The organism is Streptomyces sp. NPDC004031 (assembly GCF_053604375.1).
Window position 1 is genome coordinate 1 of record NZ_JBSGHL010000001.1, and the last position, 57,671, is coordinate 57,671.

The 57,671-nt window shown below is 71.0% G+C and carries 40 protein-coding genes, 2 tRNA genes and 4 pseudogenes (1 of these 46 running past the window's edge); 31 read left to right on the forward strand and 15 right to left on the reverse strand.

Annotation, left to right across the window (positions count from 1 at the left end; all coding sequences use genetic code 11):
- Nucleotides 1–360 precede the first annotated feature (360 nt).
- From ACWERV_RS00005 to ACWERV_RS00020, 4 genes are all read left to right on the forward strand, one after another.
- Entirely contained in the window at nt 361–1,554 is a 1,194-nt protein-coding gene (locus tag ACWERV_RS00005; protein ID WP_452926627.1) for a DNA polymerase III subunit delta', read from the forward strand.
- A 272-nt stretch (nt 1,555–1,826) separates the two neighbouring features.
- A complete protein-coding gene (locus tag ACWERV_RS00010; protein ID WP_452926630.1) occupies nt 1,827–2,897 on the forward strand; it encodes a hypothetical protein in 1,071 nt (356 codons plus the stop codon).
- 139 nt (nt 2,898–3,036) lie between these two features.
- Nucleotides 3,037–4,686 (forward strand): alpha/beta hydrolase, encoded by a 1,650-nt coding sequence (locus ACWERV_RS00015; RefSeq protein ID WP_452926633.1) that lies wholly within the window; start codon nt 3,037–3,039, stop codon nt 4,684–4,686.
- Nucleotides 4,687–4,777: 91 nt separating this feature from the next.
- Nucleotides 4,778–4,854, forward strand: a tRNA-Thr gene (locus ACWERV_RS00020).
- Nucleotides 4,855–4,897: 43 nt separating this feature from the next.
- On the opposite strand, the pseudogene ACWERV_RS00025 reads toward ACWERV_RS00020, so the two are convergent.
- A pseudogene (locus tag ACWERV_RS00025) lies at nt 4,898–5,668 on the reverse strand (tyrosine-type recombinase/integrase); the annotation flags it as partial.
- 160 nt (nt 5,669–5,828) lie between these two features.
- Between ACWERV_RS00025 and ACWERV_RS00030 the strand changes: the two are divergent.
- Nucleotides 5,829–6,644 (forward strand): SDR family NAD(P)-dependent oxidoreductase, encoded by an 816-nt coding sequence (locus ACWERV_RS00030; RefSeq protein ID WP_452926636.1) that lies wholly within the window; start codon nt 5,829–5,831, stop codon nt 6,642–6,644.
- A 10-nt stretch (nt 6,645–6,654) separates the two neighbouring features.
- Here the strand turns inward: ACWERV_RS00030 and ACWERV_RS00035 are convergent, their stop codons facing one another.
- Nucleotides 6,655–8,028, reverse strand: coding sequence for a hypothetical protein (locus ACWERV_RS00035; RefSeq protein WP_452926639.1), 1,374 nt, complete (start codon nt 8,026–8,028; stop codon nt 6,655–6,657).
- Between the two features lie 216 nt (nt 8,029–8,244).
- Between ACWERV_RS00035 and ACWERV_RS00040 the strand changes: the two genes are divergently transcribed.
- The 7 genes from ACWERV_RS00040 to ACWERV_RS00070 all read left to right on the forward strand — a co-directional run bounded on the left by ACWERV_RS00040 (nt 8,245) and on the right by ACWERV_RS00070 (nt 13,948).
- Complete coding sequence (locus tag ACWERV_RS00040) at nt 8,245–9,765, forward strand: radical SAM protein (RefSeq protein ID WP_452926642.1); 1,521 nt, start codon at nt 8,245–8,247, stop codon at nt 9,763–9,765.
- Nucleotides 9,749–10,459, forward strand: coding sequence for a maleate cis-trans isomerase family protein (locus ACWERV_RS00045; RefSeq protein WP_452926645.1), 711 nt, complete (start codon nt 9,749–9,751; stop codon nt 10,457–10,459). Before ACWERV_RS00040 ends, ACWERV_RS00045 begins: the two co-directional genes overlap by 17 nt.
- A complete protein-coding gene (locus tag ACWERV_RS00050) occupies nt 10,456–11,280 on the forward strand; it encodes a hypothetical protein (protein WP_452926648.1) in 825 nt (274 codons plus the stop codon). The genes ACWERV_RS00045 and ACWERV_RS00050 overlap by 4 nt, the downstream gene beginning before the upstream one ends.
- A complete protein-coding gene (locus ACWERV_RS00055) occupies nt 11,277–12,095 on the forward strand; it encodes a PfkB family carbohydrate kinase (RefSeq protein WP_452926651.1) in 819 nt (272 codons plus the stop codon). The genes ACWERV_RS00050 and ACWERV_RS00055 overlap by 4 nt, the downstream gene beginning before the upstream one ends.
- Nucleotides 12,096–12,116: 21 nt before the next feature.
- Entirely contained in the window at nt 12,117–13,064 is a 948-nt protein-coding gene (locus tag ACWERV_RS00060) for a nucleoside 2-deoxyribosyltransferase (RefSeq protein ID WP_452926653.1), read from the forward strand.
- Complete coding sequence (locus tag ACWERV_RS00065; RefSeq protein ID WP_452926656.1) at nt 13,061–13,561, forward strand: hypothetical protein; 501 nt, start codon at nt 13,061–13,063, stop codon at nt 13,559–13,561. Before ACWERV_RS00060 ends, ACWERV_RS00065 begins: the two co-directional genes overlap by 4 nt.
- A gap of 81 nt (nt 13,562–13,642) precedes the next feature.
- Nucleotides 13,643–13,948, forward strand: a complete 306-nt coding sequence (locus tag ACWERV_RS00070) for a hypothetical protein (protein WP_452926658.1) — start codon at nt 13,643–13,645, stop codon at nt 13,946–13,948.
- A 54-nt stretch (nt 13,949–14,002) separates the two neighbouring features.
- Here ACWERV_RS00070 and ACWERV_RS00075 read toward each other — a convergent pair whose 3' ends face one another.
- Nucleotides 14,003–15,682, reverse strand: coding sequence for a DUF6119 family protein (locus ACWERV_RS00075; protein WP_452926661.1), 1,680 nt, complete (start codon nt 15,680–15,682; stop codon nt 14,003–14,005).
- A 231-nt stretch (nt 15,683–15,913) separates the two neighbouring features.
- Here ACWERV_RS00075 and ACWERV_RS00080 point away from each other — a divergent pair, with 231 nt between their 5' ends.
- The 12 genes and pseudogenes from ACWERV_RS00080 (at nt 15,914) to ACWERV_RS00135 (ending at nt 37,343) form a co-directional block, all read left to right on the forward strand.
- Complete coding sequence (locus ACWERV_RS00080) at nt 15,914–17,659, forward strand: N-6 DNA methylase (protein ID WP_452926664.1); 1,746 nt, start codon at nt 15,914–15,916, stop codon at nt 17,657–17,659.
- Entirely contained in the window at nt 17,656–19,695 is a 2,040-nt protein-coding gene (locus ACWERV_RS00085; protein ID WP_452926667.1) for a type I restriction-modification system subunit M, read from the forward strand. The genes ACWERV_RS00080 and ACWERV_RS00085 overlap by 4 nt, the downstream gene beginning before the upstream one ends.
- Nucleotides 19,683–20,918 (forward strand): restriction endonuclease subunit S, encoded by a 1,236-nt coding sequence (locus tag ACWERV_RS00090; protein WP_452926670.1) that lies wholly within the window; start codon nt 19,683–19,685, stop codon nt 20,916–20,918. Before ACWERV_RS00085 ends, ACWERV_RS00090 begins: the two co-directional genes overlap by 13 nt.
- 15 nt (nt 20,919–20,933) lie before the next feature.
- On the forward strand, nt 20,934–24,155 hold the full coding sequence (locus tag ACWERV_RS00095; protein ID WP_452926673.1) for a type I restriction endonuclease subunit R: 3,222 nt from the start codon (nt 20,934–20,936) through the stop codon (nt 24,153–24,155).
- 25 nt (nt 24,156–24,180) lie between these two features.
- Complete coding sequence (locus ACWERV_RS00100; RefSeq protein ID WP_452926675.1) at nt 24,181–25,866, forward strand: protein kinase domain-containing protein; 1,686 nt, start codon at nt 24,181–24,183, stop codon at nt 25,864–25,866.
- Between the two features lie 260 nt (nt 25,867–26,126).
- Complete coding sequence (locus tag ACWERV_RS00105; RefSeq protein WP_452926677.1) at nt 26,127–28,286, forward strand: AIPR family protein; 2,160 nt, start codon at nt 26,127–26,129, stop codon at nt 28,284–28,286.
- A gap of 1,498 nt (nt 28,287–29,784) precedes the next feature.
- Complete coding sequence (locus tag ACWERV_RS00110; RefSeq protein WP_452926680.1) at nt 29,785–33,249, forward strand: discoidin domain-containing protein; 3,465 nt, start codon at nt 29,785–29,787, stop codon at nt 33,247–33,249.
- A 179-nt stretch (nt 33,250–33,428) separates the two neighbouring features.
- Nucleotides 33,429–33,562: pseudogene (locus tag ACWERV_RS00115) on the forward strand (transposase family protein); the annotation flags it as partial.
- Nucleotides 33,563–33,740: 178 nt separating this feature from the next.
- Nucleotides 33,741–33,832, forward strand: a tRNA-OTHER gene (locus tag ACWERV_RS00120).
- A 571-nt stretch (nt 33,833–34,403) separates the two neighbouring features.
- Nucleotides 34,404–34,778 carry a hypothetical protein gene (locus ACWERV_RS00125; RefSeq protein ID WP_452926683.1) on the forward strand — a complete coding sequence of 125 codons (375 nt, stop codon included), beginning with the start codon at nt 34,404–34,406 and terminating at the stop codon, nt 34,776–34,778.
- A gap of 212 nt (nt 34,779–34,990) precedes the next feature.
- The gene (locus tag ACWERV_RS00130) at nt 34,991–36,031 is read left to right on the forward strand and encodes a hypothetical protein (RefSeq protein WP_452926686.1); all 1,041 of its coding nucleotides are present in this window, start codon (nt 34,991–34,993) and stop codon (nt 36,029–36,031) included.
- A gap of 118 nt (nt 36,032–36,149) precedes the next feature.
- Complete coding sequence (locus ACWERV_RS00135) at nt 36,150–37,343, forward strand: hypothetical protein (protein WP_452926689.1); 1,194 nt, start codon at nt 36,150–36,152, stop codon at nt 37,341–37,343.
- Between the two features lie 63 nt (nt 37,344–37,406).
- Here ACWERV_RS00135 and ACWERV_RS00140 read toward each other — a convergent pair.
- Nucleotides 37,407–38,026, reverse strand: a pseudogene (locus ACWERV_RS00140) (hypothetical protein); the annotation flags it as partial.
- Between ACWERV_RS00140 and ACWERV_RS00145 the strand changes: the two are divergent.
- Nucleotides 38,002–38,261 (forward strand): annotated as a pseudogene (locus tag ACWERV_RS00145) (hypothetical protein); the annotation flags it as partial. The pseudogenes ACWERV_RS00140 and ACWERV_RS00145 overlap by 25 nt on opposite strands.
- Before the next feature lie 261 nt (nt 38,262–38,522).
- On the opposite strand, the gene ACWERV_RS00150 reads toward ACWERV_RS00145, so the two are convergent.
- From ACWERV_RS00150 to ACWERV_RS00185, 8 genes are all read right to left on the reverse strand, one after another.
- Complete coding sequence (locus tag ACWERV_RS00150) at nt 38,523–38,843, reverse strand: hypothetical protein (RefSeq protein ID WP_452926692.1); 321 nt, start codon at nt 38,841–38,843, stop codon at nt 38,523–38,525.
- Nucleotides 38,844–38,898: 55 nt separating this feature from the next.
- Nucleotides 38,899–40,248: a protoporphyrinogen/coproporphyrinogen oxidase gene (locus tag ACWERV_RS00155; RefSeq protein ID WP_452926695.1), complete on the reverse strand. Its 1,350-nt coding sequence runs from the start codon at nt 40,246–40,248 to the stop codon at nt 38,899–38,901.
- Nucleotides 40,245–41,969 carry an AMP-binding protein gene (locus ACWERV_RS00160; protein ID WP_452926698.1) on the reverse strand — a complete coding sequence of 575 codons (1,725 nt, stop codon included), beginning with the start codon at nt 41,967–41,969 and terminating at the stop codon, nt 40,245–40,247. Before ACWERV_RS00160 ends, ACWERV_RS00155 begins: the two co-directional genes overlap by 4 nt.
- Nucleotides 41,963–42,991, reverse strand: coding sequence for a UbiA family prenyltransferase (locus tag ACWERV_RS00165; protein ID WP_452926701.1), 1,029 nt, complete (start codon nt 42,989–42,991; stop codon nt 41,963–41,965). The genes ACWERV_RS00160 and ACWERV_RS00165 overlap by 7 nt, the downstream gene beginning before the upstream one ends.
- A 102-nt stretch (nt 42,992–43,093) precedes the next feature.
- The gene (locus tag ACWERV_RS00170) at nt 43,094–44,812 is read right to left on the reverse strand and encodes a class I adenylate-forming enzyme family protein (RefSeq protein ID WP_452926704.1); all 1,719 of its coding nucleotides are present in this window, start codon (nt 44,810–44,812) and stop codon (nt 43,094–43,096) included.
- Complete coding sequence (locus ACWERV_RS00175) at nt 44,809–46,800, reverse strand: CoA transferase (protein ID WP_452926708.1); 1,992 nt, start codon at nt 46,798–46,800, stop codon at nt 44,809–44,811. The genes ACWERV_RS00170 and ACWERV_RS00175 overlap by 4 nt, the downstream gene beginning before the upstream one ends.
- A complete protein-coding gene (locus ACWERV_RS00180) occupies nt 46,797–47,648 on the reverse strand; it encodes a class I SAM-dependent methyltransferase (RefSeq protein WP_452926710.1) in 852 nt (283 codons plus the stop codon). The genes ACWERV_RS00175 and ACWERV_RS00180 overlap by 4 nt, the downstream gene beginning before the upstream one ends.
- Nucleotides 47,649–47,741: 93 nt before the next feature.
- Nucleotides 47,742–48,245 (reverse strand): hypothetical protein, encoded by a 504-nt coding sequence (locus tag ACWERV_RS00185; protein WP_452926713.1) that lies wholly within the window; start codon nt 48,243–48,245, stop codon nt 47,742–47,744.
- A 373-nt stretch (nt 48,246–48,618) separates the two neighbouring features.
- On the opposite strand from ACWERV_RS00185, the gene ACWERV_RS00190 reads away from it, so the two are divergent.
- Entirely contained in the window at nt 48,619–49,869 is a 1,251-nt protein-coding gene (locus ACWERV_RS00190) for a nucleotide sugar dehydrogenase (protein WP_452926715.1), read from the forward strand.
- 21 nt (nt 49,870–49,890) lie between these two features.
- Here ACWERV_RS00190 and ACWERV_RS00195 read toward each other — a convergent pair whose 3' ends face one another.
- From ACWERV_RS00195 to ACWERV_RS00205, 3 genes are read right to left on the reverse strand one after another with little or no spacing between them, the layout of a single operon-like run.
- Nucleotides 49,891–51,078, reverse strand: a complete 1,188-nt coding sequence (locus tag ACWERV_RS00195) for a DegT/DnrJ/EryC1/StrS family aminotransferase (RefSeq protein WP_452926718.1) — start codon at nt 51,076–51,078, stop codon at nt 49,891–49,893.
- Nucleotides 51,075–51,209, reverse strand: coding sequence for a hypothetical protein (locus ACWERV_RS00200; RefSeq protein WP_452926720.1), 135 nt, complete (start codon nt 51,207–51,209; stop codon nt 51,075–51,077). Before ACWERV_RS00200 ends, ACWERV_RS00195 begins: the two co-directional genes overlap by 4 nt.
- A complete protein-coding gene (locus tag ACWERV_RS00205; RefSeq protein ID WP_452926723.1) occupies nt 51,206–52,402 on the reverse strand; it encodes a DegT/DnrJ/EryC1/StrS family aminotransferase in 1,197 nt (398 codons plus the stop codon). Before ACWERV_RS00205 ends, ACWERV_RS00200 begins: the two co-directional genes overlap by 4 nt.
- Nucleotides 52,403–52,678: 276 nt before the next feature.
- Here ACWERV_RS00205 and ACWERV_RS00210 point away from each other — a divergent pair, with 276 nt between their 5' ends.
- The 5 genes from ACWERV_RS00210 to ACWERV_RS00230 form a co-directional block, all read left to right on the forward strand.
- Nucleotides 52,679–53,734, forward strand: a complete 1,056-nt coding sequence (locus tag ACWERV_RS00210) for a Gfo/Idh/MocA family oxidoreductase (protein WP_452926726.1) — start codon at nt 52,679–52,681, stop codon at nt 53,732–53,734.
- On the forward strand, nt 53,724–54,860 hold the full coding sequence (locus ACWERV_RS00215) for a sugar phosphate isomerase/epimerase family protein (RefSeq protein ID WP_452926729.1): 1,137 nt from the start codon (nt 53,724–53,726) through the stop codon (nt 54,858–54,860). Before ACWERV_RS00210 ends, ACWERV_RS00215 begins: the two co-directional genes overlap by 11 nt.
- The gene (locus tag ACWERV_RS00220) at nt 54,857–56,209 is read left to right on the forward strand and encodes a M20/M25/M40 family metallo-hydrolase (RefSeq protein ID WP_452926732.1); all 1,353 of its coding nucleotides are present in this window, start codon (nt 54,857–54,859) and stop codon (nt 56,207–56,209) included. Before ACWERV_RS00215 ends, ACWERV_RS00220 begins: the two co-directional genes overlap by 4 nt.
- 128 nt (nt 56,210–56,337) lie before the next feature.
- On the forward strand, nt 56,338–57,438 hold the full coding sequence (locus ACWERV_RS00225) for an Ldh family oxidoreductase (RefSeq protein WP_452926735.1): 1,101 nt from the start codon (nt 56,338–56,340) through the stop codon (nt 57,436–57,438).
- On the forward strand, nt 57,435–57,671 hold the 5' end (the start) of the coding sequence (locus tag ACWERV_RS00230) for a Gfo/Idh/MocA family protein (RefSeq protein WP_452926738.1). The gene runs 792 nt beyond the window's last position; the window shows 237 of its 1,029 coding nt (coding positions 1–237); it begins with the start codon at nt 57,435–57,437; its stop codon lies beyond the right edge, outside the window. Before ACWERV_RS00225 ends, ACWERV_RS00230 begins: the two co-directional genes overlap by 4 nt.

A 57,671-nucleotide genomic window follows, 5' to 3' on the forward strand; every position in this document is an offset into this window, starting at 1 on the left:
CCCGCGCCCCTGGGGGTGCCCGGCGGGGCATCGCGCACCCGGTGCGTGGGTGGGTCGGGTGCCGCCACGGGGCACCTCCTCGGAATGCGCGTACGACCTCACCCGCACCCTCGACGGAGTCGATGCGCATTCCTGCGGGGGCACCCCGCACCGTCCCCCTCCGGGGAGCGTCGGCGGCCGTCCCGCCGGTGGGGGCGGAGGAAGGCTCGCCCGGCGGGGCAAGCGCACCCCGCACCGTCCCCCCCCCGGCGGGAGACGCGGCTGCAAGCCGGTGGGCGGAGAGCTCGCCCGGCAGGGCGAAGAGGCGGGGATGTCACAGGGATGGCGCAGAATGGACCGCGTCAGCGAAAGGAGTGCGCGGTGAGCGTGTGGGACGACGTGGTCGGGCAGCCCCATGTCGTGGCCGAGCTGGCCGCGGCCGCGGGGGATGCCGACGCCGTCGTCACTTCGGGCGCGGCGGGCTCGCGGATGACTCACGCGTGGCTGTTCACGGGGCCGCCCGGGTCGGGGCGGGCGACGGCCGCGCGGGCGTTCGCCGCGGCGCTGCAGTGTGTGAGCCCGGACCGGGCGCTGGGCGGCGCGCCCGGGTGCGGGTTCTGCGAGGGCTGCCACACGACGCTGGTCGGCACGCACGCGGACGTGGAGTTCGTCCGCACGGACCTGCTGTCGATCGGCGTCAAGGACACCCGTGACCTGGTGCGGCGGGCGTCGATGTCCCCGGCGGGGGGCCGCTGGCAGGTGATCGTCCTGGAGGACGCGGACCGGCTCACCGAGGGCGCGGGCAATGTGCTGCTGAAGGCGGTGGAGGAGCCGGCGCCGCGCACGGTGTGGCTGCTGTGCGCGCCGTCCGTCGAGGACGCGCTGCCGACCATCCGTTCGCGCTGCCGGCTGCTCACCTTGCGGACGCCGTCCGCCGAGGCGGTCGCGGATGTGCTGACGCGGCGCGACGGCATCGATCCGGGTCTTGCCGCGCAGGTGGCGCGGGCGACGCAGGGGCACATCGACCGGGCGCGGCGGCTCGCGACCGACGAGGCGGCCCGCGAGCGGCGGGCGGCCGTCCTGCGGCTGCCGTCGCGGGTCGGCGACATCGGGGGGTGTCTGCGGGCGGCGCAGGAGCTGGTGGACGCCGCGGCGGAGGACGCCAAGGCGGTCGCCGAGGAGGTGGACGCGAAGGAGACGGAGGAGCTGCGCGCGGCTCTGGGCGCGGCGGCCGGGACCGGTGGGCGGATGCCGCGGGGTACGGCCGGGGTGATGAAGGATCTCGCCGACCGGCAGAAGCGCCGCTCGACGCGTACACAGCGCGACACCCTGGACCTCGCCCTCACCGACCTCGCGGGCTTCTACCGTGATGTGCTCGCCGTTCAGCTCGGTTCGGACGAGCGCATCGCCAATGTCGAGGTCGAGGACGGGATCCGCCGCCTGGCCGCGGATTCCCGTCCGGAGCAGAGCCTGCGCCGTATCGAGGCGGTGCTCGCCTGCCGCGAGGCCCTCGACCGTAACGTCGCTCCGCTGCTGGCCGTCGAGGCCATGACGCTCGCTCTCCGTACGGGCTGATCGGAGCCGGACCGCGGGCGACACGCCGGCTGCTCACGCGCGCACCGCGCCGGTGGACCGCCCCGCGCGGTCGCGTCGGCTCACCCCTCCTCCCGCCCGTCGGAAGCGGTCCCGGACCCCACCCCCGCGTGGTGGTTGTGCGGCGTTCGGGTGATCGCGGGGCGGAGTGCGTGACGCCAGCAGGGGCTGGAGCGGTGGGCGTTGCAAGGTGCAGGGAGGGGGCTGCCTGCCCGCCGTGGCCCCTGCGGGGGCGCCGTCCCGAGGGGGTTGCCGTGGCTGACGTCGTGTGGTCCGTGCTGGTCGTGCTGGCCGGGGCGGCGGCCGTGCTGCTCGGGCACCGGGCGGTACGGCACTGGTGGGCGGAGCGGGCCGGGCGGGCCTACGAGCTGCCCGTCGACCGCAACGGCACCGTCCTGCGCGCCGGGGCCGCGGGAGCCGCCGCACTCCTGGCCGGGGTGCTGGCCCTTCCGCTGCTCGGCGGCGGAGCGGGAGGCGGGGGCGGAGCGGGCGGTGCGAGCGGCGCGGGCGGAAGCAGCGCGGCCCGGGTCAGCGCCGACGGCGGCAAGGCGTCCGGCGCGCCCGTGCCCGCGGCCCCGTCGCGTACCCCTCAGCCCGCACCCCCGCCGCCGGCGATGCGTACCCTCGGCTATCCGGCGGGCGGCACCCTCGACGTGCTGGCGGACGGCACCCGCGTGTGGCTGCCCCCGTGGTACGCGGCGCCGCAGGGCGTACGGGTCGCCTTCCCGGTGGCCGTCGCCCATCTGCCCGCGGCGCGGGAGGCGGACCTCTTCGACGGCTTCGCCCTCGCCGCCCGGCGCGGGCTCGCCGACCCCTTCGTCCTCGTCCTGCCCGTGGACTGCGCCCACACGGGCGCCGCCCTCGCCGACGCCGGGCGGCACTTCCGCGTGCTGCCCGCGCGCGGCGGCACGGGCGTCATCGGCGTCGGTGCCGGTGCTCCCTGCGCCGTGAACGCAGCGCTTGCCACCACCGGCCGTTACGGCGCCGCCGCCGGTGTGTCCGGTCTGTACCCACCGCCTGCCACCTCGCCCTCTTCGTCGCGCCCCGCACCGCCTCCCCTGCTGCTCGCTTCCGCCCCCGGCGAGACCGCGGCCCGTACCTCCGCGCAGCGGCTGCGCGCCGCCCTCCACCCGCGCGGGACCGACGACGTACGCCTCCTCGACGGCGTGCCCGCCCGCCGTGAGCTCTTCGCCCAGATCGCCGGCTACCTCACGGAGAAGCTCGACGGCCCCGCCACGACCACCCGCACCCCGCCCGCCACCGTCCCCTCGCCCCCTTCGCTCTCCCCGCCCTCCGCCGGCCCCCATAACAGCCCCACCCGCTGACTACCCACGCCACACCGGCCCGCAATCCAGCAAACCACCGCAAAAAGAGCATTCACCCGTGAGAGGGACACCTCGCGGAGCGCCCGCGGCGGACCCCCGCTACGCTCGCAATCATCCGACGGGAGGACCTGAGCCGCCGATGCACCTCACGCGCCTGCTCCGCCTCCCGGCCGCCGCGCTCGCGGCGGCCGGGCTGCTGCTGTCCACATGCTCGGCGTGCTCCGGCGACGGCCGCCCGGCCGCCTCCGCGTCCGCCGCGGCCTCCTCCCCGTCGCCCGGGACGGCCGCGCCCACCGCCGGATCCGGCGCGGGCACCGCGACCGGCGCGGGCGCGCAGCCCGCCACCGAGGCGACGCTCAGCCCCCTCCCGGCCGCGACACCCGCGAACCTGAAGCCGTACTACAAGCAGAAGCTCGCCTGGCACTCCTGCGGTGTCCCGGGCTTCGACTGCGCCACCATGCGCGTCCCGCTGGACTACGCGCACCCCTCCGCCAAGTCCGACCTGAACCTCGCCGTCGCCCGCAAGAAGGCGACCGGCCCCGGCAAGCGGCTCGGCTCGCTGCTGGTCAACCCGGGCGGTCCGGGCGGCTCGGCCATCGACTACATGCAGTACGCGGCCCTCGGCTACCCCACCGCCGTCACCGACCGCTACGACATGGCGGCCGTCGATCCGCGCGGCGTGGCCCGCAGCGAGCCGGTGAAATGCCTGACCGACAAGCAGATGGACGCCTACACGGCCGTCGACACCACCCCCGACGACGCCGCCGAGCAGGGCGAACTCGCCACCGCCGACCGCGGATTCGCCGCGGGCTGCAAGAAGATGTCCGCCGCGCTGCTCGGGCACGTCTCCACCGTCGAGTCCGCGCGCGACATGGACGTCCTGCGCCAGCTGCTCGGCGACGCCAAGCTCAACTACGTCGGCAAGTCGTACGGCACCTTCCTCGGCGCCACCTATGCGGGCCTCTTCCCGCAGCGCGTCGGCCGCCTCGTCCTGGACGGCGCCATGGACCCCTCCGTGGACGCCCTGGAGAGCAGCCGCACCCAGGCCGGCGGCTTCGAGACCGCCTTCGACGCCTTCGCCGCCGACTGCGTCAAGCGCTCCGACTGCCCGCTCGGCCGCACCTCCACCGCCGACGCCGGCAAGCACCTCGACGCCCTTTTCGCCGCCCTGGACAAGCACCCGCTCCCCACCGGCACCTCCCGCCCCCTCACCGAGGCGCTCGGCACCACGGGCGTGATCGCCGCGATGTACGACCAGGAGGCCTGGCCCTCCCTGCGCGGCGCCCTGATCAGCGCGAACAAGGGCGACGGCGCACCGCTGCTCAAGCTGTCCGACGGCTACTACGAGCGGGACGACACCGGTAAGTACAGCAATCTGATGTACGCCAACGCCGCCGTGAACTGCCTCGACCTCCCCCCGGCCTTCCGCTCCCCGGCCGACGTCGACAAGGCGGTGGCCTCCTTCCGCGCCGCCTCCCCACACTTCGGCAAGGCCCTGGCCTGGTCCTCCCTGGTCTGCGGCTACTGGCCCCTCCCGGCCACCGGCCACCCCGAGCGCATCCCCGCCAAGGGCGCCGCCCCGATCCTCGTCGTCGGCACGATCCGCGACCCGGCCACCCCCTACGCCTGGGCCCAGTCCCTCGCCTCCCAGCTCACCTCCGGCACCCTCCTCACCTACGACGGCGACGGCCACACCGCCTACGCCCGCGGCTCCACCTGCATCGACTCCGCGGTCAACGCCTACCTCCTGTCCGGCACCGTCCCCCCCGCCCACAAGAAGTGCACCTGACCAGCCCCTCCACCCGGTCACGACCACCCCCCAGAACCCTGTAGACTTTCCCCCGCTGCGCCTGCCAACCTTGGCCCTACGCGCGCAGCACGCCGCCTTAGCTCAGTTGGCCAGAGCAACGCACTCGTAATGCGTAGGTCTCGGGTTCGAATCCCGAAGGCGGCTCCACGAAAACCCCAGCTCAGATGCTTCTGAGCTGGGGTTTTGTTGTTCAGCGGATACGGCGGCGGCGCTGCGAACGTGCGCTCCGGCTGCTGGCGGTCTCAGTTGTGGTCTCAGTAGGGGCCGCGGGAGCCTGCGGAAGGAAGGTCTCGCCGATGCGGTTCATGGCGTTCTTCGAGAGCTGGGAGCGCCCCTTCACGTAGCGGCGCGTCTGGGCGATCTGCGTGTGCCGCAGAATCTCCATGATGGTCACGATGTCGACCCCCAGCTCGTTGAGGATCGTGCCGGCCGTGTGCCTGCTGCCGTCGTAGAGGCGCCGGTCATCGATGCCCGCTTCGGCAAGGATCTCCTTGAACTCCTCCCAGTCCTGGCGCGGATCGAGCGGCCGTCCGTCGTCGCGGGTGAACACCGCCCCGCACTCCTGCCAGGCCTCGCCAGCCGCGGCCTTCATCTCTTCTTGCTGGGCCTTGTGGTCGACCAGGTACGGGATGAAGGGCGGCGGGATCGGCACCTCCGACCGGCTCTTCTTCGTCTTCGGCCGGGTGAAGACCAGCCCGCCGCCCTTGCGGTCGGGGCAGGCGCTCGCGTGCTTGGTGCAGCTCTCAGTGCAGGGCTTCGGGCAGCCGCGCTTGTAGCCCTTGTGCGCGCCGCAGGCCGGGGGACAAGCGTCGAACCGGTGAAGCCGGGTGCCGCACTCGTGGGGGTCGGAGCAGCCGTGCCGCCAGGTGAGCCGCTGGAGCTGCCACTGCGGATGGAAGAGCGCCGCTTCGAGGTCGACGTACCGCCAGCGCAGACCCAGGCATTCGCCCTGCCGGGAACCCCAAGGCGAGGCCGATCGCCGGCACACCGGCGGGCGACGACCTCGCCGCAGGTCCTTGAAGCGGTAAGCATCAACAGAAGCGTCTCGGCATCGCTCGCGGCAGGGGCAACAGGGGGTGTAATCAGGCAGGCAGGGGTGCAGGCAGGACCAGGAGGAAGCGATGTCCACCATCAGGGAGACCGGCGCAGTGGGCGGCCGGGGCGGTCGCTTCGAAGGGCGCCGGATGGTCGTGACCGGTGGTTCCCGTGGTCTTGGAGAGCAAGTCGTCCGGCTGCTGCTCTCAGAGGGGGCCAGGGTCGCGACGTGCGGTCGGACAACCGCGCACCTTGACGCCCTGCGCGACGCCTTGGCACCCTCCGATCGCCGTCGCCTGGTCACGCGAGTCCTCGACGTGGTCGAACCAGGGGCCGTCGAGACCTTCGTCGCGGAAGCCGCCGACGAACTCGGCGGCCTGGACGGAGCCGTCGCGAGCGCAGGCGGGGCACGGGGTCGCGGTATCGCCGACGCCACGCATCTGGACTGGACGACGACCTGGGAGATGAACGCGGGCCACGCTGCCCGGCTCATCGGGGCGGTGGCTCCCCACCTGCGGGCAGCCGGCGGCGGGTCCGTGGTGGTGGTCTCGTCGATCTCGGGCTCTCGGCCAGGTCCCCAGGCTCAATACGGCGCAGCCAAGGCTGCTCAGATCCACATGGTGTCGTCTCTGGCGCGGGAGCTGGGCAGCGACGGCATCCGGGTGAACGCCGTCAGCCCGGGTTCGATGCTCATCCGTGGAAAGCGCTGGGACCGGATGCGGGAGGAAGACCCGGCCGCCTTCGACCGGTTCCGCGACGAGTTCCCCGGCCGTGAGTTGGTCACCCCCCGGGAGGTGGCCGACGTGATCGCCTTCCTGCTGTCAGCAGAGTCCCGGGGGGTGACAGGAGCGAACATCCCCGTCGACCGAGGGCAGAACGCCCCCACACCTGACGGGTACTGACCAGCCGACCTCAGGCCGCCTCGCCGAGAATCGGCCGAGCCTTCCGCTCGAAGTCACGGACGAGAGCCTCGGCCCGGCGTGGGGCGAGCCGGGAGCGGAAGTCCCGGAGTGCTTGCACCGACCGTTCGCTGTGGACGTCTCCCAACTGGTCGAGCGCACGCGTCGCCGTTCCGAGGGCCTCGTCCAGACGGTTCTGCTGGAAGAGGGCCGTCGCCAGCACGGAGCGGCTGATGGCCTGCCGACGTCGCCGGTTGGCGTTGGCCCGGACGGACGCCGCTGCCAGGCGCTCCGCCTCCGCGGACTCACCGAGATCGCGGTGGACGAGGGCGGCCTCCGCTTCCAGGTAGTGATGGTCCAGATATCCGACCCAGCGGGACTCCTCGTCGGCCCCACGGCTCAGGCCGAGCGCCGCGTCTGCGGCGGTCAGGGAACGAGTGGCCTGCTGGGAATCGCCAAGCGTGGCGTGACCACGGGCGGCCATCGCGTGCAAGCGCATCAGCCCGAGCGGACTGCCCGCGGACTTGGCGGTGGCGATCCCGGCACGGGCGAGCGATACCCCCTCGGCCGGGTTGCCGAGGTTGGTGGCCAGATGGGACATGCCGGCCAGGATCTGGCCGCCGAGTACATGGTCCCCGCCTTCGGCGGACAGTCGCAGAGCCTGGGTCATGTACCGCTGTGCGAGGCCGTAGTCAGCGGAGTCGTACGAGCACCACCCGGCCATCGCGGCGAGTTTGGCAGCCGACGTGAAGAGAAGGCGTCGCTGGTGGGGCGGCGTACCGCGCTGTTGCAGCAGTGGCGTCAGCTCCGTGCTGAGGTAGTGCACGATGCTGGGCCTGACGCCGCCACCACCGAACCTGTTGTCCATCTCGTCGAACATGCTGATCATCGCCTGGACACGCTGCCCGGGACCTCCGCCCGCAACGGCGGCCAGTCGTGGCGCCTGGTCCTCCTCCAGGAGCCAGAGCAGCCACTGGCGCTGCGGATCAATCAAGGCCGTCGCCACGAACGGAACGGTCCCGAGCAGACTGCGGCGTGAGATGCCGGTGGAGCCGAGCTCCGCGAGAATGTGCAGCGTTTCGGCCACATCTTTACGATACGTCAGCGCCTTTGCGACGACCGGGCGCTGCGGCTCGGTGGGAAAGGCCAGATCGACCTGCGTCACCGGACGCCCGAGGAATCCTGCCAGGGCAGCGGCGATGAACTCCGGAGCCCGTCCGCGCGGGATCATGCCGCTGAGCCACCGGGTAACGGATGCCTTGTCGTATCGCGACACCACGCCCTGCGCCCACCCGAGTTCGTTGACCTTGCGGGCTAAGGCCGCATGCGAGCAACCGGCTTCGAGGATCACCGACCCCAGCGCGGCGTTCCCTTCTGCGGGGGCCATTGTTCCTGACCATGCTCTGATGATGCCCTGCCGATCACGCGGCGTCCCAGCCTTCGTACGGCAGGTAGCTGATTTACAACCCCTCTACAACCGAACAACCCTGACGACCCCTCGTCGGGAGCCTGTCCCCGCCCGAAACTGAGAACGCGGAGGCGGGGGTCCAGCGCTCCGGGAGATCCAACGGCCTGAGGCGCCCCCGCCAGAGGGAGGGGAACGATGAGCCCAGTCGTGATCTTGGATTGCTTCACCGTCGAGCCGAGCGGCCTCGGTGTGCCGCCCTACCTGTCGACGTACGTCCGGAGCGCGTGGTCGGTCCTGCGGCGGTCCCGGCCGGACGCCGACGTGCGGTACCTGACGATCGACGACGTCCGCTGGTGCCTCGCGGGCGGAAGGCCCGCTGTGGAGCCGCCGCAGAGCGATCCCCTGACGTACTCCGTCACCGCCAACCGCGACAACGCCATCCAGCTCCTGCGTGACGCCGAGCTGGTCGTCGTGGTCGCCGGTGACGCGGTGCCGTCCGTCCACCTGCACGCCGTGAACGGCTCACCCGAGGAGATCGCCCGTGCCCTCGCGTGTGTCCGGGGCCGGCGCTGCCTTCTCGGGCCGTTGTCGGCGTACGTGCACGACGCCCCCGCGCAGTACGCCGGGCTCTTCGACGCCGTGCACGCGGCGACCATCACGTCCAGAGACGTCACCCTGGGCAGCCGCCAGGCAGCGCCGTACGACCTGATGCGCGGCGAGCGGGACGACTTCAGCGGGCTGGTCGCGCAAATGCCGTGGCGACCGATCGCCGAACTGGAGCTGTACCGCGGGTGCACGCGCCGGAAGTTCTGCGACTTCTGCAACGAGCCGGCCAAGTCGCCGCTCGTCGCCTTCCCGGACGTCGAGGACGTCGTGGAGGAGGCGGCCCAGCTCTACGCCGCCGGGGTCCGCAACTTCCGGCTCGGCCAGCAGACCTGCTTCTTCTCCTACCGCAACCGGGACGAGGAAGCGATCCGGGCTCTGCTCGGCGGTATTCGGGAGCGTTGCCCGGAGCTGGAGGTGCTCCACATCGACAACGCGGATCCGCTCGCCGTGGCCGCCCCGGTCGGGGCGCGGATCGCCAAGCTGGTGGCCGAGTACTGCACTGAGGGCAACTGCGCGCCGATGGGCATCGAGACCTTCGATCCGGCCGTCGTCGACCGCAACAACCTCACGTGCACCCCCGACATCCTGATGCGTGCCGTCCAGCACATCAACGAGGCCGGGGCGGGCCGCGGCCCCGGCGGACTGCCGAAGCTCCTGCCCGGCCTGAACCTGATCTACGGACTGCCCGGCGAAACCCACGGCACCCACGTCGCCAACCTTCTGGGCCTGAGCCGGATCCTCGACGCGGGGCTCCTGTGCCACCGCACCAACGTCCGGTTGGCCCGCGCCTTCCCGGGAACGCCGCTGGCCGCCCTCGGCCAGCAGGACCCCCTGCCGTCCGCCGAGCACTTCGCCTCGTGGAAGGCGGACATCGACTTCGGCTGGGACCAGCCGATGAAGGAACGGGTGTACCCCACCGGGTTGCGCGTCCCTGGCCTGCACTCCTACTTCGTCGGCCAGAGCGGCACCTGGTGGCGCCGCCTGGGCTCGTACTCGATACAGATCATCGAGCGCGACACCGCCACCCCCGTGGGAACCGTCGGCGACCTCACCGTCACCGGCCATGCCCCTCGGATGATCTATGGAGAGCGCTTTGCCGCAGCAGCCTGAGGGCACCCTCGACCTGCTCGCGAGGCTTGACGAGGGCAGCAGCCGCACAGTCCGCGTCGGGGTGCTGCTGCCCTGGGCCAACGTCGCTGTCGAGACCGAACTCCCGCGCCTGGGCCTGACGCGCACGGTCTTCCACCACGCCCGCCTCGTGCCGGAGTCACGGACCACGGCAGTCGACGGCACCTTCTGGAACGGCCTGCGCGAAGCCGCCGCCGGAGCACTGGACTCGTTGTCGCACGTGCCACTGGATGCGGTCGTCCTCGCCTGCACCTCGGCGGGGTTCACCGGCGGTCCCGACTTGCCGCCCGGCGTTGTTACCGCGTTCGACGCCCTGGCCAGCGCCCTGACCGCGGCCCGACTGCGGCGAGTCGTCCTGGCCGCGCCCTACCCGAGCCCGGTGACCGCGGCGGAGAGCGACGCCTTGGTCAAGGCTGGCATCGACGTCCTGGCCCACACGAGTCTGGGGCTCGATGACGGCTATCCGGCGGTCAGTGCGGAGGAAGTGCTGGCCCTGATCGGCAACCTGCCGGAGAGGGCGGTGCAGGCGGCCGACGCCGTGGTGCTGTCGTGCACCGGGTGGCACACCCTGTCAGTCGTCCAGGACGTGGAGCAGGCAACCGGCAAGCCCGTGATCACGTCCAATCTCGCCATCGGGCTGCTGGCAGCCCGCCTTTCCGCCGGAGCAACCCTGTGACCCTCGAACGTCCAAGGCCTCGCGCGATCGACAACCGGCGCATCCACCGTCTTGTCGAACGGGCCGCCGCCCTGCCCGACGTTCGCACCGAGGTCGAGGCCAACCACGACGACAACCGGTGGTGGCCGCTGTCCATCACCGATCCCCGCATGCGCATGCTCGCCGCCGGCTGGTCCACCCGGGTGTCCTACCGGATGGTGGAGACCTACCGGCACGTGATCCTGGCGGCCGACGCCCGCGGGTTCGACGCGCTGGCGAACGCGTCGGACGGCGACCTCGCCGCGCTGGTACGGCCGATCGGACTGCCCAGGACCCGGATCGACTATCTGCGCTCGCTTGCCGACCTGCTCATGCTGTGGGACAAGCAGGCGATCGATCCGTCGTCTACCGCCACGCGTGTCGACGACCTCGTGGCGGACTTCGCCGAACGGGTGCGCGGCGCCTCGTTCAAGGTCGCGCAGTGCGCCCTGCTCAACGCCCGCGGCTATCACAGCGGCATCATCCCGGTGGACTCCGGAATGGTCGGCAAACTCGCGCCCGCCCTCGGCATCGAGCTGCCCAGCGGTGCGGTGGCCCACGAGAGGTTCCGGCACATCCTCGAAGCGGCGGTCGACGCGCACCGCGACGATTTCCGTTCGCTCACGATCCGCCACAAGTACGCGGTGACCATCCCGGACGGCGTCGAGCCGACCTGGTGGGTTCACCTGGTCCTCATCTACTTCAAGCGCCTTTACCTCAACGGTCCGTCGCCTCGGCTGTGCACTCGCCGACCGGTGTGCACGAAGGTGGTCGACTGCTCACACCGGAAGCGCGGAACGTGACCGCGCTGGCCGTGATCGGCAACGTCTCCCGCGACACGACGCGCTACCCCGACGGCCGAGGAGGCACAAGCCTCGGCGGCGCGGCACTGCTGACCTCGCTGGCCGCCACCCGGGCCGGACTCCGAGCCGGTCCGATCTGCGTCTTGGGTGACGACCTTGCCCACCTCCCGGAGGTCGCCGACTTCGCGGCGCTGGAGTGGTCGGCGGCATCCCGACTCGCTGGCCCGTCGCCGTCGTTCGGCCTTACCTACGACATGGCCGGCGAGCTGCTTGCGGTCAGCACGGATTACGGCGTCGCCGAGGGACTCACCGACCACGTGCTCGCGCACCTGGCCCGCTCTGCCGGCGGCACGTACCACGTCTGCTGCCGGCGCCCCCTCGGCGTCCGCACGGTCCTCGCCGAGCTGACCAGACAACGGGTCGACTTCAGCCTCGACTTCTACCTGCCCAGCGCCGCGCCCCTGATCCGGGAGGCTCTTCCCTGGCTGGCGGACGCTTCCACCGTCTTCGCCAACGCAGCCGAATACCAGGCTCTCCGGGGTCTGGTCGATGTCGCCCGCCTGCGGGAAGTCGTGATCACCGACGGCCCCCGCACGGCGCGCGTTCTGGAGTCCGGGCGAGCAATCGCCGAGGCCCGGCCGCCGAGCCGCGCTGCTCGCGACGTGACCGGCGCTGGCGACACGCTGGCCGGGACCTACCGGGCCCAGCGTTCCCAAGGCGCCACTGCTCAGCAGGCGCTCGCCCGAGCGGTGTCCGCGGCCGCCGACCACATCACCGCACCGCCCCTGCCGATCCCGGCGCCCCGCCGCGCCTGACCCATCCGTTGGGAGCACCCGGTGTACTACATCGCTCACAGACTCTTCGCCGCGCACGACCGCGCCTTGGCCGCCGACCTCTCCGAGCGCCTGGCCGACAAGATCGGACCGGATCGCGTCTTCCTGCCTTTCTGTGACACCGACGAGGAGCAGTTGGTCGCAGAGGTCAAGGGACGACGTCTCTTCGAGCTGGACCGTGAACGCCTGCGTCGGATCGACGCGATGGTGGCCGTCCTGCACGGCCCGAGCCTGGACGACGGCGTCTGCATGGAGATCGGGTACGCCTGGGCGTGCGGCGTGCCGGTCGTCGTACTGACGACGGACTTCCAGACGTACTCGCTGACGGAGGACGGTCCGCAGCTCGAATTCCCCGATCCGCTGATCGAGGCGGCGGCGACGCGCGTCATCCGGCTGCCCCGCCTCGGCCCGCCGACCACCATTCCGGAGTCGGGTGCGGCCTCGCGCTTCACCGCTTTCCGCGAGCGCAACCTCGTACAAGTGGCGTCTGCACTCGACGCAGCCGTCGAGGCTCTGCTCGAACTGCCGACAACCGCTCGATGCGAACCCCGCCTCCTGGGGAGCGGGACGGTGTTCATCGAGCCCTCTCCGTACAGCCGTCAGGGTGTCGATTACCTCGTCCAGGCGTTCGTCTCAGCCGGGCACCACATTGTCGTGCCGCAGCGCTTTGCCGCGCCTGATCCCGTCGCGGCTGCTGTGGCAGACCTGACCGCCGCTGTAGGCGCGACGCGCCTCCTTGTCGACGTCTCCGGACCGGAAACCCCACCCGGTGGCGCCCTGCTCATCGGCGCCGCATGCGCTATCGGCACACCCACCGCGGCCTACGTCCGTCGAACCAGCTTCACACACGCCGTCGGTCGTGAGCCGAACTGGCGGAACCTCATGATCCAGTACGCCGTGCAGACCCGGCTCGATACGCCGGAGGCTGTCAGAGCCTGGCTGTCGGCATGAGCGTCGAACAGATCGCCGCGGGCCACCGGACCCTGGTCCTCGAAGGGTGCGACGGAGTCGGAAAGACCACCCTGGCACGACGCCTGTCCGTCGACCACGGCTTCAAGGTGGTGCACTCACCACGAACCCCCGACCATCTCGACCTCGCCAGCCGGTACCGAGCGATCCTGGCCCAGGAGGGCCACCTCCTGTTCGACCGCTGCTTCCTCAGCGAACTGGTCTACGGCCCCCTCACCCGGGGCCGCTCCCGCCTCACGTGGAGCGAGGCCATCGACCTGGCCGAAACCGTCATCGCCCGCGACGGCCTGCTCGTCCACCTCACCGCACCGCCGGCCGTCGTCCACCAACGGCTCCTCACCCGCGACGGCGAGGCCATCGCCCTGGAGGACGTCCAGGCGCTGATCACGGCATACCGGCGCGTGTTCGACACCCTGGCGGACTACGCACCCGTGCTGACGATCGACACCAGCACGCTGGACATCCCCTCGACAGGGTGAACTTCCCTACCCCTCTCCAGGGACGCGTTCCTCACCTCGCTAGGCTGCGACCGCACCTGCTGCCGCGCCGTCGGAGGAGCCATGGACATCCGGTCCGCCCAGAAGCTCGCCTGGGAGAACAAGACCGCCAAGGGCTTCAACACGACTGACGTGCCACTGGAGTTCGGCCTCCTCACCGCCGAGATCGGCGAGGCTTTTACCGCATGGCGCAAGGGCCTCCCCGACTTCGGCGAGGAGCTGGCCGACGTCTTCCTCTACCTGGTGGCCCTGGCCGAGATGAACGGCATCGACCTCGGCGACGAAGTGGCCCACAAGATCGACAGGAACACCCGCCGCACCTACGAACGCGACGAACGTGGTGTGCCGATCCGGGTTGGCGAAGGCTGAGCCACTCTGCTTGCAGTCTCCGGGCGGGCACCGGCGGCCTGTCGGATGGGCGCTTCAGCGTCGAATCGCGATGACCTCCACCTCCGCGCCCATGGCGCGGAGCCGCCGCGCCGACTGAAGGAGGGAAACCTGCGCGAAGGCGAAGAGGGAGCCGACCGTGATGTCCTGGCCGCCCTTGAGGAGGATTGCCAGAACGACTTTCAGGGTCCCGAAGTCTTGGAGCAGACGGTGGTCCGGGTTGCGTTCGGCGACCTGCCGCAGATACTCGGTGCGGATTTCCCGGTCGCTGCGGAGGGTCTCGACAGCGGTGACGGCTTGGGCGAAGAGGTGGTTCAACGGGGCGGTGCCGCTGGGGGCCTTCTTGACGCAGATCAACTGGTTGTCCGGGCCGAGGACGTCGCACATCTCCAGCCCACCGCCGTTGAACTTCTCGGTGACGATGTTCTTCTTGTCGAAGAGGAGGTAGCCGTCCTGGGCTGCTGCCTGGTGGTTGTACCAGTCCTCGTCGTGAGAGTCCCGCTTCTTGGTCAGGACTCCTCGCGGCCAGGGGGGCAATTGGACGCTGGGCGGCTTGCTGAGCAGTTCCCGGAGCTCCTCCTCCAGGGTTTCGATGAACCCGGCCCCCACCTCGTACCACTTGCCATGTCCGAAGAAGTAGCGGGTTGTCCCGACCGGGACGTCCGCAATGAGCCATTCCTTGCCGGTGGTCGCGGGTCCGGCCGGTGTCGTCAGGTCGTCATCGCTGAACATGGTGATCCGCAGCTGGCCCAATGCCTTGAGGCGCTCGCCCTTGGGCTTTTCGGCGACGAACGCGAGGACGGCCGAGAGGTCGAGCTCAGAGGCCTCCTCGGTGCGGCTTCCCGACGTAATCCTGAATGCCTGCGCGGACCCGAAGCCTTCCTGGCAGGACTCGGGGACCCCCAGAGCCAGCCGGAGGTGGTGCGGGTCGGTGAGCATAGCCTCAAGGGCGGCCAGCGCCTCGACGGCCTTGCGGCCGTGGTTGTCCAGGGTGTGGAGCCGGTCGACGAAGCGTAGTTCCGGCAGCGGGTCGGGGCGCGCGCACACGTCTTCTATCGTGCGCAGGTCGTCGAGGAACTCTTCCGGAGTGGTTGCCAGGGGCAGCTTGATGGTCGACTCCGAGCACTCGACCCGGATGCGCTTGGACGCGCCGGACGGCAGCGAGGTCAACGGGATGTCGCTGACCGTTCCGCAGATACGGCGGACCACCGCGCCGAACCGGTCGAGTCCGAAACCGTCGATGCGCTCGCCCCGGGAGACGGAGTACTCGTCGACGCGACCCCGTCCGTCCATGATCTGGTTGCGGATCTTGATGATGCCGTTCTCGTCCAGGCAGCGGGTGGCGAAGTCCAGCCCGAACTCGTCGTCCCGGTAGTACGGGTCGAGCATGTGCTGTCCCACGCCGTAGCTCAGCGCGTAGAAGCCACGCGCGGTACGCATGAGCACCAGGCCGGCGGCGGAGTGATTCCGTTCGTTGACCTGCAGGCCGGTGATGCGCTCGACAGCAGCGCACCAGTCCGCCCGGTCCCTGGGGATGCCGCCGTTCACCAGCAGCCCAGTGACGCCGGGCCGGCCGAACTCGCGGGCCTGATAACCGGGCCGGTCGAGGTAGTGGCGTCGCACCAGCGAGCGGAGCTCCACCGTGCCGCCGTCGGGGACGACGAGTCGGTGCAGCGTGGACTTGCGGGTACCGGTGGCCTTCTTTGTGGCGGTCACGTCGTGCTCCTTCGAGTCGCGGGACGGATGCGGAGGTGCGGGGCTCATTTTCGTTGGTGTTGTGCGGTCAAGCGCTCGTGGCCGTACCGGCGGGGCACGGTTCGCTGCCCGGGGGAGTGGCGCCGCAGGCAGCGTGACGGCCGACTACCGTCAAGTGGAGCACCAAGTCGTTAACATCGTCAACTTACAATGACTTGTTAACGGATGAGAGTGGAGTGTACGATGATTCGCATGGGTAGAGAAGAAGAGGATGGGGCTGTGGCTACGGCGACCGCTGCGGAGCTCGCGCGGATGGCCGGGGTCACGCGCGCGGCCGTGTCCAACTGGCGACGGCGCCGCCCGGACTTCCCGCAACCCGTCGGGGGAACCGCCGGGAGTCCGCTCTTCTCAATCGCCGCGGTCCAGCAGTGGCTGAGCGAACAGCGCGCTGGGCGAGAGGTCACCGCAGAGGTCCGGCTCTGGCAGGAGCTTCGGAGCGCGTACGGCGAGGAGATGGTCAAGGCGCTGGCCGCGGTGGGCGAGTATCTCGACGGTGGCGACGGAGAGTGGACCGATGAGGCGGTCCGCTCGGCCGTGGACGGCCTGTCGGCCGAACGAGCGCCCGGCGAGATCGTGGATGGCCTGGTGGCCCGGTTGGTGCAGTCCACCGGGCGCGCTGGGCTGGACGGGGCCTCGACGCCACGGCTGGTATGCGCGGTCAGGGAGTTCGCAGGGGATACCGACGGCATCGTCTTCGACCCGGCATGCGGCATCGGCTCGCTTCTCGTTTCGGTCGGGGGATCCGCGGTGGTGGGCAGGGTGGGCCAGGACACCCACGCGGACGCTGCCCGCCTGGCCCAGGTTCGTGGGTTGGTGTCGCCCCCGGCGGTGGGCGCCTCGGTCGAGGTCGCAGTCGGGGACTCACTGAGGAATGACGCCTTTCCCGCGCTCCGTGCGGATCTGGTCGTGTGCGAGCCTCCGACTGCCGTGGCCGACTGGGGCCGTGAGGAGTTGCTCATCGATCCGCGTTGGGAGGCGGGTCTGCCCTCACGTGGGGAGAGTGAACTCGCCTGGCTGCAGCACTGCTTCCACCACACGGCCTCCGGTGGTCGGGCCGTGGTGGTGCTGCCCGCGTCGGTGGCCCACCGTCGCTCCGGGCGCCGGATCCGGGCGGAGCTGGTCCGTCGCGGGAGCGTCACCGCGGTGGTGGCACTCCCGCCGGGCCTTGCCGCCAGCCACGGGTATGCGCTCCACCTGTGGCTGCTGCGCCGCCCCGCGGCTGTCGGGGAGGCCGCAGGCACCGTGCGCATGGTGGACCTAAGTGTCAACGACCCCGACGGTCCGTGGAGCCCGCACCCGGACCAGGAGGTCGAGGTGCCACTAATCGATCTGCTGAGCGAAGACGTAGACCTCAGCCCCGGCCGTTACGTCCGCCGACCCGCGCCCGACTACGCGGCGGAGTACGCAGCGTTGCGCGAGGACCTCTCGGCTCGGCTGGCGCGGTTGCAGGCGCTACTGCCGGAACTGCCGGTCCGGCATGATGACGGCGCTGAGACAGACGAAGGCGCTCCGGTGGCGGTGAGCGACTTGCTGCGGGCGGGACTGGTCACGCTTGACGGCGATGAGCTCGCCACTGTGGGCGAGCGGCTGGATCCAGACTACGTGCGCGGATTCGCCGCCGGCGCGGGGAATACGAGGCGGAGTACATCGTCCTCCGGCACCTTCCGAGCGGATCTGCGGGCGGCTCGCCTGCCCCGCATGGACATCGAACGGCAGCGCCGCTACGGGAATGCCTTCCGCTCGTTGGCTGAATTCGAGCGCGAACTCGGTCGGCTCGCCAGGATGGGTGACCAGGCGGCGAAACTGGCCCGCGACGGCCTCACCGAAGGCGCGCTCGATCCGCCGCCGGTGCAAGGTGGCGGCCAGACCTGTGCGGAGAACGAGAACACGATGACCGAGGAGGACCACGCAGTGGGCCGAGAGGACAGGACACGTTGAGCAAGAATCAGGAACTGGCCGACTTCATCTGGTCGGTGGCGGACCTGCTGCGAGGCGACTACAAGCGCTCGGAGTACGGGAAGGTCATCCTCCCGCTGACGGTGCTGCGCAGACTGGACTGCGTCATGGCACCGACCCGTAAGGCGGTGTGGGACCGGGCAGGCTCCTACACAGGGGAGAACCGGGACGCACTGCTGCTGGCCGCCTCCAAGCTCAAGGTCTACAACCTCTCCGAGCAGACCTTCACCACCCTCAGCAACGACCCGGCCAATGTGGCGAAGAACCTTAAGGACTATATCCGGGGATTCTCGGCCGAGGCGACCGAGATCATCAATCGCTACGAGTTCCACCTCCAGATCGACCGCCTCGACACCGCCGACCTGCTCTACCAGGTCGTGCGCAAGTTCGCTGGCCTCGATCTGAGCTTCGAAGCTGTCGACAACCACGAGATGGGCTACGTCTTCGAGGAGCTCATCCGCAAGTTCGCCGACGCCTCCAACGAGACCGCCGGTGAGCACTTCACCCCACGCGAAGTCATCGAGCTGATGGTCGAGCTGCTGCTCGCCCCGGATGACGACCGCCTGACCGGCGAGGGTCAGGTCGTCAAGATCCTGGACCCGGCCTGCGGCACCGGCGGCATGCTCTCAGCCACGGACGACCACATCCGCAGGCTAAACCCGCGCGTGCGCGTCAACCTGTTCGGACAGGAACTCAATGCCGAGTCGTACGCGATCTGCCGGTCCGACATGCTGCTGAAGGGTCACACCGCCCAGAACATCCGCTTCGGCAACTCCTTCAGCCATGACGGCCACGACGGCGAGACCTTCGACTACATGCTTGCCAATCCGCCCTTCGGTGTGGAGTGGAAAAAGGTCGAGAAGCTCGTCCGCCAGGAGCACGAGGACCGCGGCTGGGACGGCCGCTTCGGCGCCGGCCTGCCCCGCATCAACGACGGCTCGCTGCTCTTCCTCCAGCACATGATGGCCAAGATGAAGCCGCTCCAGAAGGACGCGGCGGGCGACCAGGTCGGCGGCACCCGGCTAGCCATCGTCTTCAACGGATCCCCGCTGTTCACCGGCGGAGCCGGATCGGGCGAGTCCGAGATCCGACGCTGGATCATCGAACACGACTACCTGGAGGCGATCGTCGCCCTCCCGGACCAGCTCTTCTACAACACCGGCATCTCTACGTACTTCTGGATCGTCACCAACCGCAAACCCGCCGACCGCAAGGGCCGCGTCATCCTGCTTGACGCCCGCGACCAGTGGACCAAGATGCGCAAGTCCCTCGGCGAGAAGCGCAAGCAGATCACGCGCGAGCAGATCAACCACATCTGCGCGACGTACCGCGACGCGCTCACCATCGCCGCTGACGAGAGCCACCCCGAGCACGGCCGAGTCAAGATCTTCCCCAACCGCGACTTCGGCTACCAGCGCATTACCGTCGACCGCCCGCTCAAACTCCGCTTCGAACTCACCGAGGACTCCCTCACTCAGCTCGGCACGTCCGCCGCGGTGAAGAAGGCGCTCGGAGGTGAAGGAACCGTCGAGCTGCTGCTCGCCGCGCTCAAGCCACTGCTCGGGTCGCAGTGGTCCACCAAGGCCGAGGCATGGGATGCCCTGCATACGGCGATGGTGACCGGGGGCGTGCTATGGCCCTCTGCCGCACCATTCCAGAAAGCCATGCGCGATGCGGTGGGTGTGACCGACCCAGAGGGGGAGGTCCAGCTCCTCAAGGGCAAGCCCGAGCCCGACCCTGACCTGCGCGACAACGAGAACGTCCCGCTGGGCGAGGACATTGACCAGTACCTTGCCCGCGAGGTACTGCCGCACGTGCCGGACGCATGGATCGCGGAGACCCGCAATCCGAAAACCAAGCAGATGGAGCGCTACAAGCTGGGCTACGAGATCCCCTTCACGCGCAACTTCTACGTCTACACCCCGCCGAGGCCGCTTGCCGAGATCGACGCAGAACTGAAGTCCTTGGAGGCCGAAATTCAGGCGCTGTTGGGGGAGGTGACGCAATGGCAACTGTGACTGCAGGCTGGTCTCGTTCCCGTCTTAAGTACTTGGCTCGGCTCGACTACGGCCTAGGCCAGCCACCGCGTTTGAATGAATCCGGAGTTCCTATTCTTCGTGCCACCAACATCAATAGGGGAAAAATCACCCCGGCTGGCTTGATTTACGCTGCCAAGAGTGACCTGCCGCTTGATCGAGTTCCCTTGCTTCGGGCAGGTGAAATCCTAGTTGTCCGGAGTGGGGCCTACACCGGTGACTCGGCTCTCGTCACAGATGATTGGGTGGGTAGCGCGCCTGGGTATGACCTGCGTGTTACTCCGAAGGGTGTCGTTCCCCGATACTTGGCTTATTGTCTACTGGGCTCTGCCGTGATGCAGCAGATTGATATTTCGAAGAATCGAGCTGCGCAGCCTCATCTAAATGCGGAGGAACTCGGCGAAGTTGTTGTTGACTTTCCCGAAGTTTCTGAGCAGCGCCGTATCGCCGATTTTCTCGACGCCGAGACCGTGCGGATCGACAAGCTAGTGGCGCTTCGCTTGCGCCAGCGAGATGCAATTCGGACCCGGCAAAGTATGCACACCGAGAGGTGTCTTGCGGAGTGCTCCTCGGGGGAATGGACTCGTGTGAAATACCTACTCCGAGTTCGACCTCGTTATGGAGTGCTTGTTCCGGCGTTCGAAGATGAAGGGATCCCCTTTATTCGAGTCAATGATCTGCTGGACCTTCCTGGTCGGGCAAGTGGGTTGGCGAAGATTTCTGCAGAGCTCTCGAATCAATATGCCCGAACAATCGCCAGGTCCGGCGATGTGTTGGTAAGTGTCGTAGGTACTCTGGGTAGGGCGGCGGTCCTCCCAGAAGAGCTTGTTGGCGCCAATATTGCAAGGGCTGTTTGCTCTATCCGTTTGCAGCCAAAGGCTAACTCGGGTCTTTTTGCTGCTTGGATCGGCACGAGCGAGTTCGAACGCCAAGCGCTTCTCGCCACTGGAACAGACTCTGCCCAGCCCACGCTAGGGATGGAAGATCTGTCGAATTTCGCCATTCGATGGCCCACGGACCCTCGAGAACAGGACCTTGTTGCCAGCCGAGTGAGAGAGGGGCAGGGGGTGCACGCGGACTTGGTCCAACGCACAGATCGCCAGCTTGCCCTCCTTGCCGAGCGGCGCCAAGCCCTGATTACCGCTGCTGTCACCGGCCAGGTCGACGTCACCACTGCTCGGCCCACGTACGACCGCGATCTCTGAGGGGGAGACGGACAGATGAATGACGCCAGCGTGTACACGGAGAAGGCTTTCGAGAACGCTGTTGAGGCGGCGTTGCTGCGCGGCGGTTGGGAGCGCGGGCTGTCGAACACCTACGACCGTGCCCTGGGGATCGATACGTCCGAGCTGGCGGCGTTCCTCGGTGCCTCGCAGAACGACGCCTGGCTGGCGCTTCGGGAGGCGTACGGGGAGGACGAGGAGCAGGCGATCGGGCGGTTCGCGAAGCGGGTGGCGCGGGAGATCGACTCGCGCGGCCTGCTGGACGTGCTGCGGCGGGGGGTGAACGACCGGAACGTGAAGATCCAGCTCGCGTACTTCCGTCCCGCGCACACGCTCGCTGCGGATGCTCTCGCTGAGTACGGCGCCAACCGCCTCACGTTCGTGCGGCAGTTCCACTACTCGGCGTCCCGCCCGGCCGACACCCTCGACATGGCGCTCTTCCTCAACGGGCTGCCGGTCGCTTCGGTGGAGTTGAAGAACGGGCTGACGGGGCAGACCGTCGAGGACGCCAAGCGACAGTACAGGCACGACCGTGATCCGAAGGAGCTGTTCTTCGCCAAGCGCACTCTCGTGCACTTCGCGGTCGAGCCGACGCTGGCCTTCCTGACAACCCGGCTGGCCGGGGAAGGGACCCGGTTCCTGCCCTTCAACACCGGCACCGGCGGCCCCGGCCAGATCGGTGGTGCGGGCAACGTTCCAGCGGGCACGGACGGGTCCTACCCGACCTCGTACCTGTTCGACGAGGTATGGGCACATGACAACTGGCTGCAGCTATTGCAGCGATTCCTGCACGTGGAGGATGCCGCGGCGAAGGCCGGGCGGGCGCCATCCTACAAGCCGGGCGCCGCGCACACGCAGCCGCTGATCTTTCCGCGGTTCCACCAGTGGGACGCCGTGCGCAAGCTTGTCGCGCACGCGGTCCGTCACGGGGCTGGGGAGAACTACCTGATCCAGCACTCGGCCGGCTCCGGCAAGTCGAACACGATCGCGTGGCTGGGGCATCACCTGTCGACTCTGCACACCGCGGCCGACCCGGCTCTCCTCACCGAGAGGGCTCGGGCATCCGGCCTGGGCACGAACGCCCTGGTCTTCGACAAGGTGATCGTGATCACCGACCGCCGGGTGCTGGACAAGCAGCTCCAGGACACGATCTATCAGTTCGACCACAAGCCGGGGGTGGTCGTGCGGATCGACGAGAATTCCCAGCAGTTGGCGGACGCGCTGACGGGCCCGACGGCCCGGATTGTGATCACCACGGTGCAGAAATTCCCGTTCGTGCTGGACAAGGTCGCGGGGTTGGGCGGGCAGCGCTACGCGGTGATCATCGACGAGGCGCACTCCTCGCAGGGCGGGGAGAGCGCAGGGGCACTGAAGAAGGCGCTGGGTCGGCTGGGCTCGGACGCGGTGGATGAGGACGGCGACCCGCTGACGGCTGCCGCACTGGCCCGCGGCAGGCAGCCGAACCTGTCGTTCTTCGCGTTCACAGCGACGCCGAAGGCGAAGACGATCGACCTGTTCGGCACCCCGGGCGTCAATCCCGCCTCGGGTGAGGAGGAGAAGCGGCCCTTCCACGTCTACTCGATGCGTCAGGCCATCGATGAGGGCTTCATCCTCGACGTCCTCGGCAACTACGTCACGTACGCAACGTACTTCAAGCTCCAGGAGGCGGCGGCCGACGAGGCCGAGCAGCAGGTCGATCCGCGTAAGGCCCGCTCGAAGCTTGTGCGGGCCGCGCTGATGTCGGAGGCGTCGATGGCCTCCCGTGCGAAGATCATTGTGGACCACTTCCGGTCGCACTCCGCACCGCGACTCGGCGGCAGGGCCAAGGCCATGGTGGTCACCTCCACCCGTGAGCACGCCATCCGGCTCTACCAGGCCATGCGCAGCTATATCGATCAGCGCGGCTTCACCGACTGCGGGACTCTGGTCGCGTTCTCGGGGGCGAAGACCCTGGACGGGATCGAGTTCACCGAGGCCAAGCTCAACGGCTTCCCCGAGCGAAAGCTGCCCGACAGCTTCGGCTACACCCGAGCGGACGACGCGAACCCGCCGTCGGTGCCCAAGCCGGAGTACCGCATCCTGGTCGCCGCCGAGAAGTACCAGACCGGGTTCGACCAGCCGCTGCTGACCACGATGTACGTGGACAAGATCCTGGTGAAGCTGGCGGCAGTGCAGACGCTGTCGCGGCTCAACCGCACGCATCCGCTCAAGACCACCGATGACCTGTTCATCCTCGACTTCGCCAATCGACCCGAGGACATCGAGCAGGCATTCCAGCAGTACTACGAAGCGTCGATCACCGAGCCGACCGACCCCAACCTGCTCTTCGACCGCGAGCGCGAGGTGATGGCCTACCGGCTCCTGGTGGAAGCCGAGATGGATGCCTTCGCCACCGCGTACTTCGCCGCCTTCCAAGGGGGAGCGGCGACCGACTCGGCGGTGATGAAGGCCCACGCGCGGCTTTACGGCTACCTCCAGCCCGCCGTCGACCGCTTCAACGCGCTAGAGGCCACCGAGCCTGAGACAGCGGCCGACTTCCGCCGTGCCCTGGAGTCCTACACCAAGGCTTACGGCTGGCTCTCCCACGTCATCGGGTTCGAGAACCTGGAGCTGGAGCGGCTCTACCAGTACGGGCGCTTCCTGCTGCGGCGCTTGCCCGCGCCCACCCGCAGTGCCGGCGCGGACATCGGCGCAGTGGTCCCGAGCCATATGCGTATCACGCAGACCGGCGCCCCCGAGCTGCAACTGGAAGCCGCCGGTGAACAGGTGCTACCGGGCCTCGTGCCCGAGGTGGGCGCGGCGGCGGCCGAGGCAGAGGAGATGTCCCTGGCCGAGGTGATCCAGTCCGTCAACGCGGAGTACGGGACCGGACTGTCTACGGCAGACCAGATCATGCTCGGGCAATTGGTCGTCGCCGTCAGCGAGGATCCCGAGTTGCGGGCCATCGCTCTGCACCAGGACCGTGAGGTCTTCGGCGGTGAGCTGGAAAAGGACCTGGACCGTATCGTCATCGACCAGGCGGCCTCTAACGACGCCCTCATGGTCCGTTACTTCGACGACAGCCAGGTCAACCGGCTCTTCAAACAGGTCGCGACGGAGCAGGCGTATCAGCTCATCCGGCGGCCGGTGCGGCGTGAGGCCGAGCGCCGGGCCAGCCAGCAGCGGGCTGCCGAGCTTAAGTCCACGCGAAGCCGTACGGCCGAGCCGCCGACGGAATAGCCTGTGTGCCCTGCACGGTCGGTTGGTGACCAGCCAGGCGCGTGCTTCACCCTTCCAGAGGGGATTGTCGATGGTGGAGAACGGCGCGTCTGCGTCTGGCTCTGCGGCCGGGGGGCCAGCTCGTGTCATCGCGGATCGCTACCGTCTGCGCAACCCCATCGGTGCAGGCGGTATGGGCGAGGTCTGGGAGGCGTACGACGAGCGCTTGGACCGTCGTGTGGCGGTGAAGATGATGCTGGCCGACAGCCCAGTATCTCCCGGTCTCCAGAACGCAGCATTCGAGGAGACGCTCCAGACTCGCCGAGCCCGCTTCCTGCGCGAGGTGCGGATCACCGCCGGCATCGAACATCTTGGTATCCCCGCCGTGTACGACACAGGCGCCGACGAGGCCACTGGTCGGCTCTTCGTCGTCATGCAGCTCCTCCAGGGCCGCGAACTGCAGACCTACATCGACGAGACCGACCACGAGAACGAGGAGATCCCCGTCTCCTGGGCTGCTGCCGTCGGCGCCCAGATCGCCTCGGTTCTCGACACGGTGCACGACCACGACGTTGTCCACCGCGACATCAAACCGTCCAACTTGATGGTCACTTCCGGTGGCATCGTCAAAGTCCTGGACTTCGGTGTCGCCGCCCTGCGCGGAGTCGGAACGCTACCCCGCCTCACCCAGGTCGGCATGACCGTGGGCACGCCGCCCTACATGTCTCCCGAGCAGAGCCTTGCCAACGCGGTCGGCCCCGCGGCGGACGTCTACGCGCTCGCTTGCGTGCTCTACGAAGTCCTAACCGGCCACCCCCCGTTCAACCCCGAGGGCGGCAACTCCTACATGTGGCACCACGTCCACACCCCGCCCCCGCCCATCCGCTCCCTACGCACGAACGTGCCTGCGGATATCGAGAAGCTGCTGCTGGCGATGCTCAACAAGGAGTCCGAGCAGCGCATGGGCGCGATGGACGTCTACGACGCCCTCCTTCCCTTTGCCCAGGTCAGTGCCAGCAGCTTTTCGGCGGCGGAAGGCGATGCACTTGACCCCCGCCTGCCCTTCCTGCGTCCCTTTGGCGGCCGGGTGCGCAGCACCGAGTTCGCCGTGTCTTACACGCCTACGGTGGTCGTGCCGGCGTCGGGCATGCCTTCACCGGCGGCTGACCAAGCGGTACTCACCGAAGAGGAAGCGGATGCGATTTCCGACAAGGCAGCGCGCCTGGCCCAAGAGGGTCAGTTCACGCAGGCCGCGGATGCGCTTGAGGAGGCCGTCTCGCGAGCGGAGGACCTGGGACTCCGGGAAAGCATGCAGTTCAGCCTCGGGCAGGTGAAGTTCCTCGCCGGGAGTCACCGCGAGGCGCTCGCCCTGTTCGAACCACTCGCCCGTGACTACGCAAGTCGCTACGGAGATGATGACGAGCAGGCACAACTGTGCTGGTACTACGTTGCCCAGTGCCGTATGGAACTCGGTGAGGCTACCGCCGCCATGCAGGCCTTCAACCGTGTCAGCGAGGTTCCCCCTGCGGCCGCCGACGAGGACGCCGTCAACCGGTACCTCGACGCCCTGGCCCGGTTGATGAGTCTCTACGCAGCGAGGGGGAGCCTCCCCCAGGCACTGGAGATCGGCGACCGGCTCAGGACAGAAACGTCTCGGCTGAGGGGAAGCGACTGTCCGGACCTTGAGCAGATCGGCATGTACCTTCGCCGTCTCCGGAAGGACTTGGGCTGACTGGTGCCAACACATGTTCGATGGCAGCGTTAGCAGACGGAACGCCGAAGTCATCAACACGACCCCCTCCTCGTAGTCGATCGCTAAGAGTGCACCCTGAAAGAGTGGCGATGCGGTAATTGGCACGATTCGGTCTGGTCTCCGTAGGGCGGCGCCTTGAGAACCCGAAGGCCCCCAGTTCGCCGCTCGTGGGAGAATCCGGACATGGCGGGTTGTGGCGACGCCGGCGCCCGGCCCGGGGAGGGATGCAGGACTAACAGATGAGCATGAAGGACACCACGGTGACCAGTGGGGACGTCGTTCTTCAGGTGGGCCAGGTCGAGCGGAGCTTGCGAGCCGTATACCTGGACGCGGGCCTACTGGACACGAGCGACCTCGACGGGATGACACCGAAGGAGAAGGAGCCACGCTTGCTGTCGCGGGCATTGGCTGCCCAGGCTGTACGTATCGTCACTGGGTTCAGCCCGCAGGAAGCGGCTGCCACGGTGATTGACGGTACGGCGGACAAGGGTATTGATGCCATCGCGGTCGTGGACGGAGCGGAGCCGCACGTCTATGTGGTGCAGGCGAAATGGAGCAAGGAAGGCAAGGCCAAGGGTGAGCGGCTGGCGGTCCTGGAGCTCCTGGCCGGGCTTCGACTCATCGACGACGAAGACTTCGCAGCCTTCAACCCACGCGGCCGGTTGCTGGCCGAATACGCCAAATCGATTATGGCGAAGGGCCCTACCCTGGTGACCCAGGTCGCCGTCCTGATGCGGGCAGATGAGGTCAGCGAGGGGTTCAACCAGGCTCTCGTCGATGGCGAGAAGGAGTTCAACCGCCACGGGAAAGTCCTGGACCATCGAGTGATCCTCGCGCCAGAGGTGTGGAAGTCAGTGCGCCAAGACCTCGCGCCCCGGCCCGTAGTGCTCACCGCCGACCTATTCCCCTGGTTCGAGATCAGCTCTCCGTACCGGTCCTACCAGGGTGTTGTCGAGGCGGAACAGATCGCCCGATGGGTCGAGCACGGCTCGAACCTTTTCAACCTCAACATCCGCAACCCGCTCGGCAGGACACCGATCAATAACGAGCTGATCGGCACCCTCACCGAGAAGCCGGAGCACTTCTGGTACTTCAATAACGGCATCACCGTGCTCTGCGAGTCGGTCGACAAGACCCTGCAGTCCATGCGAATGCCGCATACGCGGCCGGTCACCCTCACGCTGCACAACGCCAGCGTCGTCAACGGCGCGCAGACCGTCCGGTCGGTGGCGGAGGCCGTGGCGTCTGAAGAAGGGGCAGCCTCCGCTTATGTCGGCGTGCGTATCATCGTGACCGGCAAGGAAGCCGACTTCGCCAAGCAGACTACTCAGGCCACCAACCGGCAGAACCGGGTGGAAGCACGCGACTTTATCGCCCTCGATCCCGTACAGGCTGCGATCGCCGAGGACGTGCGTGCCGAACTCGGCCTGGAGTACAGCGTTCGACGGAGTGAGCTGGACCCGCCCGAGGAAGCCGGTTGTTCGGTAGTCGAAGCTGCCTGCGCGCTGGCCTGTGCCCATTCCGACAGCCAATACGCCGCGCGGATGGCGACCACCCTCGACGTGCTGTGGGAGCGGGGCTCGCAGGGTATCTACGATCTGCTCTTCCGTCCCCAGCCCAGTGCGTACCTCCTATGGAACGCGGTGCAGGTTCTGCGAGCCGTTCGCCGTAGCCTCCATACGCTTCGTGCGCGCTACGCGGGACGGGGCGCCGCGCTGACTGAACATGGCGTCTACCTGCTCACCCACCTTGTTTTCCGTCGTCTGGACACTGAGGCCATCGATGAGCCGGATCCCAAGCTGGAGTGGGCCGGACAGGCGGTTGAAGAGGTGCCGCGCCTTGTGGAGGAGCTGCTTCCCGCACTCGCCACTGCCATTGACGAGCTCTACACCGAGCGCTCGCAGATCCGTGCGGTCTGCGCCGATGCCGACCGATGCCGAGACATCGTCGATTACTTGCTCCGAGCCGCCGATACCTCCGATGCTCGCCGCTCACCGGACAAGTACCGGCGCGTCCCGGCGCAGCGTAAGCGCCGACGGCCGAATGCAGTCTCCGTGCTCATTGACCGCGGCGTCCTCGATGATGGAGCACCTCTGACGCTGACCACTGCTTATCCGATGGAAGCGGACGCACTGCGAGCATGGCTCGCCGAAGACGAGAGGCGCGCACGCGCCAGCTGGATCAAGCATCGAACCAAGCCGATCCTTTGGGCGGCCGACGGCAAGCAGTACTCGCCGTCCGGCTTGATCACGCATATCTGGGAGCTTGCCGCGTGGGAAAAGCGGCCGGTGGCAAATCAGGGCACTGCCCGGTGGGCCACTGCCTCCGGCGAGACTCTTGCAGATTTGGCGTGGCGTGTCCTTGGTGAGCTCGAAGAGCCAACCGAAGAGGACACCTGACAGGAGATCGACGGGGCTGTGTCCCGGGCGGTGGGCACGCCGGTCGTGCGTGAGCGATGCGTGAGCGGACGGCGCAGTAGCCGCTGGACTAAGCAGCACGCCGACGCGGCCACCAAGCCCCTGACCAGCCCAGGCAGGATCCGCCGCCACCACCCGGCACTCCTCCCTACAACCTCACTAGCCCTCGTAATGCGTAGGTCTCGGGTTCGAATCCCGAAGGCGGCTCCACGAAACCCTAGGTCACATAGCCCGTGACCTGGGGTTTTTGCTTTTCCTCCGAGTCCGGTCGCCCTGGACGCGGCAGCGACGACCTTCGCCGGCGGCCAGTCCCGTCCCGATGGGATCGCCGACACCCTCGGCGACGCGCTGCGGGATGCGGCGGCATGGCCGGCGACGACACGTATGGCAAGCAGTTCGCGCAGCACTACGACCCGGCGGCCAAGGCGCTCTTCCGGACGATCTCCCCGGCCGTGCGGGCCATCGGGCAGTCCGCGAACGGCCTGGTGCGCACCGCGAACCACTGCCTCAAGGCCGACCACCGCTCCTGTCCGAAGGCGGGTAAGAGCGCACCGAAGCTCTTCGGCCGGCCCGACGTCGTCGACGACATCACCTACCCCGACCCGCCGACCGCGATCCGCTCCGGCAGCAACCACTGGCCCCCGCCGCTGCACAAGTACTGGGGCCGGCAGCTTGAGCTTCCCGCCGCGTGCCGAGGCCGGCCCGGGGCGCCCGGACGGTGGGTACGTCGGCCGCAACCCGGGGTCCGTAGCGGCGGCCTGCCGCTGGGGTCACCCACCCCTGCACCAGACCCGACAGACCGATCCAGAGCTTCGAACGAGAGAACCCGCTGGAGTCGACGAGCGGTCGACTACGGCCAGGTCGCCAGCGCTCTGTGCCGCTGCCTCTCCGGCGGATGGGCATGGCTCTGCTGGTCAGGGCTTCGCCAGGTCCCGGTCATCGTGTTCACCGGCACCGCTCCAGCGGGCCCGCCGTCCCCCTGGGCCAACTCGCCGGCACTCGCGGCGTCACATCTCTTGACACGGCGTTGTCCTCGGGCCCACGATCGCGCAGCGGCTTTGGGAGAGCGCTCTCCTTGAGCGCCCGTCCATGCCCCACTCCTCCGTCAGGAGAGTCGATGGGAACGCCGATGTCCCGTGCCGGCGCGCCGGCCGTGGCCGCACCGACATCGCTCCTGCGTGCCGCGGTCGGCGGTGTCACGACCCGGACCCCGGACGACGGCGCGACCTGGACCGACGTCCACTCCGCGAGAACCGGGACCGGTGGCGCCCAGACGCCTCCCGTAAACGCTTCCGGGCGTCATGCCCGCATGTACGGCACCCGGCGGGACAGCGGGTAGCTGCTCATGACGCCCAGCGGCCGGGCAGGCCGCCTCCACTGAGCGGACGCCGGACCCCCCACCCCGACCAGCAGCAGCCATAGGAGAGCCGTGTACACACGAACGCAAGGCCGCCCCCACCATCCTCCGGGGTTCGCTCCCGTGCCCCGTAAGACCGGCAGAACCCTCTGGACGGCGGCTCTCGCCGTCCTGGCGCTGATCACCGCCCTGCTCGCCTCCGGCGCGACCACCGCGAACGCGGCCCCCACGCTGCTCTCGCAGGGCAAGGCCGTCACCGCCTCCTCCGTGAACGGCGGCAACGCCGCCGCCAACGCGGTCGACGGCAACACCGGCACCCGCTGGGAGAGCGCCTGGAGCGACCCGCAGTGGCTGCAGGTGGACCTGGGCTCGACCGCGACGATCAGTCAGATCGTGCTTCAGTGGGAGACCGCCTACGCCAAGGCGTACCAGATCCAGGTCTCGACCGACGGGTCGACCTGGACCCCGGTCTACTCGACCACCACCGGTCCTGGCGGGACCGAGACCCTGAACGTCAGCGGGACCGGCCGCTACGTGCGGATGTACGGCACCGCGCGCAACACCGGCTACGGCTACTCCCTCTGGGAGTTCCAGGTCTTCGGCGCCTCGGGGACCGGTGGCGGCGGCGCGACCTGCGGCACGCAGAACGCGGCGCTGAACCAGCCGGCGACCGCCTCCTCCACCGAGAATGCCGGCACCCCCGCCGCCGCGGCGGTCGACGGCAACAACGGCACCCGCTGGTCGAGCGCCGCTGCCGACCCGCAGTGGCTCGACGTCGACCTGGGCTCCACACTGACGATCTGTGAAGCCACCCTCAGTTGGGAGGCCGCCTACGCCACCGCGTTCCAGCTCCAGACCTCGACCGACAACACCAACTGGACCACGATCTACTCCACCACCACCGGAACCGGCGGCACCCAGACCCTCAACGTCACGGGAACCGGCCGCTACGTGCGGATGTACGGCACGGCCCGAGCCACCGGGTACGGCTACTCGCTGTGGGAGTTCCAGGTCTTCACCGGCGGAACCGGCGGAACCGGCGGAACCGGTGGAACCGGTGGAACCGGTGGAACCGGCGGGACCGGCGGCGGCACACCGCCGCCCACCGGCGATTGCGGCACCACCAACGCGGCCCTCGGCCACCCCGCCACGGCCTCGTCGACACAGGACGACAACCCGGCCTACGACCCGTTCTACGCCACCGACGGCAGCACCCTGACCCGCTGGTCGAGTGCGATATCCGACCCGCAGTGGATCATGGTGGACCTCGGCGGCAGCCTGCCGGTGTGCCAGGTGGTGCTCCAGTGGGAGAACGCCTACGCCTCCGGATTCCAGCTCCAGACCTCGACCGACAAGACCAACTGGACCACGATCTACTCCACCACCACCGGAACCGGCGGCACCCAGACCCTCAACGCCACGGGAACCGGCCGCTACGTGCGGATGTACGGCACGGCCCGAGCCACCGGCTACGGCTACTCGCTGTGGGAGTTCGCCGTCCGCACGGTCGGGAACCAGACGGTCACCATCCCGCCGCCCCCGTCTCAGCCCGCCCCGGGCAACTGCCCCTGGATCAACAAGCCCAACGTGGCCGTCTCGACCCGCGTCGCCCAGCTGATGGGCGCGATGACGCAGGACCAGAAGGCCGGGATGCTGCACGGCGACGGTTCGAGCGTCTACATCGGGCAGATCGCCGGGCAGCCCTCGCTCTGCATCCCGGACGTCAACCTGGAGGACGGGCCGACCGGCGTGGGCGACGGCCTCGGGGGCGTCACCCAGTTCCCCGACGGCGAGACCTCCGCGGCCACCTTCGACCCCGCCTACGAGCACGACTTCGGCGTTGCAGTGGGCCAGGAGTTCGCCGGCAAGGGCGTCAACGTCTCGCTCGGCCCGACGATCAACATGGTGCGCGACCCGCGCTGGGGCCGGTCCTACGAGACCTTCGGCGAGGATCCGTACCTCACCGGCGAGATCGTCAGCGCCGACGTGCAGGGCATGCAGAGCCAGGGCGTGATGGCCATGGTCAAGCACGCGGCCGCGTACAACATCGAGCAGCCGTCGGCGCCCGGAAACGAGATCGTGGACAGCCGCACCCTGCAGGAGATCTACCTGCCCGGCTTCCAGACCGCCATCGAGAAGGGCGGCGCGGCGGCGCTGATGTGCGGCTACAGCATGGTGAACGGCGCCTATTCCTGCCAGAACCCGCAGATCGAGAACGTGCCGATGTACCAGCAGGCCGGGTTCCAGGGCTTCATCTGCTCGGACTGGGGCGGCATCCACTCCACCGCGCCGTCGGCCAACGCCGGCGAGACGATCGAGATGCCGTTCGGCGGGTTCTTCGGAGCCAACCTGGAGCAGGCCGTCGCCGCGGGCCAGGTCACCCAGGCCACCTTCGACACCATGGTGTCCAGGGTACTGACCCAGATGTTCCGCTTCGGCATGTTCGACAAGGCGCCCAGCGGCTCCACCACCGCCATCGTGGCCACTCCCGCACACCGCGCGGTCGCGCTGCGCGGTGACGAGGAGGGCTCCGTCCTGTTGAAGAACAACGGCGTGCTGCCGCTCAACCCGAACGGCAGCGAGTCCGTCGCGGTCATCGGCACCAACGCCGGCGCCGGCGTGATCACCGCCGGCGGCGGCAGTGGCACCAGCACCAGCACCGGCACCTACAACCCGCTGTACGGGATCCAGCAGCGCACCGCCGGCACCAACGTCAAGGTCGCCTACGACGACGGGACCAACCAGAGCAGCGCGGCCGCGCTGGCGAAGTCCTCGAACGTCGCGATCGTCTTCGCGGCCGACAACTACGGCCACGAGGAGTCCGACAACCCCACGCTCAACCTGCCGAACAACCAGGACGCGCTGATCTCCGCGGTCGCGGCGGCGAACCCGAACACGATCGTGGTGCTCAGCGACAACTCGGCGATCATGATGCCGTGGCTGAACCAGGTCGCGGGCGTGTTCGAGACCTTCTACCAGGGCCAGGAGTTCGGCCAGGCAATCGCGGAGCTGCTGTTCGGCGACGTGAACCCGTCCGGGCACCTTCCGATCACCTTCCCGGCCTCGCTCGCGCAGGTGCCGGCGAACACGGCCGCGCAGTGGCCGGGCGTCAACGGCACCGTGCAGTACTCGGAAGGGCTGAAGATCGGATACCGCTGGTACGACGCGAACAACGTCACGCCGCTGTTCCCGTTCGGCTTCGGTCTGTCCTACACCAACTTCTCGTTCAGCAACCTCAAGGTCGGGGCGCTGAGCGGCGGTCAGGCAACGGTGACGGCCACCGTCACCAACACCGGAAGCCGGGCCGGGACCGAGGTGGCCCAGCTGTACGTCGGCGATCCGGCCTCGGCCGGCGAGCCACCGCACCAGCTCAAGGGCTTCCAGCGGATCACGCTGAACCCCGGCGCGTCCGGCACGGTCACGTTCACGGTGACCGCGCACGACCTCGCGCACTGGGACACCGCGTCGAGCAACTGGATCGCCTCGGCGGGCAATTACCAGATCCTGGTCGGCAACAGCTCGCGTAACCTGCCGCTGACCGGCAGCCTCAACAACCCGAGCGACGTCACGGCCAACGCCATGGACTGATCCGGGATCGCCCCTGAGGGGCGTGAGGTCCCGCTGCCCGGCCACGGCAGCGGAACCTCACGCCCCTCTCACGCGTCACGGCGCTGCGCGCTCTCCCGAGGGCCGTCATGGGCCCGGGGAGGTGACGTCCACCAGGACTTCGCCGACCGCGCGGCTCTCGCCCGCCCGGCGCCCAGTTACACAAGAGGCACGGCATGAACGTGCAGATCCTCGCGGATTCCTTCGGCCGACTGCTTGTGGGCCTCACCCGCACTTACCAGGAGCCGTCCACGACGTCCGTGCTGCCCGCGAGCACGGCATCGTCCAAGCGATCCTCACCCTGCATCCGGCCAGCTCAAACCGATGATGGAAAAGGCTCACTGACGAGGATGGCGAACGGACCTGCTGTTTTCGGTTGCTCTTGCGTGAGCATTGCGTGAGCGGACGTTGCGGTAGCTGATGGACCACGCGGCATACCCATCGTGGGCTCTGCTCCTTGAGCTGGGGAAATCGGAGCCGGCGGCAACGGTCGGCACCCGCCGTCATGATCTTTGAGGCCCTCGTCATGCGTAGGTCTCGGGTTCGAATCCCGAAGGCGGCTCCGCTAAAACCCCAGGTCAGACAGCCGCTGATCTGGGGTTTTGCCTTTCCCTCGCGCCTGGCCCGTTCTCCCGAGCGGCAAGTGACGCCCGCAGAGGCTAGGGGGAGCGCATTCGGACAGGCGAAGGGCATCGGGCTGCTCCCGGGGAGCGCACGGTGTGCGCCGCAGAAGCTCGGCCTGGGGCTGCCAGCACCGTGGTCCGGCGACGGGGCCAGACGCTCGCGACCGGTCGTCGCGCTGAGCCCGGAGCGCGGACGGCTTTCGTGCGGAGTGGTGTCTCGTCCCTGCCGACTTGTGGCATCCCGACAACAGGCAGCCCGTACGCTGATGAGGTGCCGGATGTTCGGCAGAGTGTGGACTTCAGGGCGGTCGTCGCCCAGACGAGCGCGGTGCTCCTGATGCGCGGTGTCGAGGTCGAGCCGGTGGCGGTACGCGATGTCGTGGCGCTGATGGTCCGCTCGGTCGTCGAGCGCATGAACATGGGCCCGGAGGAGGCTCTCCACCTGGTGCGGCCGGAGTCGGTCGCCGAGGCGATCACCCCGCTGCGGACCCCAGCCGCGAAGGCGCGGAGCACGTGTACACGGTGCGGCCGATACGGGTCGACGCCAGCACCGTTGCGCTGCCGGTGCAGGTGGCGGGCCGCTTGGTGATGTCAGCCGCGCAGGCGGATAAGTACGCGCGGTTGAACGGCAACGGGCGCATCGCGGATCAGGCACTGGACCTGGCCACCGAGATCGGAGCGGCGCTGTCCTCAACCGCTGCCGATGGTGATGCGGCGGAGCTGCCCGTTGGCGTGCTGGCGGAACTCGCTGGCATTGCCGAGCCTGTAGCGCTGCGTGTCGAACACGATGGCTGGAGCATCTGCCCCTGCGGCGAACAGCACGACCAGGCCGAAGTAGACGCGGGTATGCCCGTGACGTTGCGCGCTGATGCCGTGCTGCGCGGATAGTCCATGTACTTTCTCCTTCCGGTCGGGACAGGTTCAGACCGCCAACCTCTAGAGTCACAGCGTGGCGCACCGGCTGCGATTTCCGAGGACTGTCGGCTGCACGGCCGGACGTAGGGAGCGGCTCTGGCTGCTGCAGTCGCCTTCGTGAAATCGCGTGCAAAAGGATCGTCCTTCCAGGCAGGATGGATGCCCACGCTCCAAGGGAGAAGCACGTGACGTCTTCGATCAGTCCGGCAACAATCCAGCGGCTCGCCTACTGCCGATTCCTCTTCAACGAGGGTTTGGGCTACTGCGAGCGTCCAGCACCGCTGTCGGCTACAGCCGTGCTGATGTTTCATGACGCCGTCGAGAACTTCCTTGGTGCGGCAGCAGATTTCCTCCGCGTGAATGTCAACCCGAGGATCACGTTCCTTGAGTATTGGGGCCAGATAAAACCCGTGGTGGAGCTGCCCGGACAGGCAGCGATGCGACGTCTCAATGATGCCCGCGTGAGTTTTAAACACCACGGGACATTCCCATCAGAGCAGACAGTTCGGCAGGCAAAAGAGACGGTCACCACCTTCTTTGCGGACGCGACACCTCTAGTGTTCGGGACGGACTTTGACACCATCGACATGGTGGACCTCGTCACCCTGCCCGAAGTCGCTAAGCTTCTCCGAGAAGCGCACACCCACATGAACGCGGGTGACATTCTGATGGCACTAGCAGGGCTGGATCTGGCGATGGCAGAACTCCTCCGCAGTGTACGCCGCCTGGAGCGATCCGGAAGATCCCCATTTGCCTTTGATCGCGCGCTTCCTGTGTGGAATAAATTCCACCTGAGCACGCAAGAACGGAATGAGCGGTTGAGTAGCCCGCTCATGAAAGTCGCGGACCAGGTTGAGCCGATCCGCCGAGTTGTCACTTCAATCCAATCGGCGCTGGCGGTTCTCAGCCTAGGTATCGACTATCCCAAGTACACGAAATTCCTATCGCTGACTCCACGGGTCCAAAACTACTATAGTGGCCCCCCTCGGTTCAGCTACAGGACATCGGACGAATCTCGAACTGCCGAGGAATATGCATTCTGCCGGATGTTCGTCATCGAGTCATGCCTCGCGGCGACACGGGCAGTCGACCTCCTTGGTGTGGGCAATGGAGGGCGATGGCAGGAACCCCTCGGAGAGAGAGCCTGGACTGGAGCGTATGGAGCGCAGCCGGGGGCCACTCAGGTCGGCGAGGCTGAACCCGACGCCCCTCCTTCCGCTGTCTAGCGTGCCGGGCATTGCGCCGGAGGGCGGAGTGGACTCTCAGCGGTGCTTTCAACGGGTCCTTCCGGGGACCGCCATGGTGCCGATTGAACGGTAGGGCAATCAGAGCGGGGGAGAGAGTGTGGAAATTTCTAAGGATGAATTGAGGCGTCGCCTGCACATTGGCGAGGTCGAATCCGACGAACTCCTGGAGCTGCTCACATTCTTCACCGGCGGCTGCCAGAGCCTCGACGACCGCAGGCTGGTCTTTCCCAACCCAGAGGCTGGCCCAGCGTGCATGATCTTGCACTTCACCGTCACCGGTAGAGTCACCGGCGTGGAACCGGGCGAGGCCCTTACCGAGGAATATTTGACTAACCTTGAAGCCCAGATCCGCGCGCAGTTGCTTGCGCCACCCTTGTCGGCCGTTTCCAGAAAGATCCTCTACTCCACGCAGCCGGTCGTGGGGTACTGGCGCTTTGCTGACCGCCTCGTCCTGCGTCAACTGCCGGAGGGAAACCCAACGACGCCGTGGGTAGCAGATTGCTACCCACTCATCCTCGAATGCGCTTACCCAGGCACCGAAGACCGCCTCCTTTCCCTCTCGCGAGGCGACAGGTGGGCCGATCAATGGATGAGCGTGCTCGTGCTCGCCGCTGGACACCTCATTAAGCCGCCTAGGGGGCCAGCAACAGGAATGTGGGCAACCGTGGTCCGCCCGCAAGGGGAGACCGGCATTCCGACCGGCGAATGGGTTCATCCCCGATACCAGCCGGCGACCTGGGGCTGGACGGGCAACACTCTGTGCGAGCAGGAAGATATGGCCGACATCGCCGTCACAGATGACCACGCCGGACCATTCCGCTGTGAGTCCTCCCTGCACCTTCCTACCTACCTGACCAGGTGCCTGGCCGCGTACAACACCCTGAGCACCCCCGACCGCCAACTACTGCTGCGATCCGCTCATTGGATCCACCACGCAGCACAGGTCCGGGGCCTGTCGGCCTCGGCGGCCTACATCGCAGTAGTCCAGAGCGTGGAGGTGCTGGTCGACGCGCACGGCGAACCTGGAGCCAGCGCCCCTTTCCGTGCGTTCATCGACCGGTACGCCCCAGCGACCACGGATGGCATGCGCAAGAACCACCGGAGCCTGTACAAGATCCGCAGCCAGATTAGCCACGGCAGCCGACTGTTCGTTTCCGACCTGGAACTGCGCGGGTTGCCGAACCCACAGCGATGGCACGAGGAGTATCTCCTGGACCACGCGACTGCTGCCTGCCGCACCGCGATCATCAACTGGCTCCTCACCCGGTCCGCCGCGGCCCATACCCGATAGGGAGTACAACGGGCTCCCGCCAGAAATGCTGGCGGGGGCCCGTTCTGCCGGATCCTCTATACGCTATGCCCTGCTGCCGTCGACGTCGTCCGCGTCGATCCAGGGACGTTTCGGCCGAGACATACTCGGCCTCCCCGTATCGCCATTAGCTCGGGCGGCGCGGGATCGAGGCACCAGTTTGATGACGGCTTCGGCGGCGCCGTGGTGCAGGTCGTGGAGGCGGACCGGGGGAAGGTCGGCGGCGGCGACCAGGCGCTCGAAGAGGTCGGAGATCTTGCCGGGGTGGAGCCAGGAGCCGTCCTCCTGGACGAAGACGCGCCCGGTCAGCCTCCAGGCGGTGCCCCACCGGGCGCGCTCGCGGCCTGCCGTTCCCTGCGGTCGCGCAGGTAGGTGAGGGACTCGGTGTCGAGCGCGATGGTGTGCACTCCGGAGTTCGTCTTGGGGGCGCCTTCGGTTACCTCCCAGCCGTCCTGGACGAGCTGCGTGGCCACGGCGAGCGAGGAGTCCGCCCAGTTGAGGTCCATCCACCGCAGCCCGTCCGCTTCACCGCGCCGCAGGCCCCGGAACGCGATGAGGTGCCACAGGCCGTAGAGGCGGTCGTCGGCGATGAAGTCGAGGAAGCGCCCGGTCTGCTCCGGCGTCCACACCATGACCGGGGAGGGCTTCGCCGACCTTCCTGGCCAAGCTCGGCGTCACGACCGCGTCCCCACCCCTCTGATCTTCGAGATTGACACCCCGCCGCAGGCGTACCGCAGGCTCGCCGGGGTGGACTACCTGCGGCTGGGCCTCATCCACCTGCAGACCTACAGCCACCTCGAATACCTGCTGAGCAAGAACGAACGGCACCAGCTGTGCGAGACCGTCGTCAGCAGGGTCAAGAACTCGGCCGCGTTCCTCGCCACCGCCGCCACCGGGGCGGTCCGCTTGCGGCAGGCGGCATGACCGGGCGGCTCGTGGCAGGGTCGTTCACGGTCTCGTGGTGCGTAAATCTCGGGTCGGTCGTTCTCGAAGGTGCTGACGAGGACGCTGTGGGGATCGCTCGTGCGCCCGGACGCCGTCGATCGCGGGTTGCCGCTGTGACGACCCGGCCGGCGTTCGGGGGTGTTGTCGGCGGTGCTCCGCGATACGTCGTACCGGTGGGCGCGCCCCGGGGCGGGCCCACCGGGCGGGGGTGGGTGGTCAGGCCGAGAAGCTGCCGGCGCCCGTGACGTGGGAGCCGTAGCCCGGGGGGAGGATGCCGAGGCCGGAGGTCGGGAGGGTGGCGGGGATGGTGCAGAAGGGGTCGGCGTAGACCTTGATCGGCTGGGGGGTGAGGTTGTCGATGACGTGGGCCAGGGCCGGGAGGCGGGTGCAGCCGGTCGGGTTCTGGTAGACGTCGAGGGGCTGGAGTTCGGTGGAGAAGACGACGACCTGGCCGGGCGTGGCCGCGTGGGCGGGGGTGGCGGTGAGGGTGACGGCGGCTGCGGCGGCCAGGGCCGCGGCGGTGGTGGTCAGGCGCATGACGGGTGCCTCCAAGGGGGGTTTCGTGGGTGGGGCGTGCCGTGCCGGGGCGGCCTCATGGCGCGCTCCGGACGAGGGGGGCGGGCGGGCGTGCCGCCGCGCGGTGGACGGCCTGTTCCGCGGAGCGGACCGCGCCCTCGCTGTTGGGGCGCAGCAGCGTCCAGTCGCCGACGTAGTCGATCGGGCCGGGCGGGCGGGCGGCGAAGGCCGCGCGCAGGCCCAGTGCGACCGGGGTGGCCTCGGGCAGGCCGTGCCGGAAGCGGTGGACGAGGGTGCGGGTGGTGGCGCGGGTCAGGCCGGGCAGGAAGCGTTCGGCCTCGCCGGTGAGGGTGCGGACGACCTCGGTGTCGTCGGCGTCCAGCAGGCGGGGGGCGGCCCAGGGGGACGCGAAGACGGTGACCATGCCGCGGCCGGGCGGGACGCGGCCCGCGGCCTTGAGGTGGTCCAGCAGCAGCCCGGAGCAGATCCGGCTCTCCGTCGCGGGGACGGACAGCGCGTAGCTGGGTGTACGGGTCGGGCTCGGCAACGGGCGGTCCAGCAGGCAGACGGCCTTGAGCATGGGCGTGAACGTGCACGCGGCCAGGAACGCGCGGATCTGCGGCGGCGGGTCGGCGTACAGCTCCAGCGCCACCGGGGCGGGCACGGCGAGCAGCACCTGACGTGCCGTCAGTGAGGTGTCGTCGGCGAGGTGGACGCGCGCCTCGCCCGTGCCGGCGGGCTCCACCGACCGTACGGGGGTGTCCAGTTGTACGGGGACGTGCGTGGCCAGCGCGCGGGCCAGGGTGTCTATGCCGGTGGTGTACGTCGTCCAGCGCGCCCCGGCGCCGCCGACCGAGAGCAGCGTGGCGAACATCGGTGCGGCGGCGCTGCGTTCGGGGTGCCAGCCGAAGCAGTGGGCGGACAGCGGCTGGAGCAGGCAGTCGTGGAGGTCGGGGTGGTGGGGGCGGGCGTACGCGGCCAGGGTGTCCGCTCCCAGCGGGGACAGTTCGGGCCGGTCGACGTCGAAGTCCACCGCGCGGCGCAGCAGTTGTGCGGTGGAGCGCAGCCACGACAGGCGTCCGCGCCAGGACATGCCCGCGCCGGTGAGCAGTCCGGCGGGGTGGCCGAGGCGGGCGTGGGCCCGGCCGTTCCGCCACAGGGCGAAACCGGCCCGGACGGGCACCAGGTCCTCGGGCGGGACGCCCAGTTCACGGATCAGTGCCCAGGTGCCGGGGTAGCCGCGCTCGGCGATGGTCTCGGCGCCCTCGTCGATCAGGTAGCCGTCGAGGCGCGTGCTCGCCATCCGGCCGCCGACACGGGAGGAGGCCTCGAAGACCGTGACGGAGCGCCCCAGTTGGCGCAGCCGGTGGGCCGCGGTGAGGCCGCCGATTCCCGCCCCCACCACGACGACGTCGAGATCGGTCACGTCCACTTCCCCGTTCCGTGGGTGGCGCTGCCGCCGAGGTAGCGGTCGCGCAGTTCGTGGCGGCGGACCTTGCCGGTGGCGGTGCGCGGGACGGCGTCCCACTCCAGCGTCAGCGGCTCGGCGAGTGCGGGCAGATCGTGCACGGTGGCCCGCCACCGGGCCTGTGTCAGTGGGGAGTTGACGACGAGGACGGCGTGCGGGACGCGGTCCACGCCGCCGAGGACGACCGCCTCCTCGACCTCCGGGAGCCGGTCGTGCAGCACGTCCTCCAGCTCGACGCAGCTCAGACCGGGGATCATGTCGACCTCGCGGTCGAGCAGCAGCAGCGCGCCGCCGCGTGTGCGTACCGCGAGGTCGCCGGTGTTGAACCAGGCGCCGTGCGACTTCTCCCGCCAGCGGTCCTGCTCGCCGACGTAGCCGAGGCAGCGCGCCTTCGTACGGGTCAGGACCAGGCCGAGCTGCCCGCGCCGTACGGGCCGGAAGGTGACCGGGTCGACGACCCGCAGGGCCACCCAACCGGGCACCGGGCGGCCGAGGTTGCGGGTCGTGGGGTGGCGTTCGGCACGCCGGGCGAGGGCGCGCCGGGTGAGGAAGCGGAAGGTGAGCGGGCCGGTCTCGGTCTGGCCCCAGCCCTGCATCCACACCGGGCGGGCCCGCCGGGTGGCGTCGAGGAAGATCCGCACGGTGGGGGGATGGATGGCGTCGAAGGTCGAGATGTACATCCGCACGTCGCGGAAGGGGCCGTCCGGCTCGGCGGCCAGCCGCTGCCAGCGCACATATGTGGACGGCAGCGCCTCCATGATCGTCGGCGGGTGCGCGGCCAGCGTGCGGCGGGCGGTGCCGGGGTCGGAGTCGGCGACGATCACGACATGGCGCGGCTGGTGCCACAGCGTGCTGACGGTCCAGGCGAGCGCGCGCCCGTGGACGAAGGAGGTCGCGCTCGCGACGGTGTCGGAACGGCGCGCGGTGATCACCGGCCAGGGACGCGCCTCGAACGCGGCGAGGCGCCGGATGAGCGTGGTGGTGGAGTGCACGACCAGCTTGGGCACGCCCGTGGTGCCCGAGGTGTGGTGCACGGCCACCGGCTCGCCGTCGGGCCGCGCCCGCACCGGGGCGGCGGGCTCGGCGGGCAGCGCGCGCAGCGGGGTGGCGGAGGGGCGGGCGGTGTCCGGGGTGTGGGTCTTCCGCGGCGGCGGCGGGACGCGCACGGTGGCGGTCGCCGTGGCCCGAGCGGGGGCGTCCGCCGAAACGCCGTACGGTTCCGGGGCGTCGGACTCCGCGTCGGTCCCCCCGTCTGCCACCGTGGTCGTCCGCGTCGCGTACCGCGTGAGATCGACGTCCGCCGCGGCGGCCGCGTGCAGCAGCCGCTCCTGCGTGACGAGGACGGCCGGGCGCAGCCGGTCCAGCAGGGTGGCGAGGACCCGCGGGGCCAGGTGGTCGGAGAGGAGGGCGGGGACGGCGCCGATCCGCGACGCGGCGCAGGCCAGCAGCACGCAGTCCCAGTGGTTGCGCTTGACGACGGCGACGTGGTCGCCGGGGCGGGCGCCTGCCGCGGCCAGCCGGGTGGCCGTGTCCCGTACCAGGTCGGCGAGTTGGGGGATCGTCCAGTGGAGGCCCTCCTCGGGCGCGAGGTCCAGGGGGCGGCTGAGGTGGACGACGGTCCGCGCGCCGCGCCGGGCGAGGGCGTCGAAGACGATGCCGGGGTCGAGGGGCTTCACCACCGCGGCACCGCCGGGAGCAGGTTGGCCGCGATCATCAGCGCGGTGGCGAGGCGGTGCAGCCGGATGCCGCGGGTGCGGGCACCGAACACGTCACCGCGCAGCGTGCCCTGCACCCATTGCAGGGCGCGCAGCACCAGCACGGGCGCCATGAGCAGCGGGAACCACGGCGGGGCGATCCCGGCGCAGGCGGGGACGACGACGAGTCCGGCTTCGAGCAGCGAAACCGCCGCGATGAAGGCGGAGTTGGCCCGGGGGGAGGCGACCGCGGCGACGGTCAGCCGACCGACCGCCGCGTCCCCGTCACGGTCGTTGATGTTGGAGTAGACGCCGAAGAGCACCGGGCCGAGCCCGAAGATCAGGGCCTGCGCGATGACGAAGCCGGTCGCCCGGCCGGTCAGCAGCCCGACGAGCGGCAGCACGTACCCCCAGCCGAGGGCGGCGAGGAACAGCTCCTGGAAGCCGCGGTAACTGAACTTCAGCCACCACGAGTACTGGAAGCCGAAGACCGCGCAGGCGGCTGTGCCGAGCACGGCCCAGCGTGGGGCGGAGGGTGCGGCGGCGACGGCGGCGCCCCAGAACAGCACGCACAGGGCGACCGCCGCCCAGCCGAAGCGGAGGGCCTGCGGCTCGGTGAGCGTGCCGGCCACGAGCGGTTTGCGGGCGAGCCGGCGGGCGGCGGCGTCGGGTCCGTAGTTGGCCGCGTCGCTGCCGTCGCGGTGGCCGGTGACGTCGTCGAACGCCACCATGCCCGCCACCATGGTGAGTTCGCCCAGGAAGAAGAGCAGCAGGACGAGCGCGGCCCGTCCCGCCGACGCGGGCCCGGTCACCGTCCCGCAGGCCACGAGCACGGCGGCGGCCAGCGGGATGCTCAGGTAGTAGTCGAGGATGTCGAGCTTGGCCAGCTTGGCGTAGGCGCGCCAACTGCCGGGCGTGATGCGTGGATCGGCGGCGTCCGGTGCCGCGGTCGGGACGGGGTGGGGCCCGGTCCGGGCCTCGGTGTCGAGTACGGGCGCGGATTCCATGGGGCGGGTGTTCCTCCGGGACGGGGCGGGACGGGGGTGGGGCGGGCTGGGGCGCGGGGGCGCAGGGGGTACGGGGTACGGGTCGGGTCCCGGGCGTACGGCTCAGGTGCGGACGGGGCCGGTGGCGTACGGGGGCAGCGGCGCGGATGTGCGCGGTACGGGCGCGGCGGGGCTTCGGGGCGGCAACCCCGGGGCGTATGCGGCGGCCGCCGCGGCGGTGAGGGTGCGGCGGCAGACCTTGCCCGTCGGGCCGAGCGGCAACCGGTCGAGGTGCAGGACGAGTTCGGGCAGCTTGCGGCGGGCCAGGCCCCGGTCGGCGGTCAGGAAGGCGGCGAGTTCGCCGACCGTCAGGCCCTCCGTACCGGGGCGCTGGACCAGGCACACGCACAGCCGTTCGCCCAGATCCGGGTCCGGTACGGGTACGCACGCGGCCTCGGCCACCGACGGATGGGCCTGCACCTGCTCCTCGACCTCGGCGGGGCTGATCGTCCAGCCGCCGCGGATGACCGTCTGCCGGATGCGGTCCAGGACGCGCACCTGGCCGTCGGGATCGACCACGCCGAGGTCGCCGGTCCTGACCCAGCCGTCGAACGTGCGGTAGCGGCGGTCGAGTTCGGGCGCCCCGACGTAGCACAGCGGGCTCATCGGGCCGCGCGCCTGGATCTCGCCGGGGGCGCCGGGGGGCAGCGGCCGGTCGTCGGCCCCGCACACCCGCAGGTCCGTGACCCGCGGGTCGGGGTGTCCGACACGGCGTACGTCGGCGTCCGGACTCGCCCACGTCGTACGGCAGTTGACGCCGTCGCTGGAGCCGTAGACGTTCGTGACCGGGCAGCAGAGGCGGCGCAGCGCGGCGGCGAGCACGCGGGAGGTGAGCGGTGCGCCGCTGGAGACCACGCCGCGGAGCGAGGTCAGGTCCTCGCCGGGGACCGGGGGGTGGTCGGCGATCCGGCCCAGCATGGTGGGCACGCCGACGAGGTGCGTGGGCCGCCACGCCGTGACCGCGCGCAGGGCGGCGCCGGGGTCGAAGCGGTCCAGGAGGTGGAGCGTGGCTCCGCGGCGGGCGAGGGCGACGACGCCGAGCGACCCGAAGGAGGAGGCGAGGGGGACGAGGACGAGGGCGGCGGGGTGCGGCCCGTTCTCCTCCGTGGCCAGGACCGCGGCGACGTACGTGCCGCGCGCCGTGAGCAGGGCGTCATGGGTGTAGGCGGTCATCTTCGGGGCCGCCTCCGAGCCCGAGGAGACGAGGATGCGCGCGGGATCCGCCGGGTCCACGTCCGCGGGCACGAACCCGGCGGGGTCGCCGCGCAGCAGCTCCCGCGGTGTGACGTGGCCCTCCAGGTGGGGGAGCGGGCCGTGGCGCGGGTCCGGGGGCTCGTCGGCGACCAGGTGGCGGGCCCGGGACAGCTCCAGCAGGGCGTGGCCCTCCCGGCTGCCCTGCCCGGCGGGCCACGGCAGGGCCACCGCGCCGACCGACGCGACGGCGAGGTCCGCCGCGAGGGCGTACGGCCCGCTGTCCAGCCGGACGCCGACGACGTCGCCGGGGCCGGCCCCGAGGGCGCGCAGTCCCGCGCCCATCCGCCGCGCCAGCGCGTCGAGTTGGCGGTAGGTGAGGGAGCCGTCGGGGGTGCGGACGGCGGTGCGGTCGCCGTACCGCCCGGCCTGTTCGGCGAAGGCCGCGTACAGGCCCTGGGCGGGGCGGCCCGCGTCCCGGGCCCACGCGGCGCGCAGTCGCGCGGGGACGGTGTCGCGCAGGACCAGGCCGTCGCGCGACCGCCATGTCCGTACGGTGGGCGAGCCGCCCGCGCGTGCCGGGATCGTCATCGGTGGAACTCCCAGGGGCTGCGGGTCAGCGCGCACGGGCCGCGGTCGAGCGCGGGCGCGAAGCGGGGGTCGGCGGCGAGGCCCGCCAGATCGGTGCGGACGGGTACGGACGCGGGCGCGTCCGCCGAACGGAACTCCGGCCCGCACAGCAGCCGTGCGGCGGACAGCAGGGACGAGGTCACCGCCTGCCCGCGGCCGGTCAGCCGGGCGGCGAGCAGCCCCGCGAGGGCGCCCTCCGCGCACACCACGCCGCCGAGCACGTCCGTGAGGGTCAGCAGCGAGGGCGTCGGCGGCAGGCCGGGCGGCGTGACGAGCGCGGCCAGACCCGACCAGGCCTGGACGGGGAAGTCGGTCCCGGTGGGCGGGTGGTGGCCGCGCGCGTCGCCCCAGCCGGAGGCGGCGGCGTGCACGAGCGCGGGCGAGGCGGCGATCAGGGCCTCCGCGTCGAGGCCGAGCCGGACGTCCTTGCCGGGGGCGAGGCTGTGCAGGAACACGTCTGCGGTGCGGGCGACTTCACGGACGGCGGCGCGGCCGGACGCGGTGCCCAGGTCCGCCTCCAGTACGTCCTTGCCGCGGTTGAGGGCCGTGAAGCGCGCCGAACAGCCGTCCACGACGGGCGGCATGCCGCGCATCGGGTCCCCGCCGGGCGGTTCGACGCGGAGGACGCGTGCGCCGAGCAGGCGCAACAGGTGCCCGGCGAGCGGGCCTTGGACGCGGCGGCACACCTCGACGACCGTCACCCCGGCGAGCGGGAGCGCGTCCGCGTCGCCGGTCGCGGTCGCGGTCGTGGCCGCGGTCGCCGGCGTCACCGGTCGGCCGGCGGGGCGCAGCTGCCACGGCGCCCTTCCGCCGCCCGCGCCGGGGTGCGGCCCGGCGGCGACGGGCGTGAGGTCCATGCGCGTGGCGAGGGCGTGGCGTTGGAGCTCGGCGAGGCCGCGGCGGGCCGTCGCCTCGTGCAGGGCGGGCGGCAGCGGGCACACCGCGGTGGCGTACCGCTGCTGGAAGGGCAGCCAGCCGCGGGCGGCGGCCGCGCGGTCCGCGCCGAGCGCGGCCCAGAAGTCCCGCCACACCTCGGCGTCGAGGGTCTCCAGTTCAAAACGCAGGCCGTCGGCGGAGACGAAGGGCGGGGCGGACGGTGCGTCCGGGCGGTCCGGGCCGCCTTGCGCGCCTGGGGGGCACGTTCCGCCCGGCTCGTGCCCGTCGTCGTCGGCGGCGGTCGCGGCGGCGATGTACTGGCCGGCCGCGAGCAGCGCGGCCTGCGCGACCGAGGTCGTGGCGCGGGACGGGCCGCCGCGTCCCGCGACGAGGGCCGCGAGCGTCCCGGCGGCGGCGAGGGCGCCCGCGAGGCACGTGGCGTAGTCGACGCCGAGCGGCGTGGGCCGCCCGTACCGTCGCCCGTGGACGTGCGTCAGCCCGCACGCGGCCTGCACGTCCGCCTCCGTGCCGAGGGTGACCCCCACCGGTCCGGCCCAGCTCACCTCGCACCGCACCACCCCGCCCCCGACCACCTCGGCGGTGATCGCCCCGTCCGCCACGGGCCCGACCCGGCACCCGGCGGCCCGCAGATGATCGGCGGCGAGCCGTACGGCCCCGGCGGGGTGGAGGCTGCGGGCGGTGCCCCGCCCGGGAGCGCGACCGGCGGGGGCGCCGCGCCCCGGGGCGGGCACGGCGAGGTGCCCGGCGGCGAGGTGCCCGACACCGGTCGCCGCCCGGCCGGTCGTCGCGGCCGGTTCCGTCGCTGCCGGGTCGGTCGTCGCGGCCAGTCCCCTCGTTGCCGGGTCGGTCGTCGCGGCCGGTTCCGTCGTTGCCGGGTCGGTCGTCGCCGCCGGTCCCGTCGTCGCCGGGTCGGTCGTTGCCGGGTCGGTCGTCGCGGCCGGTTCCGTCGCTGCCGGGTCGGTCGCCGACGCCGGTCCCGTCGTCGCCCCACGGGTCGTGCCCGCCGCGAGCGGCGCCGCCCCCTCCTTTCCCGCCCCCAGCGGTGCCGTCACGCCGGTCGCCTCGCCTGGACGCAGTACAGGACGCAGGACGCGGCGCGGAAGTCGGGGTGGGTCATGGCGGCGCGGGCGGCGTGGAGTTCGGGTTCGGTCAGGCCGTGGGCCAGCAGGGCGTCGCGCAGGTGGTAGGTGTGGTGGAGCTGGAGGCGCAGGCCGGGGGAGTCGGCGTGCCAGGGCATGAGGTGGGGGACGGGCGCGATGTCGGTGAAGCCCGCCGCGCGCAGGTCGGCCGCGCAGGTCCTGCCCCAGGTGGGGTCGGCTCCGGCGGCGCGCAGAGCGCGGTCCTTGGCGGTCTGGAAGGCCTCGTAGCCCGCGCGGGTGCGCTCGTCGGGGGCGAGCAGCACGGGCGCGTAGCCGATGTCGAACTCCTCCAGCTGGAGCCATCCGCCGGGGCGGAGGGTGCGCAGCAGGCGGTCCAGGACGGCGCGGCGCTGCGGCAGGTGGGTGAGCACCAGCCGGGAGTGGACGAGGTCGAACTCCGCCTCGGGCAGCGGGTCGTGGACGATGTCGTGGCGCAGCAGCTCCAGGCCGGGGTGGGCCGGGACGCGTCCGGGTTTGATGTCGGTGGCGAGCACCCGGCCGCCGGGGGCGGTGCGTTCGGCCAGCCACCGGGCGATGCTGCCGCCGCCCGCGCCGACTTCGAGGCAGCGCCAGCCGGGGCCGACACCGGTCGCCGCGAGCCGCGCGGTGGTGATCGGGTCGTGCGCGGCGGCCAGGCAGCGGTGCTGCTCGGCGGCGTACGGGTTGTCGTTGTCGAAGGCGTATCGGCCCTCGGCGGGTTCCGGGGCGGGACCCCCGACCTCCGGCGGCGCGAGGGCCGGGCTGCTGGTCGCGGCGGGCATGCGGGCTTCTTCTCCGGTGCGGCGGGGGCGGTTTGGGGGGAGCGGTGGGCCGCCGCTGTGGCGGTGGCCCACCGTGGGGGGACGGCCGGACGGTCAGATGTCCCAGGTCACCGTGTAGACGGCGAGCGCGGTGTTGGTGAAGCGGGCGGCGCCGGTGATGCCCTTGTAGGCACCGGTGCCGCCGGTGATGACACCGTCGAAGGACTTGGGGTAGGTCGCGGTCAGCGGGTCCTGGATCGGGAAGACGACGGACAGCGCGACCTGGCCGCCCCGGTTGAAGACGATGTCCGCGTGGCAGAAGGCCGTGACCTGCTTGAGCGAGATCGCGTCCTTGTCGCACATGTCGTAGGCGGTGCCGATCGCGGCGCCGGACGCGTCCGTGACCGTCGCGCTGCCGCCGAAGCCCGCGCCGACGCCGTTGGCGACGTTGGCCTCGTCGTTGTTGGCGCTGAAGTCCAGCGTCAGCGACGGCGGGGTGGCCGCCTCGCCCTGCGCGGCGGTGGACGGCGCGGACGAGCCCGCCACGAGAGCGAGCGTCGCGGCGGCGGTCGCGGTGGCCGCGGCGGCGGCGCGCTTCGCCGTGACAAAACGGGTCATGACATCTCCTCGAACGGTCCGGGCCCACTGCCCGGGTTCGGCACGAAATACACCATGGTGGTGCATAGTTCGCATCTAACGGGAAAGTACACAGAACCGTAGGTGTCGTGCGCCGTACGAGCGCCGAACACCCGCCCCGCGCACGGGACTTGGCGCGGCGAGCGGCAGACGCGGGCCCAACTCGGCCGCCTAGCGCAGGGGTGCGGGGGTGAGGGCCGGGGGAGTGAAGAATTCACTCGCTTGAGCAGCGGGTGGCGGCAGTGCCTGCGGGCCGTGCGGGCGACTCGGCAAGATGCGCGGGTGAGCGCACCGCGGGCGGCCGCCCGGCACGGTTCGTGCAGCGCCCGCCGCCGCCGTCAGGGGAGTTTCGGTCATGACGTTCGATCTGCTGATCGTGGGCCTGGGGTACGTCGGGCTGCCGCTCGCCCGCGCGGCCGGGGACGCGGGGCTCGCCGTCGCCGGGTACGACATCGCCCCCGACACGGTCGCGGCGCTGCGCGCGGGGCGTTCGACGGTGCGCGACGTCAGCGACGCGGACGTGGCCCGTATGCTCCGCGCGGGCTTCACCGCCGACACCGACCCGGGGCTGCTCGCCGACGCGCAGGCCGTCGCCGTGTGCGTGCCCACCGGCCTCACCGCGGACGGGCGGCCCGACCTCGGCCCGCTCACGGCCGCCTGCCGTACGGTCGCGCGGTATCTGCGGCCCGGGATGCTGGTCGTCGTCGAGTCGACGTCCTTCCCCGGGACGACCGAGGAGCTGGTGCGGCCGCTGCTGGAGACGTCGGGACTCGTCGCGGGGACGGACTTCCACCTGGGCTACTCGCCCGAGCGGGTCGATCCGGCGAACCGGTTCTTCGACATCGGGAACACGCCCAAGGTCGTCTCCGGTGTGACGCAGGTGTGCGCGAAGCAGTGCGCCGCGCTCTACGAGCACTTCGTCGAGCGCGTGATCGTCGCGCGCGGCACGCGGGAGGCGGAGCTGGCCAAGCTGCTGGAGAACACCTACCGCAGCGTGAACATCGCGCTGGTCAACGAATTCGCCCGCTACTGCCACGAGGTGGGGGCGGACGTGTGGGACGTGGTGGCGTGCGCGTCGACCAAGCCGTTCGGCTTCCAGTCCTTCCGCCCGGGTCCGGGCGTGGGCGGCCACTGCATCCCCGTCGACCCGGTCTACCTGCTGCACGGCGCCCCCGCCGACTCCTTCCCCGTCGTACGGGCCGCGCTGCGCGCCAACCGCGTCATGCCGGACCATGTCGTGGGCCGGGCCGCGCGGTTGCTGCGGGACGGCGGTCTCGCGCTGCCGGGCGCACGCGTCGTGCTGCTGGGCACCTCGTACAAGCCCGACACGGACGACCTGCGCGAGTCGCCCGCGCGGGACGTCGCGCGCGGGCTGCTGGAACTCGGTGTCGGCGTCGGCTGGCACGACCCGCACGCGACCGCCCCGCCGCTCGACGACACCCGGCTGCGGCGGCACGGCGACGCGCTGCGCGCCGCGGCGGACGCGGACCTCGTGGTGCTGCTCCAGGCGCACCACGCCTACGACCTGGGCGCCCTCGCGTCCACCGCGCGGCTGCTGTTCGACACCACCGGGCAGGTGGCGGGCGAGGGCGTCGTACGGCTCTGACGCACCACACGCCGGACCGCGTCAGCCCGCGAGGGCGAACTCCCGTACCGCGTCGGCGATGAACTCCACGTCCCCGTCGGTCAGATGGGGGTAGATCGGCAGCGACAGGATGCGCCGGCCCGCGCGTTCGGCGGCGGGCCAGGAGTCGCCGGGGTCGGCGTACGGGGCGAACGCGGGCTGGTGCGGCAGCGGTTGGGGGTAGTAGACGTGCGTGCCGATACCGCGGGCGGCGAGGAAGGCCTGGAGGGCGTCACGCCGGTCGCTCTGGAGGGTGTAGACGTAGAAGCAGCGGCCGTCGCGGCCCGGCGGCGGGGCGAGGACACCGTGCGGGGCGAGGTCGGCGAAGCGCTCGGTGTAGCGGGCGGCGATCTGGGCCCGGCGCTCCAGCCGGGCGGGGAAACCCGGCAGGCGGTGCAGCTGGAAGCTCGCGAGCACCTCGTCGAAGCGGCTGTTCCAGCCGATCCGGTGGTGCAGGAAGCGGTGGACGCCGTCCTGCCCGTGGTTGCGCAGCATCCGCACCGTGCGGCCGATCTCCGGGTCGCGGGTCACCACCGCGCCGCCCTCGCCCGCCGTGCCGAACGTCTTGACCTGCACGAACGAATAGACGCCCGCTTCCCCGGCGAGCCCGGCGGGCACCCCGCCCAGCACGCCGCCCTGGGCGACGGCGGAGTCCTCGACCAGCCGCAGGCCGCGCTCGCGCGCCAGGGCGGCGAAACGCGGCATGTCGGCCATCACGGAGAACATGTGGGCGGGCATGAGCGCCTTGGTCCGCGCGGTGATGCGGCGCTCCACCGCCGCCGGGTCGACGACCGTCGTCCACGGGTCGACGTCGGCGAAGACGGGGCGCGCGCCGAGCGCCACGACCGAACTGGCCAGCGGGGCACACCCGAAGGCCGGCACCACGACCTCGTCGCCCGGTCCGACGTCCATCGCGGCCAGCACGAGCGTGAGCGCGCCGGTGCCGCTGCCGCACGCGACCACGTCGGCGGCGCCGAGCTGCTCGCGCAGCGCCTGCTCGAAGTGCGCGGTCCGCTCGCCGAGGATGAACTTCTGCTCGGCGCCGGTGCCGGTCTCGCGGACGATACGGAGCAGGTGCGCGCGGTCGTCCGCGAAGAGGTCGGGCGCGAAGAACGGCAGCCGCCGGCCACCCGCCGCGGGCCGCTCGGCGGCCGGGGCGGTGCGGTCGGCGGGCGGCGCGGTGTCGGTCACGTGCGGGCTCCTGCGGCGGTCGGGGCGGGGCGGGTCACCCGTGGTGCCGGGGTGCGGGTCGCCGGGGGCGCGGCGGTGTCCGCGGCCGGCGCGGTGCTGTCGGCCACGGGCGGGGCGGCGGCGCCGGTCATGTGCGGGCTCCCGCGAAGAAGGCCCGGATCAGGTCGCAGACCTCGGTCACGGCCTCGTCGGGGAGGTCGGGGTAGAGGGGGAGCGCGAGGGTGCGGGTGCAGGCGGTCTCGGCGGTGGGGAAGTCGCCCGCGCGGTGGCCGAGGTGGGCGAAGCACGGCTGGAGGTGCAGGGGGCGCGGGTAGTACGTCTCGGTCTGCACACCGTGCGCGGCCAGGTGGCGGGCCAGCTCGTCGCGGCGCTCGGCCTCGACGAGGTAGACGTAGAAGACGGGGTCGGCCCCGGTGTTGCGCGGGCCGGTGGCGGGGCGGCGCAGGATGCCGGGCACTCCGGCCAGTCCGCGGTCGTAGGCGGCGGCGAGTTCGGCGCGGCGGGCGATGTCGGCGTCCAGCCGGTCGAGCTTGGCGAGCAGCACGGAGGCCTGGATGTCGTCCATCTTGCTGTTGCAACCGGGCAGCGCGCTCGCGGTGTTGATGGTCGTGAAGTCGCCGAGGGTGCGCCCGGGGCGGCCGTGGTGGCGCAGGGCGTCCGCGGTAAGGGCGATCGTGTCGTCGTCGGTGAGGACGGCTCCGGCGTCGCCGATCGCGCCGAGGGTCTTGCTGGGGAAGAACGACAGCACGCCGCCCGCGCCGAACAGCCCTGCGTGGACGCCGTCGTGGCGCATGCCGATCGCCTCCGCGCTGTCCTCGACGACGGTCAGCCCGTGCCGCCGGGCGATCTCCCCCAGCCGTGCCATGTCGGCGAGTCGGCAGAACAGGTGCACGGGCATCAGGAAGCGGCAGCGCGGGGTGAGCACGCGTTCCACCGATTCGGGGTCGAGCGCGTACGTGACCGGGTCGATGTCCGCGAACACCGGCCGTCCGCCCGCCAGGACGACCGAGGAGGCGGTGGCGACGAAGCTGAACGCCGGGACGACGACCTCGTCACCCGGTCGCAGTCCGGCCGCCCGCAGCAGCAGGACCAGCGCGTCCGTACCGCTGTTGACGCCGATGACGTGCCGTGCGCCGGTGTAGGCGGCGAGTGCCCGCTCCAGCTCCGCGACCTTGCTGCCGTGCGAGAACTTGCCGTCGTCGAGCATCTCGTCCAGATGCCGTTCGATGCGCGGCCACAGCGTGGCGAACGTCGCCGCCTGCGTGAAGAACGGGACGTCGGGCGGCCGTTCGCGCTGCGGCTGCACGGTCTGCTGGAGGTCCATCTCCGCCTCTCCGGTCCGGGGTCGCACGGCGACGCTACGGCCTGCGCGGCGGCGAACACCGGGACGCGGCGCGCCCCTTGCGGTGTTTCACGCGAAAAGGGCGCGACCGGCGCGTTTCGTTGACTTCGTCCGGTTCCGGCGCGCAGGCTGGCCCGCGTTGCCCCGGATCCGCCGGATCCGGGGCGTACCCGTTCGACGGGACACCGAACGCCGAACGCAGAAGACGGAAAACACCGCCCGCACGACGGCGGACAGGACGGAAGGTTGTTGCCGGACATGCCGGAGAAGCTGCGCACGTTGGTCGTCGGCCTGGGCCGGGCGGGGGCGGGCCTCCACCTGCCGGTCCTCGCCAAGGCCCGGGAGCGGCAGCCGGAATGGTTCGCGCCCGACCCCGTGGTCGCCTACGACCAGGACGCCGTGGCCCGCGCCTGCCACGCCGCCGAGGGCCTGCGCACGGTGGCCTCGCTCGCGCACGCCGCGCGGGAGATGGACCCCGAACGGACCGTCGTGCACGTCTGCACCCCGCCCGTCGCGCGGGTCGCGCTCGTCGAGGAACTGCTCGAACGGGGCTTCCGCAGACTGCTGGTGGAGAAACCTCTCGCCTCCGGCCCGCGCGACCTCGCCCGGCTGCTCGACCTGCTGCGCCGCCCCGGTGTCCAGGCCGCTGTCGTGGCCCCCTGGCTGGCCAGCACGCTCACCGACCGGCTGACCGGACTCGTCCGGGAGCGGTCCGCGCTGGGCAGGCTGCGGCAGATCTCCGTCGTCCAGAACAAGCCGCGCTTCCGCCGTTCGCTCGCCACCACCGGGCACCCCACCGCCTTCGACGTCGAGGTCCCGCACGCGATGGGCGTCCTGCTGCGGCTCGCCGGGGACGCCGACGTGGCGGGCGCCACCTGCGCCGACCTGGACGTCAACGGGCGGCGGCTGCCGCGGATCGGCGGCGCGACGCTGCGCCTGGCGCACCACGGCGGAGTCCGCAGCGTCATCCGCTCGGACCTCACCTCGCCCGTGCGCGAACGCCGCATCACCCTGCGCTTCGACCAGGGCACCGCGATCGGCCACTACCCGGCCGAGGCCTCCGACCACTACGCCCAACTGCGCCTGCTCGTCCGGGACGCACCCGTCGCGCCGCGCGCGGTCTTCCGCGACGACGCGCTCACGGAGGTCATGCTGCGCGCCTACTCCGGCTTCGCCACCGGGGGACCCGACAGCGCCGCCTTCGCGGAGCAGGCACGCGTGGTCGGGCTGCTGAGCGAGGCGAAGGAGCTGGCCTTCCCGCACGAGGCGACCGAAGGAGCCGAGGCGCGGGAGGAGTTGGCCGGTGTCCGCTGAGCCCTCCGTGGGAGCCGCCGGCCGCCCCGTCCTGACCGGGATCGGCGACGAGGCCGCGCTCGGGGTCGCGGGCCAGATCGCCGCCGTCACGGCGCTGGGCTGGCGGTCGGTCGAGCTGCGCACGATCGACGGCACGCCCGTCGCCGACCTCTCGCGCGCCGACTTCGACCGCGCGGCGGGCACGCTCGCCGACGCCGGGGTCGCGGTCAGCGCGGTGGACGCCCGGATCGGCGGCTGGGCCCGCCCCGTCACCGCCGACTTCACCGCCGACCTCGCCGAACTCGACGTCCTGGCCCGGCGATGCGCCCGGCTCGGCGCGTCCCGCATCCGCGTCATGTCCTTCCCGAACGACGGGCTCGGCGCCGCGGAATGGGAGCGCGAGGTGCTGCGCCGCTTCGCCGAACTCGCCCGCCGGGCGCAGGCGTTGGGCGTCACGCTGCTGCACGAGAACTGCGCCGGGTGGGCGGGCGCCGACCCCGCCCGGATGCTGCGCCTGCTGGACGCGGCCGGGCCCGCCCTCGCTCTCCTGCACGACACCGGCAACGGCCCCGCGTACGGCTACGACGCCTTCGCCCTGCTGACCCGCCTGCTTCCCTACGCCGACCGCATCGCCCACGTCCACGTCAAGGACGCGCTGACGGCCCCCGGCCGCCCGCCCCGCTACTGCGAACCCGGCACGGGCGACCTCCGCGTGGCCGAGACCCTGCGCCTCCTGCTCTCCCACGGCTACCGCGGCGCCCTCTCGATCGAGCCGCACATCGCGGTGCGCCCCCACGAGGCCCACCGCGCCCCGGAGGACCGCTGCGCCGCGGCCTTCCACCGCTGCGGGCTGGCGCTGACCCGGCTGCTGGACGAGACGGGGGCGGGCGCGTCGTACGGTACGGCCCGGGTCGCGGGCCCCGGCACGCCGGAGGGCGCGGCCCGGCTGCCGCGCCCGGCGGCGGGGGTGTGGGGCGGTGCGGTGCGCGCGGCCGCCGGGCGGCTGCTGCCCGTACGGGACGGCGCGGGCGGGCCGCCGGGTACGGAGGGGAGCCCCGGCCGTACGACCGGTGCGGGCTCCGGCCTGCCCGGCCGCGCGGGTTTCCCGCCCCTGCCCGGCCCCGTGCGGCGGGAGCCGCTGCCGTGAGCGTGTTCGGTGCCGCCGACCGGGATCTGCTCCTGGACCTGCTCGCCCTGCCGACCGCCGGGCCGCTCGAAGGGGGGCCGGGGGCGCCCGCCCCCGCGCTGTGGGAGGCGCAACGGCGTTACGCGCAGGCCGCCGCCGGGCTGGGGTTCGCGGTTGTGCACCACGCCGCGCCGCCGCCCGGGTGCCTCGCGCGCGCGGACGTACCCCTTCCCGTACGCGAGGCAGCGGCCGCGCGGCCGGACTTCCTCGACTGCCAGCCCGGTCTCGTGCTCGCCCTCGGGCCCACGGCGGCGCCCGCCGGGCGGACGGTGATGTTCAACGTGCACCTCGACACCGTCGCGGGGGCCGGGCCCGTCTCCTTCGACGGTGTCCGCTTCCACGGCCGGGGCGCGATCGACGCGAAGGGGCCGGCCGTCGCGCTGCTGGCCGGGCTGCGGCAGGCGCTCCGGGAGCAGCCGGGGCTGCCGCGGGACACCCGCGTGCTCGTGCAGGCCGTCTCGGGCGAGGAGGGCGGCGCCCTCGGCACCTTCGGGACGCGCCCGCTCGTCGAGGCCGGGCACCACGGGCGGCTCAATGTCTTCTGCGAACCCACCGGCGGGCGCGCGCTGTTGCGGTGCACCGCCGCCATGACCGCGCGCATCCGGGTGCACGGCCGGGACGCGATCGACGACCGGCCCGGCGCCGGCCACAACGCCACCGTCCTGCTCGGCCACCTCGCCGCGCACCTGGCCGCCGCGCTCGACCCCCGGCTCGACCCGGCCGAGGGCCAGGTGTGCGTGGCCGGACTGCACACCGGCACCCTGCACAACCGCGTCTACGGGGAAGGGCAGTTGCTGCTCAACCTCTCCTACGGCTCCGCGGCCGCCGGGCAGCGGCTGGAGCGGCTGGTGTCCGCCGCGGTCGCGGGCGGACTGCGGTCCTTCCGGGCGGAGTTCGCGGCGAGCCCGCGGTTCGGCCGGACCGCCGCCGACGCCGCCGACATCGTCCGGCTGGACTGGCTCAAACGCGGACTGCCCGCGCTCGACGGCGACCCGTCGTGGCTCGCGCCGCTGCTGCACCGTGCGGGGGTGCCGCTGTGGCCCGCCGCCGAGCCCGGGTTCACGTGCGACGCGATCTGGATGTCCGGTGTGCCCGGCGCGCACACCGTCGTGCTGGGCCCCGGCCGTCTCGACACCAACCGGGCGCACGCGGACGGGGAGTTCGCCGAGCTGACGGAGCTGGACGCGTTCGCGGCCACCGTTCCCCGGCTGCTCGCGGCCTTCCGGTCCGCGCCCGCCGACGACGTCCCCCGCGTCCCGCCGCCCGCCCGACCGGCGCCGAGCCCCGCGCGCACCGCCCCGCCCCCGTGACCCGCGCCCGCCCAGGCGACGCGCCCCTCCCCTCGGACGAAGGAACCCCCATGCCCCTGCCGAACCCGCAGACACCCCGGACGGTCCGCCCCGCTCACGCAAGAGCCTTGCGCCCGGGGGGTGTTGTCGTGCGGATCGGTCACGACGAGCTGCTGGGCTTCGTCGCCGAGGTCTTCGTACGCTGCGGGCTGCCCGCCGGGCGGGCCGGGACCGCCGCGGAGGCGCTCTGCTACGGCGACCTGTCCGGGATGGACTCGCACGGGCTCGCCAACCTCACCCGGACCTACCTGCCGCTGTTCGAGCAGAAGCGGGTCGATCCGGTCGCGGAGCCGGTGCGCGGCAGCGACCTCGGGGCCGCGGTGCGGATGGACGCGCGGCGGGCGCTGGGGCTGTGGGCGGCGGCCGAGGCGATGGATCTGGCCGTCGAGCGGGCCGGGCGGTTCGGGATCGGGATGGTCGCCGTGCACGGCGCGACGCACTTCGGCTGCGCGGGCTTCCACGCGGTGCGCGCCGCGCGGCGCGGCATGGTCGGACTGGTCGCGGCCAACTGCGGCGGGCAGCGGATCGCGCGCCCGCCGGGCGGCCGCGTCACGATGCTCGGCACCAACCCGCTGGCCGTCGCCGCGCCCGCGGGCCCGCGCCACCCGTTCGTGCTGGACATGAGCACCACGGCCGCGCCCACCGGACGCGTCCGGGCCGCCGCCCGCGCCGGGCACCCCGTGCCCGAGGGCTGGCTCGCGGACGACACCGGGCGGCCGGTCACCGACCCGGCGGCCTTCGACGAGGGCCGGGCGCACCTGAGCTGGCTCGGCGGCACCCCCGGGGCGGGCGTCTTCAAGGGCTACGGCCTCGGGCTCGCCGTCGAGGTGCTCGCCGGTCTGGTGAGCGGCTCGGGCCTCGGCCCGGACCCGGCGGCGCTGGACGGCGACGGACGCCCCTCCGGCCGCGACGACGACATCGGCTTCTTCGTCGCCGCGATCGCCCCCGCGGTGCTGCGCCCGCAGGAGGACTACGCGGCCGACGCGGACACGCTGTTCGGCAGCCTGCTCGCGTGCCCGCCCGCCGACCCGGCCGACCCCGTCCGGTACCCGGGGTGGCCCGAGGGCGAGCGGATCGCCGCGTGCCGCACGGAGGGTGTGCCGGTGAGCATCCCGCAGTACCGCGAACTCATCGGTGTGGCCGACCGGTTCGGGCTCGTCGCACCGCTGCCGCGGGACGCCGGCCGGTGACCCGCCCGTACGCCCTCGCGGTCGTCGGCCTCGGTGTCATCTCGCGCTTCTACCTCGACGCCCTCGCCGCCGCCCCGGCCGCGTGCCTGGTCGCCGTCTGCGACCGGGACCCCGCCGCGCTCGCGCCCTTCGACGGGCACGCCACCGTACGCGGCTACCGGGACCACCGCGAACTGCTCGCCGCGCAACCGGCGTTGGACGGGGTCGTCGTCACCGTGCCGAACGACGCGCAC

Bases quoted from the DNA above. Each gene is read 5' to 3' on its own strand.
- ACWERV_RS00190 (WP_452926715.1), top strand. From the start codon at position 48,619: ATGACGTTCGATCTGCTGATCGTGGGCCTGGGGTACGTCGGGCTGCCG.
- ACWERV_RS00180 (WP_452926710.1), bottom strand. From the start codon at position 47,648: ATGCCCGCCGCGACCAGCAGCCCGGCCCTCGCGCCGCCGGAGGTCGGG.
- ACWERV_RS00095 (WP_452926673.1), top strand. From the start codon at position 20,934: ATGAATGACGCCAGCGTGTACACGGAGAAGGCTTTCGAGAACGCTGTT.
- ACWERV_RS00210 (WP_452926726.1), top strand. From the start codon at position 52,679: ATGCCGGAGAAGCTGCGCACGTTGGTCGTCGGCCTGGGCCGGGCGGGG.
- ACWERV_RS00205 (WP_452926723.1), bottom strand. From the start codon at position 52,402: ATGGACCTCCAGCAGACCGTGCAGCCGCAGCGCGAACGGCCGCCCGAC.
- ACWERV_RS00040 (WP_452926642.1), top strand. From the start codon at position 8,245: ATGAGCCCAGTCGTGATCTTGGATTGCTTCACCGTCGAGCCGAGCGGC.
- ACWERV_RS00065 (WP_452926656.1), top strand. From the start codon at position 13,061: ATGAGCGTCGAACAGATCGCCGCGGGCCACCGGACCCTGGTCCTCGAA.
- ACWERV_RS00070 (WP_452926658.1), top strand. From the start codon at position 13,643: ATGGACATCCGGTCCGCCCAGAAGCTCGCCTGGGAGAACAAGACCGCC.
- ACWERV_RS00150 (WP_452926692.1), bottom strand. From the start codon at position 38,843: ATGCGCCTGACCACCACCGCCGCGGCCCTGGCCGCCGCAGCCGCCGTC.
- ACWERV_RS00200 (WP_452926720.1), bottom strand. From the start codon at position 51,209: ATGACCGGCGCCGCCGCCCCGCCCGTGGCCGACAGCACCGCGCCGGCC.
- ACWERV_RS00170 (WP_452926704.1), bottom strand. From the start codon at position 44,812: ATGACGATCCCGGCACGCGCGGGCGGCTCGCCCACCGTACGGACATGG.
- ACWERV_RS00165 (WP_452926701.1), bottom strand. From the start codon at position 42,991: ATGGAATCCGCGCCCGTACTCGACACCGAGGCCCGGACCGGGCCCCAC.
- ACWERV_RS00105 (WP_452926677.1), top strand. From the start codon at position 26,127: ATGAGCATGAAGGACACCACGGTGACCAGTGGGGACGTCGTTCTTCAG.
- ACWERV_RS00090 (WP_452926670.1), top strand. From the start codon at position 19,683: ATGGCAACTGTGACTGCAGGCTGGTCTCGTTCCCGTCTTAAGTACTTG.
- ACWERV_RS00030 (WP_452926636.1), top strand. From the start codon at position 5,829: ATGTCCACCATCAGGGAGACCGGCGCAGTGGGCGGCCGGGGCGGTCGC.
- ACWERV_RS00015 (WP_452926633.1), top strand. From the start codon at position 3,037: ATGCACCTCACGCGCCTGCTCCGCCTCCCGGCCGCCGCGCTCGCGGCG.
- ACWERV_RS00035 (WP_452926639.1), bottom strand. From the start codon at position 8,028: ATGGCCCCCGCAGAAGGGAACGCCGCGCTGGGGTCGGTGATCCTCGAA.
- ACWERV_RS00185 (WP_452926713.1), bottom strand. From the start codon at position 48,245: ATGACCCGTTTTGTCACGGCGAAGCGCGCCGCCGCCGCGGCCACCGCG.
- ACWERV_RS00080 (WP_452926664.1), top strand. From the start codon at position 15,914: ATGGGTAGAGAAGAAGAGGATGGGGCTGTGGCTACGGCGACCGCTGCG.